Source organism: Paraburkholderia piptadeniae (genome assembly GCF_900007165.1).
GTDB classification, from domain to species: domain Bacteria; phylum Pseudomonadota; class Gammaproteobacteria; order Burkholderiales; family Burkholderiaceae; genus Paraburkholderia; species Paraburkholderia piptadeniae.
Map to the genome: position 1 here is coordinate 1 of NZ_CYGY02000018.1, position 46,755 is coordinate 46,755.

Consider the following 46,755-nt stretch of genomic DNA (forward strand, 5'->3'; position numbering starts at 1 on the left):
TCGCCGCGCGGGCGTTGCCCCTGTGCGGGGCGGCACTTACTTTCTTTGCCGCCGCAAAGAAAGTAAGCAAAGAAAGCGGGCTCACACCGCCAGTGCTTGACCTTTACCCACGGGCTCTCAGCGGCCCCATCCTTCGCGCCGCAGTGTGCTCGCTAATGTTCGTTGCCAACACTCTAGCTAAACGCCTCACCCGCTTCAAGCTCGTGTGGCATGGCTAAGGGGCATCGACCCGTTCAGCGCCGCATGTCGGTAGTGAATGAGGTTGCTGTGTCGTACGGGGCAACGCCCGCACTTGAGCCGCATCGCATAGCGAGGGTTTCCTGTGCGGTGCGAATGCCTACACACAGTTTGCCGCAAAGGGGCGCGGGAATCTCCGATGTCGCGGGCCGCAACGCACGTGCATGAAGCGGGTGAGGCATTCAGATAGTGCGCTGGCAACGAACATGAGCCGTGTGTGCTGCCGGCTGAAGGATGGGGACGTTGAGAGCCCGTGGGTAAACGTCAAGCACTGGCGGTGTGAGCCCGCTTTCTTTGCTTACTTTCTTTGCGGCGGCAAAGAAAGTGAGTGCCGCCCCGCACAGGGGCAACGCCCGCGCCGCGAGGCGCAATCGCGGATGCCAGCGACAAAGGCAAAAAACCAACCAGCGTCGCAGACAAAAAACCTACTTCGGCGCAATATCGCGCCTCACCCTCATGATGTGCTGCTCGACATAGAAAGCAGCCGCATCCGCATCCCCATCGACGATCGCCTCATAAATCAGACGGTGCTCCGACACATACAGCCGGATGCGCCCCGGATCGTGGATGCCGTCGTCCTTGAGGCGCTTCCATAGCGGCTGGTCCATCGCCTGCGCGACTTCGTCGGCGATCTTCACGAGCAGCGCGTCGCCCGTCATCACGGCGAGCTGCCGGTGGAACAGGCGGTCGCTGTCGTTCCAGAGCGCGCGCTGCTCGGCATCCGATACGTCGTCGATCGAATCCATCTGCGCGAGGTAATGCTCGGCGAGTTCGTCGCGCCGCGCATGTGCGGCCGCCCGGCGCGCAATCGCGGGTTCGAGGATCAGGCGCACGTCCAGCGCGGAAGTGGGACTGATATCGGCGTCGCCCGGCGCGCGATTGTCCGCGCGTGCCGCCGACAGGCGCTGCAACGCGTCCGCGCACACATAGGTGCCGGAGTTGCGCCGCGTCACGACGAGCCCTTCGTTCTGCAGCGCGCCCAGCGCTTCGCGCACGGCGGGCCGGCCCACGCCAAAACGAGCGGCGAGATCGCGCTCGGACGGCAGTCGCGCTTCAGGCGCGAACTGTCCGCCGCGGATGTCGGCGCGCATCCGCTCCGCGACCTGCTCGTATATCTGCTTCGGGCGAAACGCGCGTTCCAGTGCGAATGAAGTCGTGGCCATAGGTGCGTAGCAAGGAATGGACGGCAAGATGCCGTAAGCCGGATTTCGACCAGTTTAGCGCGATAATTGTGAAAGTGGTTGATCAACAACCAAAGCTGGTCTACATTCTGATCCACTATAGCCAAACATGGAGCGAGACGATATGTTCGATATGCAGCCGGCGAGGCCTGTGACGCGAGGCGCGAACGCATCATGAAACTGAACCGCGTGATCAGCACGGTCGAAGTGAATACGGGCGGCGAGCCGTTTCGCATCGTCACGAGCGGGCTGCCGAAGATGCCCGGCAAGACCATCGTCGAGCGGCGCGCGTGGCTGAAGGAACATGCCGATCATCTGCGCCGCGCGCTGATGCTGGAGCCGCGCGGCCACGCCGACATGTACGGCGGCTATCTGACGGAGCCCGTCACCGAGGGCGCCGACTTCGGCATCATCTTCGTCCACAACGAGGGCTATAGCGATCACTGCGGCCACGGCGTGATCGCACTGGCGACGACGGCCGTCGCGCTCGGCTGGGTCGAGCGCGCGGAGCCGGAAACGCGCGTCGGCATCGATGCGCCGTGTGGCTTCATCGAGGCGTTCGTCAAATGGGACGGCGATCACGCGGGCAGCGTGCGCTTCGTCAACGTGCCGTCGTTCATCTGGCAGCGCGACGTAAGCGTTCAGACGCCGAGCTTCGGCACCGTGCGCGGCGATATCGCATTCGGCGGCGCGTTTTATTTCTATACGTCGGGCGCGCCATTCGGGCTTGACGTGCGCGAAGAGCAGGTCGACCGCCTGATCCAGTTCGGCGCCGAAGTGAAGCGCGCGGCCAACGAAGCATTCAAGGTCCAGCATCCGCACATTCCCGAGATCAACCACATTTACGGCACGATCGTCGATAACGCGCCGCGTCATGCGGGCTCGACGCAGGCCAACTGCTGCGTGTTCGCCGACCGCGAAGTGGACCGCTCGCCGACAGGCTCGGGCACGGCGGGACGCGTCGCGCAACTCTATCTGCGCGGCCAGTTGGGCAAGGACGAGACGCTCGTCAACGAGTCGATCATCGGCACGGTGTTTCGTGGACGCGTGCTGTCGGAGACGAAGCTAGACCGCTTCGATGCCGTGATTCCCGAGATCGAGGGCGACGCGCATGTTTGCGGTTTCGCGAACTGGATCGTCGATGAGCGCGATCCGCTGACTTATGGATTTCTGGTTCGCTGAAGGCGCGACTGAACGCACGCCCGAACACAGGATTGAACGCACGACTCAACGTACGAGGAGCACGCCCCGCCATGAGCAGCACGCCGATTTTCGATGCCGCCGAGACGGCCCGCCTGATTCCCTTCCGCGCGCTCGTCGACGCGCTGAAGACGGCCGCCGCCGATTACGCCGCGGGGCGCGTCGCGAGCCCCGAGCGGCTCGTGGTGCCGCTGAACGACAACGGCATCATGCTGTCGATGCCGGCCGCCGCGCCCGATCTCGCGATCCACAAGCTCGTCAACGTGTGCCCGCGCAATGGCGAGCGCGCGCTGCCGACGATCCACGGCCAGGTCACGACGTTCGACCCCGATACGGGAAAGACGCTGTTCATTCTCGACGGTCCGACCGTCACGGGGCGCCGCACGGCCGCGATGACGATGCTCGGCATCGAGACGCTCTCGCGCGCCGCGCCGAAGGACTTTCTGTTGATTGGCACCGGCACGCAGGCTGCGAACCACCTACAGGCGATCGGCGAGCTGTATCCGGACGCGCGCGTGCGCGTGCGGGGCACGTCGGCGGCTCGCGCGCAGGCGTTCTGCGATGCGCAGCGCGGCAGCGTGCGCGATCTTCAACCGCTCGCCGAAACGGCGACGCCCGATTCCGTCGATGTCGCGATCGCGCTGACGACGAGCCGCCAGGCCGTCTACGACGAAGCGCCTCGCGCGGGGCGGCTCGTGATCGGCGTCGGCGCGTTCACGCCGCAGATGTGCGAGATCGGCGCGCGCACGCTCGCGGGCAGCGCGCTCTACGTCGACGATCTGGCGGGCGCGAAGCACGAGGCGGGCGATTTCATCCAGGCGGGCATCGACTGGTCGAAGGTGACGGGCATGGCGGACGCGCTCGAGCGCAAGCCGGCGCTCGACGGGCCGATCGTGTTCAAGACCGTCGGTTGCGCGGCCTGGGATCTGGCCGCGGGACGCGTCGCGCGATCGACGCTGGGCGCGGGCTGAGTGTGCGCAAGCGCGCTCGCGTCTGTGATTGCGAGTGCGAGTGCGGAGCGTGTTGCCCGTCTCGCGAGGGAGAGTGATCCGGCACGAACGAACGTGCGTGTCGTGTCACGAGAGCAAGCGTGCAAACAATCCGAAAACGTTGCACCATAGTCGTCTCGCGCAAACGCGTCCGGCGTAGGCGCTGCCTGAAAGGGTGGCCCGGACGGGCTTGCGTTTCTCCCAGCAGTTCATCTTTCGCGACCGCGCTATGACGACTTCCAACGCTCCCGCCTCGCCGGACATTCCGCTCGACATGATCATCTTCGGCGGCGCCGGCGATCTGTCAGCCCGCAAGCTGCTGCCCGCACTGTACATGGCGCACACGCACGGCAATCTGCCCGCCGAGACGCGCATCCTCGCGATCGGCCGCCGCGAATGGCAACGCGAAGACTATCTGAAATGGATGGATGAGCAGAGCAAGCCCTTCATCGAGTCGAAGGCGTTCGACTCGGCCGCATGGGACCACTTTCTCGCGCTCTTCGAGTACGTGCGTGTCGACGTCGATCAGCCCGCCGATTACGCGCGTCTCGCCGAAGCGTCGCGCAAGGATGCGCTGCGGGTGTTCTATCTGTCGACGTCGCCGGAACTGTTCACGGCCATTTGCGACAACCTCGCTTCGCACGATCTCGTCGACGAGCGCGCACGCGTCGTGCTCGAAAAGCCGCTCGGCCACGATCTCGAATCGGCGAAGGCGATCAACAACTCGGTCGGCAGGCATTTCGAAGAGCATCAGATTTATCGGATCGATCACTACCTCGGCAAGGAGACGGTGCAGAACCTGATGGTGCTGCGCTTCGGCAACGCGATCTTCGGGCCGCTGTGGCAGGCGCCGTATATCCGCAGCGTGCAGATCACGGTGGCCGAGTCGGTCGGCGTGGGTACGCGCGCGGGCTTCTACGACCATACGGGCGCGATGCGCGACATGGTGCAGAACCACCTGCTTCAGTTGCTGTGCATCGTCGCGATGGAACCGCCCGTTTCGCTCGATGCGGATGCCGTGCGCGACGAGAAGCTGAAGGTGCTGCGCTCGCTGCGTCCGATGACAGCGGAAGACATTACGCGCGATACGGTGCGCGGCCAGTACACGGCAGGTGCAGTCGGCGGCGAGCCCGTCAAGGGCTATCTGGAAGAAGCGAACGTGCCGCCCGACAGCCGCGCTGAGACCTTTGTCGCATTGCGCGCGCATATCAACAACTGGCGCTGGGCCAACGTGCCGTTCTATCTGCGCACGGGGAAACGGATGGCGAAGAAGGTGTCGGAGATCGTGATCGAATTCGCGGACATGCCGTTCTCGATCATGCCGAACAGTCCGTGCGGTCCGCGCAATTGCGGCAACCGTCTGGTGATCCAGCTTCAGCCCGCCGAGTCGATCCAGTTGCAGATGCTCGCGAAAGAGCCGGGCAGCGGCATGCGCACCTTGCCCGTGAATCTGAACCTCGATCTGGAGCAGGCGTTCACGAGCCGTCGCGCGGAAGCGTATGAGCGTTTGCTGGTCGACGTCGTGCGCGGCAGGCTCACGCACTTCATGCGCCGCGACGAGCTGGAAGCGGCATGGACGTGGGTCGATCCCATCATCGAAAGCTGGAAGCGCAATGGTGACAAGCCGCGTGGGTATACGGCCGGGACGTTCGGGCCGGGGGCTTCGACGGCGATGATGGCAAGGGATAATATGGTTTGGTCGGAGGAGACGTGATCGGCTTTGGTTGAATCGTGAATTGAGGGAAGGTGGAGAGGGAGGCTGTGGGCGTAGACACATGGTCACATTACCGCGACCCCGGTTTCGGTTGTCGATCATATTCTGCCGAAGCCGAACGCGAAGAAAGAGCATCAACCCGCCATGCCGTGGCGCGATGTGCCTGCCTTCGTCAGGGCGCACATCGCTAACTTCGAGCGCGGCGATCGCACACGCGCCGTCTTCACTGGGCGAAAGATGTAGCGGCCTTCTCTTGTGCGGATCTTCGGATGCTTGGGACAGGTATTTGACGCAAGCGGTTCGCCCCCTCACTGCTCGTGAATTTTTTTTGCACGATGGCGGCGTACCGCGAAGTAGCAGAGAAAGAGAAAAGCGCCAACTAGCAGCGTTGCTATTGCCCAATAAAGCAACGCTGCGAGTGCTTCCATGTCGTCGGGGTTTGCCAGGTCACTGCGTCCAATGACAGACAGACAGAACCTTATAAACATCTCAACCGAATACGGCATGTCGCTGCAAGGGAATATATCGGTAATGTTCCCGCATGGAATCAGGTCAGGGAGGTGCGAGAGATACAGCCCACCGATAACCGACGCTGCAATGAAAGCGGCGCAAACTACCAACTTCACCGCGATTTTCTTCACTTTACCTCAACAGTTCCATACGCCCGCAATGCTGTACCTAGGACAAGAATTTGACGCAAACGATTCGCCACTCACTGGCTGTGAATTTTTTTGGCGCGATGGCGGCGTACCGCAAAGTAGCAGAGAAAGAGAAAAGCGCCAACTAGCAGCGTGGCGATTGCCCAATAAAACACCAACGCAAGTGTTGCCATATCCTCTGGGTTTCCTAGGTATTCTGCGCCAGTTACGGACAGGCAGAATCGAATAAAGGTCTCCACAAATATCGGCATATTGAACGGTAATGCTGCAATGACATACGTTAGCTGCCATCCTCCGATGGCCGACGCCATGCTCCACGCTGCGTATCGCAATATCCGTTTCACGAGCGACATATTCACTTGACCTCGACGGTTCCATAGGCTCTCAACGTTGTGCCTGGTACTGGCAGGGTCTTTCCTCGCGAACGGATGAATTTTTGAAGATGGTCGAAATCGTAAGGGGCAACGACTGTAATACAACCGTGACTCAATCCGAAAGGACCTTTGGGGTGCAACCTGAAATTACCTCGTTCGATGTCGTTGATATTGGTCGTATCGCCGGATAACGGATTCCAGAGCATGAACCACGTACGTCTGTCGGTTGAGCCGTAGGCATGCGCATCCCACCAGTCGTACAGGAAGCCAAGGTAACCGCCCGACTGGCGATCCACAAGGTAATACGTCCCTTTCGGAAGGGGGCCAACGTTTTCTATGGCCGTTTTATCGGGATTGTCCCTGCCTTGACCGGTTCCCGAAAATGCCTCTACGGACGCGGTTCCTTCACAGGTGAGAGTAGAGGACTCCTGCTTGTTAAGAACAAAAGTGCATTTGACGGGCATTTCACTTACTCCGAGTCAATTGGTCGTATTGTTCTTGACGTACAAGGTAGCAGTGATCGCACCGCCACTTCCCCCTAGCTGGTTCTGCACGAAGTATTCATGCTTCATTGTCGCAAAAGAAAGGTGCACGTCTTCGTGACAAGCATCGCCGCCGCCGACAGGCTCAACCTCGGTAATGACCACGTCGTACATCGTGATTTTCAAGTACTCGAATGGTGTTCCTCCCGCCTTTCGCGCGGTCAATTTCACCTGGTCAATGTGCTTACCCGTAAAGCAATACTTGGCCAGATTCGGCCTGGCGCGGTCTAGCTGGTGCGTGAATTGAAGATCGGAAACCGTAGCCTTACCCGCACCGCCGCCGGAGCCCGACATCATGGTCGACTGCTGCGAAACTTTCCAACGCCATCCGATTACATCGATTTCGTTTATGTGCGAAGCATCCTGCGATTCGCCATCGATACCGTTGATTTTGATGAAGATGTCAGCCATTCCCGTTCCTGTTGTGTTTATGGGTTTTCCAGCGTATTGCGTATTTCAATCGCCTTCTGGACAGGGCCGCTTGCGTTGGTGTTATCCGCGTCAAAGGACGGGGAGAGCATCGCAACCCGGCCTCTACCATCCTCAATAGTGCTGTGGGCGGATACAAGAATTGTCCGAAAAAGTGAGTGACGCAAAGAAGGCGCGCATTTCTTATTGCGCTACATCCCGTTGTTGGGAGCATCTTATGAGGCGGAAGAATTCGCATATTGCGCACGCTGGCGGCGCGTAACGCGAGCCGTTGTCGCGGACGATTTTCCGCAACAACCGTTGTCCCGCACGTGAAGGTGGGAAGTCCGTATAACGCGAACCCCAGCGCAATGCGAACAACGCCGCTAGCCCTGCCGCACAGGGCGTCGCTGTATTTACTAGCGTAATGCGAACATCCTTCGAGAATGTTCGCTACTGCCGTTTCGCGGTTCGCCGCGTCCGCATGGCAACGCTCGCCGGGAAGGAACACGCGTCCATTACACACGTCATTCCCTTACTGGGTTTTGATCTACATCTTGGCGGAGAGCGTGTTCGCCTTTTTCGCTTGAACTGCGGATATTCGCGCCCCCTTCAAAACACATCCACCCTCCCCGGAAACGTCTCCTCATACGCAGCAGCCGCATCGCCCTCAACCGGCGTTCCGCCGCGTTGTTCCCTGAACATCACCGGGGGCATGCCGAACTCTTTGCGGAACTCGCGTCCCAGATGCGACGCGTCAGAAAACCCGCAACTCGACGCGATATCCGCGACAGTACGATCCGAACTCGTCAGCAGCCAGGCAGCCGTCCTTAACCGCACCTGCTTCGCAAACGCCTGCGGACTCTTGCCCGTCTCCGCCTTGAACAGCCGCTCCAGCTGACGCGGCGACAGATCCAGCTTGCAAGCCAGTTCCTCTAGCGGCAGCGTGCGCCCGACGTGCTGCTCCATCAGCAGGATCGCGCGCTTGACCTTCGGATGCGTCGCCGGTTCGAGTCCCGGCGGATGCGGCTGCGGCGCGTTCCCTTTCTGCATCTCGCCGACGAGCAGAATCCGCAGTGCCTTCTGAACCGTCGCCGTCTCGAAGTGCCGCAGCAGGATGGCCGCCGCGACGTCGATCGACGCGCGTCCGCCCGAGCACGTGATCCGTCGACGGTCGATCACGAACAGCCGGTCCGCGATCAGCGCATCGGAATTGACGGAAGGAAAGCGCTCGACGAAATCCCAGTAGTGAAACCAGCTGACGCAGATCCGGTGCTCGTCGAGCACGCCCGCTCGCATCAGCGCGAACACGCCCGTGCAGATGCCGACCACCGTCGCGTTCGAGCGCGCGGCGTTGCGGATGAACTGCAAGGTCTCGTCGCTGGCCTGCGGCCCCGAATGCAGCAGCCCGCCGACGACGACCACATAGTCGAACGGCTCGGCATCGGCGAACGTTTCCCATGGCGTGATCTGGATGCCGCAACTCGCGCGCACGGGCGCGAGCGACTCGCCGATCACGCTCCATGAGCAGCGCACAGGTTTGCTGTAGTCGCCTTCGTCGGCGGACAGACGCAGCATGTCGACGAAGCCTGAAAAAGCCGTCAGCGTGAAGTTGGGCAGCAGGATGATGCCGAAGCGGATGCGCTCTTTGGGCAGCGCATCGATGGAAGTCAGCGGTAGCGAATCAACGATGGTCATGGCGCGATGGCGCAGGAAAACGTCATAAGGTCCGGCAAGCTGAACAGAGGCTGACGACGAAGCAAAACGAAAACGCAGCGCAAACACGCAGCACTAAAACGCGCATGCGTGGGGATAACCCTAGCGTCGCCGATCCGGCTTCGCGCCTCTTGTCCTTTTCCGACACCGACTTTCGCGGATGCGAAGCGCGTCGGCCCCCAACAGGCATGCGATCCGGCGATCCCGCACGCGCTCGACTTGCGTTTTTCCGTCGCGGAGTTGCGCAGAAACGCAGCCGGAGCGGGGGCTGGCGTCGCCATCCCACGTCGATGCCGTTTTTGTTCTATCTGCGGATTTTACGCTTTGGTGTACTGGCGTCACTTCGCAATCTTCGCGTTTCCGCCCACTCAACTGAGCAAGGTTTCCATGAACGTCAGCGTTTTCGACCTGTTCAAGATCGGCATCGGCCCATCGAGTTCGCACACCGTCGGCCCGATGATCGCCGCATGCCGCTTCGCTTCGCATATCGAGGACGCGAATCTGCTCGCGTTCGTGCGCCGCGTGAAAGTCGAGCTGTACGGCTCGCTCGGCGCGACAGGCAAGGGCCACGGCACCGACAAGGCGGTGCTGCTCGGCCTCGAAGGCCATCTGCCCGACACCATCGACCCGGACCTGATCGAGCCGCGCCTGGCTCAAATCCGCAAGGACAAGCGCCTGTCGCTGCTCGGCAAGCACGAGATCGGCTTCGAGGAAAAGGAGCACATCGCGTTCTTCCGCCGCCTGATGAGCGGCACGGGCAGCGTCGTGCATCCGAACGGCATGCGCTTCCAGGCCTTCGACGAGAACGGCCAGCTGCTCGTCGAGAAAGAGTATTACTCGGTCGGCGGCGGCTTTGTCGTGAACCGCGAAGGCGATCGCGTGAACGGCGTGCGCGCGGGCGGCGAAGTGCCGTATCCGTTCCGCACGGGCGACGACCTGATGCGCGTGTGCCGGGAAAGCGGCCTCTCCGTGGCGCAGGTGACGTTCGCGAACGAATGCGCGTCGCGCTCGCCGGAAGACGTGCGCGAAGGCCTGCTGACCATCTGGCGCACGATGGCCGCGTGCGTCGAGCGCGGCTGCAAGATGCACGGCGAGCTGCCCGGCCCGATGCGCGTGAAGCGCCGCGCCGCCGATCTCTCGGTGCAACTGCGCTCGCGTTCGGAAGAGTCGCTGCGCGATCCGCTGTCGATGCTCGACTGGGTCAACCTGTACGCGATGGCCGTCAACGAAGAGAACGCCGCGGGCGGCCGCGTCGTCACCGCGCCGACCAACGGTGCGGCCGGCGTGATTCCCGCCGTGCTGCACTACTACGTGAAGTTCGTGCCGGGCTCGAACGAGAACGGCATCGTCGATTTCCTTTTGACGGCGGCTGCCATCGGCATCATCTACAAGGAAACGGCGTCCATTTCCGGTGCGGAAGTGGGCTGCCAGGGCGAAGTGGGCGTCGCGTGCTCGATGGCCGCGGCGGCGCTCGCGGCCGTGATGGGCGGCACGCCGACGCAAGTCGAGAACGCCGCGGAGATCGGCATGGAGCACAACCTCGGCATGACCTGTGATCCCGTCGGCGGCCTCGTGCAGATTCCGTGCATCGAGCGCAACGCAATGGGCGCGATCAAGGCGCTGAACGCTTCGCGCATGGCGCTGAAGGGCGACGGCCAGCACTACGTGACGCTCGACAACGTCATCAAGACGATGCGCGAAACGGGCGCCGACATGAAAACGAAATACAAGGAGACGTCGCGCGGTGGTCTCGCCGTGAACGTCATCGAATGCTAATGGAAACCAGCAAGGCAACGACGAAGGGGTCTGCACGATGAGCCGCTATTCGATATTCAGTCTGTTCCGCAACGGGTTGTCGTATCACGAGAACTGGGAGCGACAGTGGAGGAGCCCGGAACCGAAGAAGGAATACGACGTCGTGATCGTCGGCGGCGGCGGGCATGGTCTTGCGACCGCGTACTACCTTGCGAAAGAACACGGCGTGAAGAACGTCGCGATTCTGGAGAAGGGCTGGATCGGCGGCGGCAATACGGCGCGCAACACGACCATCGTGCGTTCGAACTATCTGTGGGACGAATCGGCGGCGCTGTACGAGAAGGCGATGAAGCTGTGGGAAGGCCTCTCGCAGGACCTCAATTACAACGTGATGTTCAGCCAGCGCGGCGTGATGAACCTCGCGCACACGTTGCAGGACGTGCGCGACACCGAGCGCCGCGTGAACGCGAACCGGCTGAACGGCGTCGATGCCGAGTTCCTCACGCCCGAGCAGATCAAGGAAATCGAGCCGACGATCAACCTGAACAGCCGCTACCCGGTGCTCGGCGCATCGATCCAGCGGCGCGCGGGCGTCGCTCGGCACGATGCCGTTGCATGGGGCTTCGCGCGCGGCGCGGACCAGGCGGGCGTTGACATCATCCAGAACTGCCAGGTGACGGGCATTCGCCGCGACGGCGGCCGCGTGACGGGCGTCGATACCGTGAAGGGCTTCATCAAGGCGAAGAAGGTCGCCGTCGTCGCAGCCGGCAACACGACGACGCTCGCCGACATGGCGGGCATCCGTCTGCCGCTCGAAAGCCATCCGTTGCAGGCGCTCGTGTCCGAGCCCATCAAGCCCGTGGTCAACTCGGTGATCATGTCGAACGCGGTGCACGCGTACATCAGCCAGTCCGACAAGGGCGATCTCGTGATCGGCGCGGGCGTCGACCAGTACACGGGCTTCGGCCAGCGCGGCAGCTTCCACATCATCGAAGGCACGCTGCAGGCAATCGTCGAAATGTTCCCGGTGTTCTCGCGCGTGCGGATGAACCGCCAGTGGGGCGGCATCGTCGACGTGTCGCCGGATGCTTGCCCGATCATCAGCAAGACCGATGTAAAGGGCCTGTACTTCAACTGCGGCTGGGGCACGGGCGGCTTCAAGGCGACGCCTGGTTCGGGCTGGGTGTTCGCGCACACGATCGCGAACGACGAGCCCCATCCGCTGAACGCGCCGTTCTCGCTGGACCGCTTCTACACCGGCCATCTGATCGACGAGCACGGCGCCGCTGCCGTGGCCCACTAATCACGGACACCTGGAGAAAGAAACATGCTGATGATCGAATGCCCGTGGTGCGGGGCGCGCGCCGAATCCGAATTCTCGTGCGGAGGCGAAGCCGACATCGCGCGTCCGCTCGACACCGACAAGCTCAGCGACAAGGAATGGGGCGACTACCTGTTCATGCGCAAGAACCCGCGCGGCGTGCACCGCGAGCAGTGGATGCACACGCAGGGCTGCCGCCGCTGGTTCATGGCGACGCGCGACACCGTCTCCTATCAGATTCAAGGCTACGACACGTTCAAGACGGGCCATGCGTCCGCTGACGCTCAAGAGGGCAACAAGCAATGAGCCAGATAAACCGCCTCGGCGCCGGTGGGCGCATCAACCGCGCGATTCCGCTGACCTTCACGTTCAACGGCCGCACATATCAGGGCTTTCAGGGCGACACGCTCGCTTCGGCGCTGCTCGCGAACGGCGTGCACTTCGTCGCGCGCAGCTTCAAGTATCACCGTCCGCGCGGCATCGTCACGGCCGACGTCGCGGAACCGAATGCCGTCGTGCAACTCGAACGCGGCGCGTACACGGTGCCGAATGCGCGTGCGACGGAGATCGAGCTGTATCAGGGCCTCGTCGCGACGAGCGTGAACGCCGAGCCCAATCTCGAACACGATCGCATGGCGATCAACCAGAAGTTCTCGCGCTTCATGCCCGCGGGCTTCTACTACAAGACGTTCATGTGGCCGCAAAAATGGTGGCCGAAGTACGAAGAGAAGATCCGTGAGGCGGCGGGTCTCGGCAAGTCGCCCGATGTGCTCGATGCCGACCGCTACGACAAGTGCTACGCGCATTGCGACGTGCTCGTGGTCGGCGGCGGGCCGACGGGTCTCGCGGCCGCGCATGCGGCGGCTGTCAGCGGCGCGCGCGTGATTCTCGTCGACGACCAGCGCGAGCTCGGCGGCAGTCTGTTGTCGTGCAAGACGGAGATCGACGGACGCCAGGCGATGAGCTGGGTCGAGAAGATCGAAGCGGAACTGTCGCGCATGCCGGACGTGAAGATCCTCACGCGCAGCACGGCGTTCGGCTACCAGGACCATAACCTCGTCACGGTGACGCAGCGCCTGACCGATCATCTGCCCGTGTCGATGCGCAAGGGCACGCGCGAGCTGCTGTGGAAGATCCGCGCGAAGCGCGTGATTCTCGCGACGGGCGCGCACGAGCGTCCCATCGTGTTCGGCAACAACGATCTGCCGGGCGTGATGCTGGCGTCGGCGGTGTCGACGTATATCCAGCGCTTCGGCGTGATGCCGGGCCGCAATGCCGTCGTGTTCACGAACAACGACGCGGGTTATCAGTGCGCGCTCGACATGAAGGCGTGCGGCGCGACGGTGACGGTCGTCGATCCGCGCGCGCAGGGCAGCGGCGCATTGCAGGCGGCGGCGCGCCGTCATGGCGTGAAGATCATGAACAACGCGGCCGTGATGACGGCGCACGGCAAGCAGCGCGTGACGTCGGTCGAAGTGGTCGCGTATGCGAACGGCAAGGCGGGCGCAAAGCAGGCGGATCTGCAATGCGATCTCGTCGCGATGTCGGGCGGCTTCAGCCCCGTGCTGCACCTGTTCGCGCAGTCGGGCGGCAAGGCGCACTGGAACGACACGAAGGCCTGCTTCGTGCCGGGCAAGGGCATGCAGCCGGAGACGAGCGTCGGCGCGGCAGCGGGCGAATTCAGCCTCGCGCGCGGTTTGCGTCTGGCCGTCGATGCGGGCATCGAAGCCGTGAAGTCGATCGGCTATGCAGTGACGCGCCCGCAAGTGCCGCAGGTCGCGGAAGTCAACGAGTCGCCGATCCAGCCGCTGTGGCTCGTCGGCAGCCGCGCGGAAGCGGCGCGCGGGCCGAAGCAGTTCGTCGATTTCCAGAACGACGTGGCGGCGGCGGACATTCTGCTCGCCGCGCGCGAAGGCTTCGAATCCGTCGAGCACGTGAAGCGCTATACGGCGATGGGCTTCGGCACCGATCAGGGCAAGCTCGGCAACATCAACGGCATGGCGATTCTCGCGGATGCGCTCGGCAAGTCGATTCCCGAAACGGGCACGACGACGTTCCGCCCGAACTACACGCCCGTGACCTTCGGCACGTTCGCGGGCCGCGAGCTCGGCGATCTGCTCGACCCGATCCGCAAGACGGCCGTGCATGAATGGCACGTCGAGAACGGCGCGATGTTCGAGGACGTCGGCAACTGGAAGCGCCCCTGGTATTTCCCGTTGAAGGGCGAAGATTTGCACGCGGCCGTGAAGCGCGAATGTCTCGCGGTGCGCAACAGCGTCGGCATTCTCGATGCGTCGACGCTCGGCAAGATCGACATTCAGGGCCCCGATGCCGCGAAGCTGCTGAACTGGATGTACACGAACCCGTGGAGCAAGCTCGAAGTCGGCAAGTGCCGCTACGGCCTGATGCTCGACGAGAACGGCATGGTGTTCGACGACGGCGTGACCGTGCGTCTCGGCGAACAGCACTTCATGATGACGACCACGACGGGCGGCGCGGCGCGTGTGCTCACGTGGATGGAGCGCTGGCTGCAGACCGAGTGGCCCGACATGAAGGTGCGCCTCGCATCCGTCACCGATCACTGGGCGACGTTTGCCGTCGTCGGTCCGAAGAGCCGCAAGGTCGTGCAGAAGGTGTGCAGCGACATCGACTTCGCCAACGAGGCGTTCCCGTTCATGTCGTATCGCAACGGCACCGTCGCGGGTGTGAAGGCGCGCGTGATGCGCATCAGCTTCTCGGGCGAGCTCGCGTATGAAGTGAACGTGCCCGCGAACATGGGCCGCGCGGTGTGGGAAGCGCTGATGGCCGCGGGCGCCGAGTTCGACATCACGCCGTATGGCACGGAAACGATGCACGTGCTGCGCGCGGAGAAGGGCTACATCATCGTCGGGCAGGATACGGACGGCTCGATCACGCCGCACGATCTGGGCATGGGCGGGCTAGTCGCAAAGTCGAAGGACTTCCTCGGACGCCGTTCGCTCACGCGCTCGGACACCGCGAAGGAAGGGCGCAAGCAGTTCGTCGGCCTGCTTTCCGACGACCCGCAGTTCGTGATTCCGGAGGGCAGCCAGATCGTCGCCGGTCCGTTCCAGGGCGATACCGCGCCGATGCTCGGACACGTGACGTCGAGCTACTACAGCCCGATCCTGAAGCGTTCGATCGCGCTCGCCGTGGTCAAGGGCGGACTGAACAAGATGGGCCAGAGCGTGACGATCCCGCTGTCGAGCGGCAAGCAGATCGCTGCGAAGATTGCGAGCCCGGTTTTCTATGACACCGAAGGAGTGCGTCAACATGTGGAATGAAACAAGGAACAATGCACCGGGCGCTACCTCGGCTGTCGTGCAACGGATGGCGGGCCAGCCCTGGCAGGAGTCGCCGCTCGTCGGCGTGGGCGAACTGGTGAAGAAGCACGCGGCCGCGCCGTCGACGAAATTTCATCTGCGTGAGAAGGCGTTTTGCGATCTGGTGACTCTGCGTGGCGATGCGCGCGATGCGGCGTTTTTGAGTGCCGTCGAAAGCGTGACGGGCTGCCGTCCGCCCGTGAAGCCGAATGCGGTTGCGCGCGGCAACGGCTATGACGTGCTATGGCTCGGTCCCGACGAGTGGCTCGTGCGTTCGCAGCAGTCGCAGGCGCCCGTCGCCGAGGACAAGCTGGTCGAGGCGCTGCAAGGGCAGTTCGCATCGGCCGTCGATATCGGCAGCGGCTGGACGGTGCTCGCAGTGAGCGGCGAAAAAGTGCGCGACGTGATCGCGCGCGGCTGTCCGCTCGATCTGCATCCTCGTACGTTCGCGCCTGGCCAGTGCGCGCAGAGTCATTACTTCAAGGCGTCGATCGTGCTCGTGCCCGTCGCCGACGATACGTATGAAATCGTCGTGCGCCGCAGCTTCGCGGATTACTTCGTGCGTATCATGCTCGACGCGGCTGAGCCGCTGATGTCGTGAAGCCGTTCGAAGAATCTCTGGCGGCTTTTGTGCAGCCGTTGCGCGGCTCGCATGGGGCGCGCGGCAGGGGCTGGCGCGTCTTCATCGGCGAACTGCTCGTGTCGACGCGCATCGGCATTCACGCGCACGAGCATCTCGCGCCGCAGCCTGTCGTGATCGACGCGAGTCTTGCGTATCGCTGCGAGCCTTCGGAAGAAGGTTCGCACGCGATGATCGACTACGAGCGCTACTGCAATCGCGTGAGCGAGTTTCTCGCGACGAAGCCGCACACGCGGATGCTCGAAACGCTGGCCGTCGAGATCGCGCAGCTTTCGTTCGACGAGTGGCCCGCGCTCGATGCGCTCACGCTTTCTTTGCACAAGCCGAAGATTCGTGAGGGCACGAAGCGGATCGGCGTCGAGCTGGACTGGACGCGCGCGGATTACGACATGCATCGCGCGGCTTCTGCTGCCCGGCGTTGAGTGGGTGTTCGATATGGCGCGTGCGCATACGTCCGAACTGCTCAAGCGTGCGTATGCGGCCGGCGATGCGCACGCGGCTGTCGAGTTGCTCGATCAGAGCATTGCGCTCGGGCATCGGCGGATTGCGTTGATTCGCTATTTGCAGGCGCAACATCTGGACGCGCCGCTCGATGCGAGGCATCACGAGTACGTGCGGGAAGTTGCCGCGCGGATGAGCCCGGCGACGCTGGCAAGGGTGGTGGGGGAGGCGCGGGCGCGGAGAGTGCGTCAGGTGCGTGAGGATCAGTACGATTGAGACGACGTCGATCAGTTTTGTCCCGGCGATCGAATTGGCTTAATTTACCCTGTCGCTGAAGACGCCGAACTTTAGAAGCGCCAGTTTCGAGATGCAAAGCCATTTGTTGGTCTCTGTACCGCACAGCATAGACCTCACCGCTAGTTATCAATGTACAAGCCTTTGTATGCGATTTGCCCGAGCAGGAAGCCAACGCCAGCACTATTTTGCAGTCCCTCGTTGTCACCGGCCATTGTCAATACCGCGGGTGCGCCGCGAATCGCCATGCCGATCAGGTCCGGCTTCACAATTCCCATGATGAGAAGTTCACGATTGATACCCAAGAGCATCAGTGAGCCGGTACCTCCAAACAAATATCCAGCAGCGCCTTCGAGGTAGATCGTCCCACCTTCGAGACTTTTGGGATCTTGCAAGTCGATGCCTTTAAACGCCTCCGTCAGGAACAACGTGCCAACGCTATCAAAGGCAGTACTCGAACCTGACCCACTCAATTCGTCGTTCTTGATAACGAATTTCGGAAGCGCAAACTTTGGGATATGAAGCAACGAGGTTAATGAACTTGAAAAGTTTGGGCCAAACCCGCTGTAAAGATATTGGTATAGGTGTCTGGACCGATCATCGAGTACGAACATACCACTCTCCGCACTGAAAATGCCACAGCCAATGCCTCCGCCAGCACTCGTGTTGAACTGCCACTGGCTCTTTCTGAGAACCTTCAACGTTTCCTCCTGTTTTCTAAAGGCTCTCCTCGCAGTCCACTAGTGACGAATGCGGCTGCGAGAAACACAACGAATAGAGGCCATCGCCATAGATCGATAGCACTGTCGATCATTGCCGAGCCGTCAGGATCGTCGGGGCTATATCGAATCGGAACAACCTGACCAGCCTCGTAAGACCATGTTGTGCCAGTAGGCCGCTCAAAGTGCCGACCATCCTTCGCATCGAAGGCTATCTGCGGGTGGTGCCCCCCGGCATTCAGGCGTACGACCTTGCCGGTTACAACGACTGATGACAGACAAAACTCGATGACCGAGTAGACATAAAATGCTGCGCCCACTGACAGGCAAAGTCCTATCAACAGCGCGAAATAGTTTCGACACTTCACCGTTCAAGGTTCTCTTTGATGTCAAAGGTAGCGGTGACAGTGCCCGCGCTTGCGCCGATAGTGCTTTGCTGCACGTATTCCTGCTTGACGCGGGAAAATGACAGGCCTACATGCTCGTAACAGTTGTCGCCAAAAATGATTGGCTCCACAGACGTGATAACCGCATCGCCCATGGTGATTTTCAAAAAATCGAGAGGTACTCCGCCAGCTTTGCGCATGGACAGTACAACTCTGGGAATGTGTCTGCCGGTCAGGCAGTAACGCATCAGGTTCGGACTTGCCCGATCAATCTGATGCACGAACTCGAGATCGGCTATTGAGGCTTTGCCCGCTCCACCACCTGAGCCGGACATCATGCTCGACTGTTGAGAAATCTTCCATCGCCAGCTTGTTACTTCTATCTCGCCACGATGCTCCATGTCCTGCGATTCACCGCCGATACCGTCGATCTTGACAAACATATCCGCCATGTTCACGTCGCCTTGCAAAAGGGATGGAACATGGCTTGTAGCATATCCTGTTCGTGAAAATGTAAAGCGGTGTGAAATCGGGTGTTGTGATTTGTCGTGCATCGGGCCCTCCCGACTGGACAAGCGAGCGGGAGGTTCCCTCAACAGCCTACGGACCCTCACGCCGCATGCAACCCCCCACGCATCAACTGCCGCACACGCGACATATCCGCCTCGACGTGCCCCTGATGCTCGAACAGCTCAGCGAGCCAATCGACGAACGCACGCACGCGCGGCGACACGCGACGCCCTTTGACATAAGCAACGGACACAGGCATCGGCACCGGCTTCCACTGCGGCAGCACTTCGCGCAGCAGCCCCTTTTCGAGCAGCGGCTGCGCCGCGATCCGCGCGGGCTGGATCAACCCGAGCCCTTGCAAGCCGCAAGTCAGATACGCATGCTCGTCGCTGACCTTGATGAAGCCATTCACCTTCACGGTCAACGGACTCCCTCCGACGTCGAAGTCGAAATCGACGGCGCGGCCGTTGTGAGGCGACATGCAGTTCACCGCGACATGTCTCGACAGATCGTCGAGACTCTCCGGCATCCCATAGCGCTCCAGATACGCGGGGCTCGCGCACGTCACATGCTCCAGCGTGCCGAGTCGCCGCGCGGCTAGCCCTGAATCGGGCAACTCGCCCAATTGGATGCTGCAATCCACCGCCTCTCCGACGAGATCGACATTGCGATGGCTCACGCCGATCGCCAGATCGATGGCCGGATAGCGCTCGTGAAAATCGTCGAGCGCCGGCAAGACAATGGATGTCGCCACCGCGCCGGGCATTTCGACGCGCAGCCGTCCGCTCGGGTTGTCCTGCGTTTGACGCAAGCTTGCTTCCATCTCGTCGATATCGGCGAGAATCTGCGCGCAGCGTTCGTAATATGCCGCGCCCTCCGGCGTGAGGCTCAGACGCCGCGTCGTGCGCACGAGCAGCGCGGTGCCGAGCATTGCTTCCAGATTCTGCACAATCGTCGTCGCGGTCGCGCGGGGTATGTCGAGCGATTGCGCGGCGCGGGTAAAGCTATTGGTATCGACGATACGCATGAAGGTACGCATCGCCTGGATACGATCGATCACGGAACTCTCCTGTGTCGACCAGAGTTAGTGCTTCAGCGCTTACTCTGGTCCCATGCAAAGCGGTCGACCAGAGTTGGCGCTTTAGCACTTACTCTGGTCCCATGCAAGGCGGTCGACCAGAGTTGGCGCTTTAGCTGTCGGCAGGAGTTAGTGCCTCAGCACTTACTCCAGCCCCACGCAGAGCGCACTACCCCGGTCCCATGCAAAGCTCAAAAACGGGACATTCCACAACAAGACAAATCAGCAAGAAAAGCCACGGCATGCCCCGTCCCGTCGGGAAGGCGCGCCGGTACAGCAGATTCAAGAGCGATACAACGCGGGAAGCAGGGACAGGCCGCCGTCCTGCGCGGCCCGGGTGGAAGGGGTAAAGCGGTTGGGTCCTGCTGCCCGTTACTTCCGGAGCGAATCGAGATCGATGACGAAGCGGTATTTCACATCGCTCTTCAACATGCGCTCGTATGCTTCATTGATCTTCTGCATTGGAATCATCTCGATGTCCGAGGTGATGCCGTGCTTGCCGCAGAAGTCCAGCATTTCCTGCGTTTCGGCGATGCCGCCGATCAGCGATCCCGCGAGACGGCGGCGCTTCATGATCAGGTTGAACACTTGCGGCGACGGGTGATCGTGCTCCGGCGCACCCACCAGCGTCAGCGTGCCGTCACGCTTGAGCAGGTTGATGAACGGATTCAGATCGTGCTGCGCCGCGACCGTGTTCACGATCAGATCGAAGCTGTTCGCGTGCGCATCCATCTCCGCCTGGTTCTTCGAGATCACCACTTCGTCGGCGCCGAGGCGCTTCGCGTCGTCGATCTTCGACGGCGACGTCGTGAACAGCACGACGTGCGCGCCCATCGCATGCGCGAGCTTCACGCCCATGTGACCGAGGCCGCCCAGGCCGACGATGCCGACCTTCTTGCCCGGCCCCGCGCCCCACGTGCGCAGCGGCGAATACGTCGTGATGCCCGCGCACAGAAGCGGCGCGACGCCCGCGGGATCGAGGTTCTCCGGCACGCGCAGCACGAACGCCTCGTCGACGACGAGTTGCGTCGAATACCCGCCGTAAGTAACGGCGCCCGTCACGCGGTCCTGCCCGTTATACGTGCCGACGAAGCCGTTCTCGCAATACTGTTCGAGGCCTTCCTGGCAACTCGCGCAGGTACGGCACGAATCGACGAGACAGCCGACGCCGACCAGATCGCCGGCCTTGTACTTCGACACTTTCGGCCCAACTTTCGTCACTCGGCCGACGATCTCATGGCCGGGGACGACGGGGAACATCGTGTTCTTCCATTCGTTGCGAGCCTGATGCAGATCCGAATGGCAGACGCCGCAAAACAGGACTTCGATATGCACATCGTGTTCGCGCAACTCGCGACGCTGAAATTCGAACGGCGCGAGTTTCGATTGCGCGTCGGTTGCGGCGTAAGCGTGGGTCGTGGTCATGAAAGCTCCAATTCTGGTGATGCAATTCAGCGAGGCGTCACGCGCGTTGAAAACGCGCGGCGGGCGAATCTGTCGTGCGCCGAGGCACGCGGGAGTCCGTTGGAATATCCGTCCGATGAACGGGAAGGCGGCGGTGCGCGCTTCGCTTGCCTCGTGCGAGAGGCGATAGACGGCGGTGGTCGCGGACAGAAAGCGGGCTTTGCGACAGGGTTCCCATGGTAGGGATCGCACGCGCCCCAGGGAATACCTGAAGGTCTTGAAGACTTGCCTATTTCTCCTGGTGCCGTTCGCGGTAGGCCATTTAATGCTAGATTTCAAGCCATATTCTATGGCGCATCATGTACGCGTCGAACGGATTTAATCATGTCGGACACAAAATTTTCAAATACCGCGCTCGCGCAACGCACACCGCAGCAGCGCATGGTCGAACTATTGCGCACGCTCGCGCCGAACGAGGGCATGACGGACGCGCCGCTCGAAGGCGTCAAGTTCCTGCGCGCGAATCATCCGATGCCGCGCCGGCCCGTCATGTACGAGCCGAGCATCGTGATCGTCTGCCAGGGCAGAAAGCGCGGCTATCTCGGCGGCCACTCGTACATCTACGATGCGCAGCAATACCTGGTGCTCTCGGTGCCGCTGCCGTTCGAATGCGAGACGGAAGCGAGCATCGAAGAGCCGTTCCTCGGCATTTCGATTCGCGTCGACCTGACGATGGTCGCGGAACTTCTGATGCTGCTGAACGAAACGCATGGCGCCGTCGACAGCGAGCCGCGCGGCATCTACTCGACGCCGCTCGACCAGCCGTTGAGCGATGCCGTGCTGCGTCTGCTGGAAGCGCTGGTGTCGCCGTTCGATGCGCGGATTCTCGCGCCGTCGATCGTGCGCGAAATCTGCTACCGCGTGCTGACGGGCGTGCAGGGCGATGCGATCCGCGCGGCGCTCACGCATCAGCATCACTTTGGGCGCATCGCGAAGGCGCTGCGCCGAATTCACACCGAGTACGACGGCGCGCTGGATGTCGAGACGCTCGCGCGCGAGTCCGGCATGAGCCTCGCCGTGTTTCATGCGCAGTTCAAGAACGTCACGTCGACTTCGCCGATGCAGTACGTGAAGACGACACGTCTGCATCATGCGCGCCTGCTGATGGTGCAGGATGGGCTCAACGCGAGCGCGGCGGCTGCGCGCGTCGGTTACGAGAGCGCGTCGCAGTTCAGCCGCGAGTTCAAGCGGCTGTTCGGCCTCAGTCCCGTCGACGAAGTGAAGCGCATGCGCGGCACGCTGGACCCGGCCATTTCGGCGCCGCCGCAGCGGCCCGCCGCGCCCGTGCGCAAGTATGTGACGACGAACTGAAGCGTTGCGACCGGCTGCGCTGTGGCCGCGCGGTCACGCGCGGTCGTGGCAGCAGACGCAGAGCTTGTTGCCGTCGGCGTCGCGAAAGTACGCGCCGTAGTAGTTCGCGTGATACTCGGGGCGCAGTCCGGGCGGCCCTTCGCAGATGGCGCCGTGCGCGAGCGCCGTCGCGTGCATGCGATCGACGGTCGGCCGATCCGGTGCCAGCAGCGCGACCATATGGCCGTTGCCCGCGACGGCCGGCTGCCCGTCGAACGGCCTGCCGACCAGAAAGAGCGGCCGCGCGACGCCGGGTGTCATCCATCCTGCCCACGGCCTGTCGTCCTCGCGAAACTTCGGCACGAGGCCCAGTTCGCGCAATACAGCCGAATAGAACGCATACGCGCGCTCGAAATCGTTGACGCCGATGAACACGTGGGAAAGCATCGAAAGCGGCTCCTTTCGGATCGAAACCCATCCAGGCCCATCCAAACCCGTCAGGCAGGTAACGCCGATACCAGCATGACTGCTGATCTGGCTACGCGTGCGCAGCGTGACTACGATGGTCGTGCCGTCAACCAGATAACCCCGACGCGGAGCCTGACATCATGAAGCGTTTTCACATTGCACTGGCCGTTGCGAACCTCGACGAATCGATTGCCGACTATAGCCGCCGGCTCGGCCAGCCACCTTCGGCCGTGGTGCCGGGACAGTACGCGATGTGGCGCACCGATCTGCTCAACTTCTCGATCAACGAAAAGCCCGAAAAAGCAGGGCAATTGCGCCACGTCGGCTTCGAGGACGACTCGGCGGAAGGCTATTCGAGCAGCGTCGATGTGAACGGGCTCGAATGGGAGTTGTTTTCAGCGGCGGAGCAGGATCGCCGCATCGTCAGCGCATACGGCGTTCCCGCGCGTAGCTGAGCGCGCAACCGGGCAACCCACGCCGCTCAGTTGCTGCCCGTTTCCTGCGATGTGTAGTGAGCGCGCTTTTCCTCGTACATCAGCAGATCGGCGCGCTGCACGCCTTCTTCGATCCGCTCGCCGCGCTGCACCGTCGCGGCGCCCATCGAAAAGCTGATCGGCGAGCCCGGATAGAACTGGTTGTTCAGATCGACCAGCTGACGGATCGTGTCGATCATCGCCGCGCCACCGCGCTCGTCGGTGCCGGGCAGCAGGATCGCGAACTCGTCGCCGCCGATGCGCGCCGCGTTGAACGGCGTTTCCATCGCCTTCGCGAGCACTTCGCCGGCGCGGCGCAGCAGCGCGTCGCCGGCGGCATGGCCCAGCTGGTCGTTGACGCGTTTCAGGCCATTGAGGTCGGCCATGATGACCGTCACCGGGAACGGACCCTTGCGCTCCAGTCGGTTCAATTCGTCGACGTAGAACGAACGGTTGCGCAGTTTCGTCAGCACGTCGTGCTTGCCGAGAAACTCCAGGTACGCCTCGGCCTTCTTGCGCGCGGTGATATCGGTCAGCGCGACGAGCACGAGGTCCCACGTGCGCTCGTGGCCCGGCAGCACTGAGAATTGCAGGTGCACGTGCACCTCGTTTGCTTCGAGCGAATAGTTGAGCACTTCGCGCTGTTGAAAGAGCTTGCCGTCCCACAGATCGATCAACTGCTCGCGGAAGTGCGGGCGCATGTCGTCGCGGAACACTTCGGGCAGGCGGGACAGCAGCGTTCGCTTGTCAGGCGCGGCAAACATCTCCAGCGTGTGCCGGTTCACGTCGATCACGTGAATCTCGGCCATGCAGCGCTCGACGAATTCGGGGTGGACATCGGTGAACGTGCGGAAATCGGTGATGCCGGCGGCGCGCGCTTCGTCGAGCAGGCGCTTGACCGTGCTGAAATCCTCGACCCACAGCGACACGGGCGAATGCTCGAACAGCCCGCGCACGTGCTGTTCGGCGGCCGTCACGCGATGGCGCGCGTTTTCCAGCTCCGTGATGTCCTCCGTCGACACCAGCACGCGATCCCAGCGTTCTTCATGTCCCGGCAGGATCTTGCCCTTCAGCAGTATGTCGAGACGCCGCCCGCCGAGCGTGTAGTTGACGGTCTGGCTCGTGAAGTGCGGCTGGCCGGACCAAAGCTGGCACAGCTCTTCGAGGTGCGTCTTCAGCATGTCGTCGCGGAAGACGGTGGAAAGGTTGTCCGTCAGCGAGCTGAAATCGGCGGCTTCGAACAGCGACAGCGTCTTCTGGTTCACCTTGATCACGCGGATGCGGCTCGCGCATTCGGCGACGCGCCGCACGTCCTCGCCGATGTGCGCGCGCAGATCGGTCACGCCCTGCTCGCGCCACGCCTCGAACAGTGCCTTCACGCCGCTGAAGTCCTCTAGCCACAGCGCGACGGGGGCGAGATCGAACATTTCGGAGTCGTCGTCGGCTGTGCTGCGCGGGCTGGAGGAGTTGGGCATGACGGGTCCAGAATCGAAAGTGTCGCTATTCTACGGTGCCAAATTTCGATGCCCGGCGAAAAGAGCGGGCATACGGCGTTGGAATGGATGAGCGCACCGCATACGGGATAACGGCAGAGGGCGGCGAATCTACAGTCGCCGCCGTCGCGTGCCGATCAGGCGAGATGCGCCGCGAGCGCCGGAAAATCGTCGCGGTAAAGCGTGACGAGCCGCGCGGCGGTCTGATCGAGCCGATTCTGTTCAACCGATAAAGCGTCGTTCACGTCGTCGGCCAGTCTGCTCACGCTGACGGCCTTCGGCGAATCCGCGTCCTCCCATGTTTCGGCGAAGGCAGTCTGCTTGCAGGGCCGCGCGAGGTCGTCGTCATGCAGCAGATTGATGCGCGGCCGCGCAAACGCCATCGCGACGATCCGCCCATGCAGACTGCTGCCGAGATACGCGCGGCTGTGTGCGATCAGCGCGCAGATGTCCCAGATATTCAGCGAATCGAACACGTGGACACGCGCACCGTGCATGCGCGCGGCCGTACGCTCGAAGCACGACAGATCGTCGTGCCACGGCGCCGCGCCGGCACGAAAGAACACGATGGCAAGGCCGTGCGTTTGCGCGACGCGGTCCAGTTGCGCGGCGATTTGAGCGAGCGTCGCATCGTCGCCGAAATCGGCGCTGAACTGCACGGCGAGATAGCCGTCGGGCGCCGCTGCGCGTATCCGTTCGATGGCGGGCGTCGACGCGCGCTCGCGGATCGTATTGCCGAACAGGTCCGCCACCATGACGGCGCAATCGGGCACGAGCCGCGCGTCGACGCCGGACCGCGCGAGCCATGCCTGCGTGCGCGCATCGCGCACGGTGACGTCGTCGGCGGCGGCGAGCTTCGCGAGCACTTCGCCGCGCAGCGCGTCGTCGCGGCCGCTCAAGCCCACGCCGCCGATCGCATGAAAGAGCACGCGCGCGGCCGAGGGCAGCGTTTCCTTCGACCACACATACGGTGCATGCGCCTGCGTGCCGAGCACGCGATGCGCCCATGCAAGGCGATCGTGCGGATGCGACGCGATGAGCCGTTGCGCGTCGTCGGGCGATTGCAGCATCACGGCGGCTTCCCATGCGTCGCACGTGAGGATTTCTCCGCCGACGTGGATCAGATCGACCGCACGTTCGTGCATCTGCACAAGCGCTTCGACCCGATGGCCGCCATGCGCGCGCAGATCGCGGGCCGCGAGTCCCGCGAAGCGCACGCCGCGCTCCTCCAGCATGCTCGCGACGACGTGCGGAAACAGCATGTCGCCCAGATTGTGCCGGTCGAATGCGCCGAACAGTACGACGGGTAATGGCTTGCGCGTCGAGCCGTCATTTGACTTTCGCATTGCGATGCCCTACGAATCGATTTAACCGGTCGTCGGTTTATCGGTGCAAATGATCATACGAGTCACCGGAATCTGTACGGAGGGTACACGCAATTCGCGCATTGGCCACGTGAACGCGCATCGCGGCACAGCATGCGAACGGCACGCGCAATACGAGGAACACGTGTTTTCCGGCGAAGCCATTAGAAGCGCTTCGCCGTGAAAGCGGGCGACGATCTGTCGGCGGCGCACCGGCATCCCGGTGTGCCTCTTCGTGCCTGAAAAGAACAGGGGCAGCGTCATGTTCACTTACGTCATCGTGGTGGCCATCTCGGCCTTCATTCCCTATGTTGCGACACCCGCCGCCGAAGCCGGCGTCAACGCGATCGTCTCCCATCACGACGATACGGAATCGGGCGGCGCGAACGCGCCCGCGCAGATGCAAACGCTCGTCGCGCAAGACGGCGCGGTTGCCAGCGCTGCGCCCAGGAATGCGCATTGACAGCACACCCACGCCACACGTCGCATTACTCGATTGAGTCGAGGCGAGTCGGAACAAGGCGAAATGGGTTGGCTCCGATAGCGGGCCACAGCCTCTATTTGCCTTCGATCCGACGCGTCTTTTCGCGGCGCGCCACGCTCCCATATGGCCGCGCGGACCCTCTGCTGAAGAGAGTTTTGTCGCGCTGTACCATCGGCGTCGATGATCGAAACGACGTTGATGGGTGATTGTGCGCGCATCGGTATCGCGCTCTCCGCTTGCCCATTGTTTTCCTGTCGATCCACCCGCCGCATCGGCGGCGCAATGTGTCACCACCGAAAAGGAGCGAAGTTCAATGAGCACGATCACCACGAAGGATGGCACGCAGATTTTCTACAAGGACTGGGGCTCGGGCCGTCCCGTCGTCTTCTCGCATGGCTGGCCGCTCGATGCGGACGCGTGGGATGCGCAGATGCTGTTCCTGTTGCAGAAGGGCTTTCGCGTGATCGCACACGATCGTCGTGGACATGGCCGCTCGGGCCAGCCGTCGAACGGCAATGATATGGACACGTACGCCGACGATCTCGCCGAACTGCTCGACGCACTCGATATTCAGGGTGCGACGCTCGTCGGGCATTCGACGGGTGGCGGCGAAGTCGCGCACTACATCGGTCGTCACGGCACGAAGCGCGTCGCGAAGGCGGTGCTGATCGGCGCCGTGCCGCCGTTGATGCTGAAGACGGCCGCGAATCCCGGCGGCCTGCCGCTGGACGTGTTCGACGGCATCCGCAAGGGCGTGGCCGACAACCGCTCGCAGTTCTACAAGGACCTCGCGAATCCGTTCTTCGGCTTCAACCGTCCGAACGCAAAAGTGTCGCAAGGCACGATCGACGCGTTCTGGGCGCAGGGCATGGCGGGCGGCATTCATGGCCAGTATCAGTGCATCCGCGAGTTCTCCGAGGTCGACTACACGGAAGACCTGAAGAAGTTCGACGTGCCGACGCTGATCCTGCACGGCAGCGACGACCAGATCGTGCCGATCGACGCGGCGGGCAGGAAGGCGGCGGAGATCGTGAAGAACGCAACGTTCAAGGTCTACGAGGGCAGCCCGCACGGCATGTGCGTGACGGAGGCGGACAAGGTCAACGCCGATCTGCTTGCGTTCATCAACGGCTAGGCGCGCTTGCACGCCGTATGCGATGGCGGCGCATCCTTTGCGGGATGCGCCGTTCTTTTATTCAACGCCACGGTCTGTCGCGTGATACGGATACACGGGCGTTTCCGATTCGTTTCCGACGCGATAACATCGCATCCATCGCGACTCCACGAACGGAACATGACCATCTACGTTGCGCTGTTGCGGGCCGTCAATGTCGGCGGCACCGGCAAGCTGCCGATGACCGAGCTTCGCCGGCTATGCGAAGAAGCGGGCTTCATCGACGTTCGCACGTACATTGCGAGCGGCAATGTCGTATTCGAGAGCAAGCTCGCTAGGCGCGCGGCGCAAGCGGCGCTCGAAAGCCGTCTCGAAGCCTATGCGGGCAAGCCCGTGGGCGTGCTGATCCGCACGGGCAAGGAAATGGCGGACGTGCTGCACGCCAATCCGTTCAGCGACGAAGCGCCGAACCGCACCGTTGCGATCTTTCTCGATGGCCCGCCGCCCGCCGATACGCTCGAACACATGACCGGCCAGGGAAACGAAAAGGTCGCGCTCGGCAAGCAGGAAATCTACGTGCATTACGGCGAAGGGATGGCGAACTCGAAACTGAAGATTCCCGCCGCGAAAACGGGGACCGCGCGCAATATCAACACGATCGCGACGCTGGCGGAATGGGCCGCGCAATGACGGCGAGCAGTGGCGGCGAGCAATGGCCAGGCCCGCTGCGGCCGATACGGCTTGTTGCTACACTGCGCGTTGCCGGTACTTCGTTGCAGCACGTCTCTTGCACCACCTTTCGTTTCCTGCTTGCGCTTCGCTCATGAAACCGTCCCTGCTCGTACTGACTTCCCTTCCCGACGACAATCGCGAGCGCATCGCCGCTTCGTTTGACATCCTCTATGCGCCCACGCACGAAGCGCGCGCCAAGTCGATCGCGAAGCACGGCGCGACGATTCGCGCGGTGCTGACCAATGGCACGACGGGCTTGAGCGCGAGTGAAGTCGACCGGTTGCCCGCGCTCGAACTGGTGAGCGCATTGGGTGCGGGCTATGAGAACATCGCGACGGATCATGCGCGCACACGCGGCATCGTGCTCACGAACGGCGCGGGCGCCAATGACGATTGCGTCGCCGATCACGCGTTTGCATTGCTGCTGGCCGTCGTGCGCGATGTACCTCAGCGCGACCGCGCGACACGCGACGGCATCTGGCGTGATGCATTGCCGTTGCGGCCCTCGGTGTCGGGCAAGCGGCTCGGCGTCATCGGTCTTGGACGTATCGGCGAGAAAGTGGCGCGCCGCGCGGCCGGTTTCGATATCGACGTCGCTTATCACAACCGCAAGCCGCGCGACGGCGTGACGTTGCGCTACTTCGACAACCTGCGCGATCTCGCGCGCTGGAGCGACTATCTCGTCGTGGCGACGCCGGGCGGCGCGGGCACGCATCATCTGATCGACGCGCATGTGCTCGAAGCTTTGGGGCCGACCGGTTTTCTCGTCAACGTGTCGCGCGGCAGCGTCGTGGATACGGATGCCCTTGCGCATGCATTGAAGAGTGGCGCGATTGCGGGAGCGGGGCTCGACGTGTACGAAAGCGAGCCGCATCCGCCACAGGCGCTGCTGCATCTGAACAACATCGTGCTCACACCGCATGTGGCGGGCACGTCGCCGGAAGCGAACGCGGCCTGTGTCGATACTTTCATCGAGAACGCCACGCGCCACTTTGCGGGCGAAGACGTGCTCACGCCCATTTGACTCACGCTCATCGGATTGCTCACCACGCGAGGACCTCACACATATGGCCAAACATACGGCACTGATCGAATGGAGCAGTAACGGCAGCCCGTTCACCGACAACCGCTATAGCCGCGCGCATCGCTGGACGTTCGACGGCGGCGCGGTCGTGCCCGCATCGAGTTCGCCGCACGTGGTGCGCGTGCCGTTCTCCGATCCGGCGGGTGTCGATCCCGAAGAGGCATACGTCGCGGCATTGTCGAGTTGCCACATGCTGTGGTTTCTGTCGATTGCAGCTGGCGAAGGTTATGTCGTGACCTCGTATCGCGACGAAGCCGAAGGCACGATGGCGAAGAACGAAGCAGGCAAGGAAGTGGTGACACGTGTCGTGCTGAAACCGGCCGTTGCATTTGCGGGCTCGAAAGCGCCGAGCGATGATGCGCTCCACCATCTGCATCATCTCGCGCATGATGCGTGTTTTCTGGCGAACTCGGTGAAGACGGTGATCGATGTCGAGGGAACGTGGAGCTTCGACGCAGCGGGTTGAGCGGCAGCGCGGCTTATCGCTGCGTTTGGCCGTGCGAGCGCAGGCAACAAAAAAAGGCCGGTCCCGTGAGGGCCGGCCCGAAAGGATTCTGGCCTTTCCGAGGGCCATTGCCAGAACCCGAGAGAATTGCCATTGTCCGGGCGCCTCCTGAAGATTTGCTTAACTGCGACGTGATTCGCTACGCAACTGGCGACGGCATCGCGTTCGAGTCGCGCGCTGTCACCGACATGTGGAACTGCACGCACAATAAAAGAGTCGTTATGTCGTGGTTGCAACTGTGACATTCTTCATCTCTGTGTGGATGGTCGATTTCGGGGCATCAGCGTCGCTTAAGTTTTGCAGGCTAAAATCGCAGTGCGAGTTGTGTGGTTCATCAGGTAAGCATGTCACTTTTGGACTCGACCCATTCAGAATTACCGACCCTCACTGCACATCACGCGCCACCTTCAGTACTTTTCTCGCTACTCGGCAATCGAATGGGGAAGAACTTCCGCGCCCCATGCACGCCCGTCTGAGGCTGTGTCCCGGCCGCCACAGTAAATCGTGTCTTATGTAAAGGATCGTTACCTGGAGGTCGACCTGGGCCTCCGCGCGATCCCTACCGCCAAACTTTTTTCCCCTTTGGAAACGTGCGTTTGCGCGCGGACTGCGTGCACAGGGCGCTCAAAATCGCCAACGTGTAGTCGCGATTCGACGTTTTCAAACAGTAACAACCGTTGATGCATAACGGGTCGCGATTCCGTTAATTTTTGAGTAACCGATCGCGAACGAATTCCCGGGGACGTAATGCTGTCGGTACATGTCGACCAATCGAGGCGGGAAAACCGATTACATCATGGACCTCAAGCTAAAGCGGCTCTATCACGTGTGCAACCCTGAACTGGCGTGCCTCGACGGCAATTTGCCGTCTGAGTTATGGCGTATTCGCTGCATCGACGTTCGCGAGAGGCAAGGCACTGCGTTGCTTGCCGATGAACGGGCGGCCGGTTTGATCGAGTTCTCGTCGCTGACCATTCCGGACGATCTGAACGAAGTCGACGTACTGACAAAAGCAAGTGCTGAAATCAGCTGGGTCGCCGTCGTCACCAAGGCGCATCTGAACGACCCGGAAATACGCCGGATCGTGCGCACGCGCTGCGTGAACTGCATTACGCTGCCCGCTGCCGCCGAGCTGATCGCGCAGACCATCGATCGCGTGTATGAATCGTCGACGGGGGATGGCGACGAACGCAAGAGCACGGACGACGACTCGCCGGCGATGATCGGCGCGTGCGCCGCGATGACCGACGTGCGCGCGGCGATCCGGCGCGCGTGCGAGCACGAGCGGCCCGTGATGATCGTCGGCGAATCGGGAAGCGGCAAGACGATGACGGCAACGGCGATCCATTCGGGGTCCGTGCGCCGCGATGGACCATGGGTATCGATCCATTGCGCGGCCTACACGCCCGAGCGGCTCGTGGCCGAACTATTTGGCGACGGGGAGAGCGAAGTCGAAGGGGGCAATCGGCGATCCCGCCTGGAAATGGCGGAGGGCGGCTCACTGTATATAGACGGCATCTGCGAACTGCCGCTCGCGGCGCAACAACGTCTCGCAGATCTGCTCGACAGCGGGCCGCGCAATGTGCGCATCATCTGCTCGACACACTTCGACTTGCAACGCGCGAAAGAGGAACATCGTCTGCATCCGCGCCTTGTTGCGTTGTTCGCGGGGAACACGATCACGCTTCCGGCGCTGCGCGATCGCGGCGCCGATATCCGTTTGCTCGCTTCGTGGTTGCTGATGAGCTTTCGCTCCGATTCGCGTCATGGTGTGCAAGGTTTTTCCGTCTGCGCATGGGAAGCACTCGACACGCACACATGGCCCGGCAACGTGCAGGAGCTGATCAACCGCATCCGGCGCGCGATCGTGGTCGGCAGAGGCCAGTTGATTACGGCTGCGGATCTGGGCTTCGACAAGGTCGCCCAGGGCCCGCTGCTGAGGCCAGCCGACGAGACGGATGAGGTTCCCGAGTGGGCCGCCGTCGAACTCGCAGTCGCACGCAACCAGGGCCAGCTCGATGCAGCCGCGACCGAGCTGCACATTTCGAGAGTCCTGCTCTCGCGCATGCTCGCGTCGGACTGCAAGCGGGTCGCGCCGACGGACGCCTTGCTACAGGCGGATTCCGCGTAAGCCGGAGCCAGGCCGCTTGTGCGCTTGCTGAAGTGCGCTTCACGAACAGTTACACAAACCATTTTTGTGTAGCACCTGGCGACATCCCCACGCGCTATGCTTTATCCATGCCGCTCGCGCGTAGCGGCGGTCTTTGCTGTCATTTTTCAAAAGGAATTCTTTGCTAGTTTTTATGCCGCTTTTTTGCGGGATTCACCAATGTATTTCGTCGTTATTTCGTTCACTGTGAGCCATGAAAGAGCCCTATCGCGCTGTTATCCGTTATCCGCGTAATGACTCAGGTCGTGACTTCGTCGTGGGCGACATTCATGGCTGCTTCGGACAATTACGCGCAGAACTCGAAGCCCGCCATTTCGACCCACGGCGTGACCGGCTTTTTGCCGTCGGCGACCTCGTCGATCGAGGGCCGGACTCCGATTGCGTGCTGGAAGCCGTGGAGCGCTATCGCATCAAGTCCGTAAAGGGCAATCACGAAGATGTCATCGTGCGCTGGCATCACGGCGAAGAGCAGGCGCTCTCGCTGCTGGGCAACGGCGCGAACTGGCTGCTCGATCGCGCCGAGGACATGGACTGGATCGACCGCATCGCCGACTACATGGCGTCGCTGCCGTATGTGATCGAAATCGAAACGGAACACGGCATCGTCGGCATCGTGCACGCGGATTCGCCCACGTCGGACTGGACGACGTTCGTGCGTGAAATCGAACGCGAGTCGCCCAATGGCTCGATGCGCCGCAAGGCCATCTGGGCGCGCACGCGCTGGAAGACGTATCAGCCGCATCCCGAGCCTTCGCGCAGCACGTTGCGAGGATTGCTCGACAGGGCGAAGCGAAGCGTGCGCTCGCACGCGCATGCAACGGGGCGCGTCGACAACGTGACGGCCGTGATCGTCGGCCATACGCCTGTGTCCGGCGTTACCGCGAAAGACAACGTGATCAATATCGACACGGGCGCCGTATACGGCGGCAAGCTCACGGTCATGGATCTCGCGGACGTGCCGCAGTGGGTCGACGTGTTCGACCGTTCGTCCGTTGGTGCATCGGAGGCTGTTCGACAAGAGCCCATTCATGAAGAACAGGGTCATAAGGAGCCTGCTCATAAAGAGCCGGTTCATGAAGAGCCGGTTCGTCATGAGCCTGCGATGTCGGAGCGTTTGATTCGACGCAATCCCGGGCTCGCACCCGAGCCCGTGGCTGAAAAAGCCTCGGTTGAAGCTGAAGCGGCACCCGTGGCGGCCGAGCCGCCCGCGATGGCGGAGAGCGCCGCTGCCGCTCAGAGTCCTGCCACGACGGCCGCTGCAAGTCCCGTCATCGAGCAGAGCGTCGCGGACGACGCGCCGCAACTCGCGCCCGAATCTCAGCCCAAACGGGAGCCGTTGACGTCTTTTGCATCGGGCGGCATGCACATCACAGTGCGCATGAGCCTGCACACCTTTGTGAACGACGGGCGTCCAGCTGCCGATACTGCGGACCCACATCGGCGGTAGTCCGCTGCCGCGACATCGGATCGCGTGCCGCCGCGCGGGTTCGACGCCGGCCGCGATCGGCGGCATTCAGTGCGCCGCATCCATCCCTAGACGCTTGAGCAGATCGCGGCCGCGCGCGCTGATCTGCAACGCAGTCGTGCCGCCGCGATCGCGCACTTCGACGAGTTCGTAATGACGCAAAGCGAGCACATCGGGGTCGAGCGATTCGAGACGGTGCTCATTGCTGTTCAACAGCATGAGCGTCGCGATTTCGTGAGGGCTCAACATCGGGACACCTCCATAGTCGAGTGAGCGATCAGTCCCGCACATGCTAGTTGGACGCCGCTACAGTTTGACTACGGATGTGTTTCATGACGTTACGCCGTTACAGGTTTGACAATCGTGAAAGGACGCGCCTTGCGCACGAGCGCGCGATCATGTGCGGAACGCGGCTCGAAAGATGGCGCGCGGCTGTAACAGGCTTACGCGCGAGTAAGCCCGATACAGCAAACGGAAAGCCCGTTGACGATCGACAATACGCGCGGCCGACGCGGGGCCGCAGATCAGCGGGCATCGTCGACGGCGACGCGATAGTCGTCCGCGGCGTCGTCATCGACCTGTGACACGAGCGTTTCGAGCGACAGGCCCTTTGTCTCGATGCCCATCACCCACACGGCGAGCGCCGCGACACCGAACGACAGCGCGCCGAGCGTGAACACACCGCCTTGTCCGAAGACGGGCAGCACGACGCCGACCGCATAGGGGCCGATCAGCGAGCCGACACGGCCGATCGCCGACGCGAAGCCCGAACCGGTGGCCCGCGCGCCTGTGCCGTACAGTTCGGGCGTGTAGGTATATAGCGCGGCCCACATGCCGAACAGGAAGAACTGCATCGCGAGGCCCGTGCAGATCAGCAGCGTCACGCTGTCCGCGTGCAGCGCCGTCTGTCCGTACAGATAGGCCATGATGCCGCCGCCCGCCAGCGACGCGATACAGGTCGGCTTGCGGCCCCAGCGTTCGACGAGCCATGCGGCGCACAGAAAGCCGGGCACGCCGCCGAGCGAAATGAGCACCGTATAGAGCACCGATTTCGTCACGGCGAAGCCCGCCTGCTGCATCAATGCGCCGAGCCATGACGTGAGGCCATAGAAGCCGAGCAGCGCGAAGAACCACAGCGCCCAGACCATGATCGTGCGCCTGCGGTACGCCGCGCTCCAGATTTCGCGAAACGCGCCATGTTTCGAACGCGGGGCGGGATCGGCGCGCATCGACGGCGCGGGCAGCGAGCGGATGCCTTTCGACTTCATCACCTTCGCTTCGATCTGCTCGAGCACGGCATCGGCTTGCGCCTCGCGTCCGCGATGTTCGAGCCAGCGCGGCGACTCGGGCACGATGCGGCGCACGATCAGCACGAAGACGGCGGGAATCGCGAGCAATGCGAACACCGTGCGCCAGCCGAATTGCGGCAGCACGAAGAACGACACGCAGCCGGCCGCGATGAAGCCCAATGGCCAGAAGCCGTCCATCAGCGCGACGAGACGTCCGCGCGAGGCCGTCGGCACGAACTCGGAGAGGAGCGTCTGCGCGATCGGGAACTCCATCCCCATGCCGATGCCGAGCAGCACGCGATACACGATCAATGCGTCGACGCTTTGCGCCGTCGAGCACAGATACGATGCGAGGCCCCACAGCACCATGCTCCACTGGAACACGGGCCGGCGCCCGAAGCGATCGGCGAACAGGCCCGCGACGGCGGCGCCCAGCACCATGCCGAAGAAGCTCGCGCTGGCGACGAGCCCGGCCATCGCGCTCGACAGGCCGAACTCGGTCTTGATCGAGCCGAGCACGAAGGTCATCGTGCCCAGATCGACGGAGTCGAAAAAGAACGCGATCGCGATGATGATGAAGATGGTGCGGTGATAGCCCGAGAAAGGAAGGCGTTCGAGACGCGCGGCGGCGCTGGGCCTTTTCGTGGACAAAGAGACGGATGAAGAAGCGTTGGTCGGCATGGCATCCTCGAATGGATGAAGGAAGAGGCCGGTGTTCTGTTGCTCCGGTCCGCTCCAGTAGACGCCGCCATTAATCCGTCATATAGAACAGATTCGGCATTGCAGTGGAACGTGTGCGTCATCGGCTGACGACGCACACGGCCCGTCGATGCCCGTCAATGCGTATGCGTTGCCATGCTCCGTGCCTGTGCATGCGCAACGATAGTCGCGCCACGCGCCGGTGCGCCGTTCGCCACATAGTAGGGCGCGGTCGAGCGCGCGAGCGGCTTGCGTCCGCGAATTCGATCGGCGATTTTTTCCGCGAGCATGATGGTCGGCGCATTCAGGTTGCCCGTCGTGATGCGCGGCATGATCGATGCATCGACGACGCGCAGGCCTTCGAGACCATGCACGCGTCCTTCGCTATCGACGACGGCCATGTTGTCGTAGCCCATCGCGCACGAGCACGACGGATGGTACGCGGTCTCCGCGCGCGCACGCACGAACGCGTCGATCTGCGCATCGGTTTGCAGCTCCGCGCCGGGGCTCAGCTCGCGGCCGCGAAAACGGTCGAGTGCCGGTTGCGCGATGATCTCGCGCGTAATGCGGATCGCGTCGCGGAACTCGCGCCAGTCGAGCGCTTCGGCCATGTAGTTGAAGAGAATCGACGGATGCTCGCGCGGATCGCGCGAACGCAGCTTCACGCGGCCGCGGCTCGGCGAGCGCATCGAGCCGACGTGCGCCTGGAAGCCGTGCATTCTGATCGCGTTCGTGCCGTTGTAGTTGATCGCGACGGGCAGGAAGTGATACTGGATGTTCGGCCACGGGTCGTCGTCACGCGTGCGAATGAAGCCGCCCGCCTCGAAATGATTGCTCGCGCCGATGCCCGTGCCCTTCAGCATCCATTCGATGCCGATCGCGGGCTGATTGCGCAGCAGCAGCGCGGGATAGAGCGACACGGGCTCCTTGCACTCGTACTGCATGTACATCTCGAGGTGATCCTGCAAGTTCTGGCCCACGCCGGGAAGATCGAGCACGACGGGAATGTCAAATTCGCGCAGCCACGCGCCGGGGCCGACGCCCGAGCGTTGCAGGATCTGCGGCGACGCGATCGCGCCGCTACAGAGCAGCACTTCGCGGCGCGCATGCACGGTGATCTGCGCCTGACCGTCCAGATACACGACGCCTTGTGCGCGCTTGCCGCTAAAGAGAATGCGATCGGTGGTTGCGTGCGTGACGATCGTGAGGTTCGCGCGCTGCTTCGCCTGATCCAGGTAGCCGCGCGCGGTGCTGGCGCGGCGGCCGTTCGCCGTCACCGTGCGGTCCATCGGGCCGAAGCCTTCCTGCCGATAGCCATTGAGGTCGTCGGTGCGCGGATAGCCGGCCTGCACGCCTGCTTCGATCATCGCTTCGAAGAGGGGATTCACACCGGGCTTGCTGGTCGTCACATGCACGGGGCCGTCGCCGCCGTGATAGTCGTTCGCGCCGATATCGCGCGTCTCGGCCTTGCGGAAATACGGCAGGCAATTCAGATAGGTCCAGTTTTCAAGGCCTTTTCTTTCGGCCCAGCCGTCGTAGTCGAGCGCGTTGCCGCGGATATAGCACATGCCGTTGATCAGCGACGAGCCGCCCAGCCCCTTGCCGCGTCCGCATTCCATGCGTCGATTGTTCATGAACGGCTCGGGGTCCGTTTCATAGGCCCAGTTGTAGCGGCGTCCCTGCAACGGATACGCGAGCGCCGCGGGCATCTGCGTGCGAAAGTCGAAGCGGTAGTCGGGACCGCCCGCTTCGAGCAGCAGCACGGTCACGTCGCGGTCTTCCGTCAGACGGGTGGCGAGCACATTGCCCGCCGATCCCGCACCGATGATGATGTAGTCGTACTCTTTCGCTGCCATGCTGCGCTCCCTCAAAACACGGGCTGATATGGGCCCAGTTCGACCTGGATGGACTTGATGCGCGTGTAGTGCTCGAGTGTCGTGATGCCGTTCTCTCGGCCCACGCCCGATTGCTTGTAGCCGCCCACGGGCATTTCGGCGGGCGACTCGCCCCACGTGTTGATCCAGCAGATGCCTGCTTCGAGCCGATGAATCACGCGATGCGCGCGCGACAGATTCTCGGTGACGACACCCGCTGCGAGCCCGTAGATCGTGTCGTTCGCGCGCGCGATCACGTCCTCTTCATCGGCGAAGGTCAGAATGCTCATCACCGGGCCGAAGATCTCTTCGCGCACGATCTTCATGTCGTCGCGGCAGTTCGAGAACACGGTCGGCTGCACGTACTGGCCGCGCGCGTAGTCGCCGTCGGTGATGCGCGCGCCGCCCAGCACAAGCCGCGCGCCTTCCTGTTCGCCGCTCTCGATGTAGCCGAGCACCTTGTCCATTTGCGCGGCGCTCGCGAGCGGCCCGAAATTCGTCGACGGGTCCGATGGCTTGCCGATGCGGATGCGCCTCACGCGCTCGATCACGCGCTCTTCGAATGCCTGCTGCACCGATTGATGCACGAACACGCGCGTGCCGTTCGTGCACACCTGTCCCGCGCTGAAGAAGTTGGCCGTGACGGCGATATCGGCGGCGCGGTCGAGGTTCGCATCGTCGAAGACGATCAGCGGCGACTTGCCGCCGAGCTCCATCGTCACTTCCTTCAGCGACGAAGCGCCCGCCATCGACATCACTTTCTTCCCCGTCTCGACGCCGCCCGTGAACGAGATCTTCGCGATGCCGGGATGCGCGCCCAGCATCACGCCGACGCGCCCGTCGCCTTGCACGACATTGAACACGCCGGGCGGCACGCCCGCTTCCAGATAGATTTCCGCGAGCTTCGACGCTGAGAGCGGCGTGACCTCGCTCGGCTTGAAGATCATCGCGTTGCCGGCCGCGAGCGCGGGCGCGGACTTCCAGCACGCGATCTGGATCGGATAGTTCCATGCGCCGATGCCCGCCGTGACGCCGAGCGGCTCGCGCCGCGTATAGACGAACGATTCGGCGCGCAGCGGAATCTGTTGGCCTTCGATGGCTGTGGCAAGGCCCGCGTAGTACTCGATCACGTCCGCGCCCGTGACGATGTCGACCGCGCGTGTTTCCGCAATCGGCTTGCCCGTATCGCGCATTTCGAGTTCGGCGAGTTCGTCGTTGCGCTCGCGCAGCAGGTCCACCGCGCGGCGCAGGATGCGTGAGCGCTGCATCGCCGTCATCGCGGCCCATACGCGCTGGCCTTCGCGCGCGGATTGCACGGCGCGTTCGATGTCGGCAACGCTTGCTTGCTGCACGGTCGCGAGCGTTTCGCCCGTGGCGGGATCGAGCGTGTCGAAGGTGACGCCGCTCGTGGCGTCGACATATTCGCCGCCGATGTAGAGACGTTGCAGGCCATAGACGGGCATCTGGGTTTCTCCTTGAAATGCGGGTGTTCGTGGTGCAGCGCTGCGCGCGCGCTTTATGAGCCGTTGCGCGCGAGCAGCAGGTCGATGTAGTCGTTGGCGAGGCGCAGCGCCGCTTTCGTGTCGAACGGATCGCCCGACAACGCGCCGCGCAGCCACAGTCCGTCGATCATCGCCGCGAGGCCGCTGGCAGCGCGCCGCGCGGACGCGCGCGGCAACGCCTTCGCGAACTCCGCGCACAGGTTCGAATAGAGGCGGCGTGTGTTCACGCGCTGCAAGCGGCGCAGCGCGGGCTCGTGCATGCTCTCCGTCCAGAACGCGAGCCACGTCTTCATCACGGGGCCGCTCACTTGCGATACGTCGAAATTCGCCGCGACGATCGCGCGCAAACGCGCGCGCGGCTGCGGCTTTGCGGCGATGCGGCGGCGCGTCGTGGCGGCCCACAGATCGCGCAGGATATGGCGCATCGTGGCTTCGAGCAGGCCGTCCTTGTCGCCGAAATAGTGGCTCACGATGCCCGTCGAAATGTTCGCGCGCTGTGCGACGGACGCGAGTGTCGTGCCCGACAGACCGGCCTGGTCGATCGTGAGCAGCGTGGCGTCGATCAGCTGCGCGCGACGCACTTCGCGCATTCCGACTTTGGGCATGGTGTCCCGCGAGGTTTGCCGAAAGTCGTCACTCTAGTCTTTTTTTATTGAACGTTCAATCAACAAAAACAGGGCAATCCGGCTTTGTCGGTTTGAGGAAAACACGTGTCGCGTTTTGAACATTGGTGGGCGGGGCAAAGGGACTAACCTCGAATCAGCGCCATTTGCGCATTCAGACCAACGTGGAGACGAGACGATGAGCAACAATCGCGGTGTCGTGTATCTGGGGCAGGGCAACGTCGAAGTACGGCCGATCGATTACCCGAAAATGGTCGATCCGCGCGGACGCGCGATCGGTCACGGCGTGATCCTCAAGGTGGTATCGACGAATATTTGCGGCTCGGACCAGCACATGGTGCGCGGCCGCACGACGGCTGAAATAGGCCTTGTTTTAGGGCACGAAATCACGGGCGAGGTGATCGAGATCGGTCGCGATGTCGAGACGCTGAAGATCGGCGATCTCGTCTCCGTGCCGTTCAACGTCGCGTGCGGCCGCTGTCAGACGTGCAAGGAACAGCATACGGGCGTGTGCCTGAACGTGAATCCGGCGCGTGCCGGCGGCGCGTATGGCTACGTCGACATGGGCGGCTGGATCGGCGGGCAGGCTGAATACGTGATGGTGCCGTATGCGGACTTCAATCTGCTGAAGTTTCCCGATCGCGATCGCGCGATGGAGAAGATCCGCGATCTCACATGCCTGTCGGACATTCTGCCGACGGGCTATCACGGCGCCGTGATGGCGGGCGTGAAGCCGGGCTCGACGGTGTACGTCGCGGGCGCGGGCCCTGTCGGCATGGCGGCGGCTGCATCGGCGCGCATCCTGGGCGCGGCGTGCACGATCGTCGGCGACATGAACGAAGAGCGGCTCGCTCATGCGCGTGCCGTGGGCTTCGAGACGGTCAATCTGTCGAAGGACGCGTCGCTCGGCGAGCAGATCGCGCAGATTCTCGGTAAGCCCGAAGTGGATTGCGCAGTGGACTGCGTGGGCTTCGAGGCGCACGGCCACGGCACCAGCGGCTCGCGCGAAGAGGCGCCCGCAACGGTGCTCAACTCACTGATGGATATCACGAAGCCAGCGGGCGCGATCGGCATTCCGGGCCTGTACGTCACCGACGATCCGGGTGCCGCCGATGCCGCGGCGCGCAAGGGCAGCCTGAGCATTCGCTTCGGCCTCGGCTGGGCGAAGTCGCATTCGTTCCATACGGGCCAGACGCCCGTGATGAAGTACAACCGCAACCTGATGCAGGCAATTCTGTGGGATCGTCTCCCCATCGCGGACATCGTCAATGTGACGGTAGTGTCGCTGGATGAGGCCCCCGAGGGTTATCGCAAGTTCGATGGCGGCGCGCCGCGCAAGTTCGTCATCGATCCGCACGGTTTGCTGAAGGCCGCTTAGTGCAGGCGCGGTCGCCTGCAACGAGCGGGTAGCAGGTCGAAGTCTCCTCTGTCCCGTTTTGGACGATGCTGCGTTTCCCTTTTACGGGGAACGCAGCTTTTTTTCTTCGCGCGCGCCGACTTCAACTGAGTTCAAAAGTCGTGTCGAATGGAAAACGTCGCGCCTCTCTCGTGCGAATGATTGAGGTTCAAGAGCGGATTGGCTCTGAAGCTCCATTCGTCGCTGGTGGTCGATGAACCTGATGAATCGCTTTGAGGATCGGGAGTGAGCCCGTAGACAGGCGGACCAGGCGCCTCGCCCGCGTGAAGGCCATCGAGTGTGGACGGGTGCTGTCCGAAGCGGACGCGCCCGTTATCCGGCGCGATGCTGTACCGGTTATAGAGTCCGTAAGCCGCAGCGCCCATATGCAATGGGCTTGCCACGACGTATCGATGCAGATGTCGTTGAGGCGCATAGGCCGTCGACGGAATCTGCGGATACGAATAGAAAAGAATGGATGCAGGCTCTCTTTCGGGCAATAGACGGCCGTGATCAGTGGCGACGGCTTTGGCAAATAATGCGCCGCTGACCAGAAGAAGCAACGCACCGGCAATCCAGTCGCGGAGATTGCGGCGCGTCGCGGATAGGACCCAATAAGCAACGAAAATGATCACACTGCGGATCATCCTGGCTCGGCAGAAGCTTTGCCCGTCAAAACATTGATACTACATTTTAGTTCTTTCGATGCCTTTCGGGTCCCTCCAGTTCTCTGCGGCTTAACCGCATGCGCCGATTTCACCGCACGCCGTGCAGAAGTCGCAACCGTCCTTGCGGATCACCGCATTCGCGCCGCAATTGCCGCACGTGCGGCCGTGCATCGTATGCAGTGCCTGAACGCCGCGCTCTTCAGCCGATTCCCCTCCAATGGACGAGAGCGTGTTGTCGGCGCTCGACGCATTCGGGTTCGACTGGCCGCGCGGCAGGCGTGCGAGCAGGCGCGACGGCACCTGATTGCCCTCGGCATCGAGAAAGCCGCGCCGGTGCAGGATCTGCTGGAGCGCATACGCGAGCGCGGCGACTTCCGAATCGTGCCAGCGCGGCGAGCGATGGCCGTCGAGCCGCTGCACTTCGCCGAGCCGAACCTGGCCGCGATCCCATGAAACCTTGCGCAGGTCCTGCAGATTACGCGCGACAAAGCCTCCACGGGCCGCGAGCGACAGCGAACGCATCGTCGCCGTGATCCATTGCTGCGACTCGTCGCGTTGACCGGCGGGAATGAAGAACTCGATGGGCCGTTCGATCGTCACTTCCTCGCCGCCCACGCGTCCCGTCAGCTCGATGAACGACACGGCGAGATACAGCGACTTCTTGCCCGCCGCCGTCAGGTACTCGACCTTCTCGATGATCGCGGGCAGCTCGCCCTTGGGCCGATGGTCGATGGCGATGCGCAGCGGGTCCTGATCGATTTCGACGAGCGCGTCGGCGGGCGTGGCCGCGGGCTCCTGCGTCACGCTCAGCACCGCACCCAGCGTCTCGTTCGGGCGATAGGTCGCGAGGCCCTTGAGCCCGCTTTTCCAGGCGTCGAAATAGAGGGTTTCGAACGCATCGAACGGGTAGTCGGCGGGCACGTTGACCGTCTTCGAAATCGACGTGTCGATGAACGGCTGCACGGCGGCCATCATGTCCAGATGATCGCGCGCCGACATCTCCAGCGCGCTCACGAAGTACTCGGGCAGACTGCCGACATCGCCGCCCAGCTCGCGATAAAGACGGTACGCGTGATCTTCGACGGCGAACTGCTCGCGGCTGCCGTCAGCCATCACCTTCATGCGCGTATACGTCCACGAAAACGCGGGCTCGATGCCGTTCGACGCGTTGTCCGCGAACGCGAGACTGACGGTGCCCGTCGGCGCGATGGAGAGCAGGTGGCTGTTGCGGATGCCATGCTTGCGGATCGAATCCTTGACATCGTCGGGCAGGCGCGATGCGAAGGTGCCTTCTTCCAGATATTGCTTCGCGTTGAAGAGCGGAAACGCGCCGCGCTCGCGCGCGAGTTCGACGGATGCGCGATACGCTTCGTCGCGCATCAGGCGCGCGATGCGCACCGCAAAGTCGCGGCCCTCCTGCGAGTTGTAGCGCAAGCCCATCATCACGAGCGTATCGCCCAGGCCCGTAAAGCCCACACCGATACGCCGCTTCGCACGCGACTCGTCGTATTGCTGCGTCAGCGGCCACAGCGTCACGTCGAGCACGTCGTCGAGAAAGCGCACGTGGATGCGCGTGCGTTCGGCGAGCGCGTCCCAGTCGAATGACGGCTTGCCGCCGTGCCGCTGCGCGAACGGATCGATCACGAAGCGCGTGAGATTGAGCGGCCCGAGATTGCAGCAGCCATAAGGCGGCAGCGGCTGCTCGCCGCAAGGATTGGTCGCGCGGATCGTTTCGACGGCGCGCAGATTGTTGTCCTCGTTCATCCGCGAGATGAACACGATGCCGGGCTCCGCGATGTCATAGGTCGAACGCATGATGCGATCGAAGATCTCTTTCGCGCGCCGCTCGCTGTAGACCCACATGCCGTCTTCGCGCTGATGCACGTCGTTGGCTGCGCGCATCGCGGGCGACGGTTCGGCGCGATGCACGAGTTGCCACATCGCGTCGTTTTCGACGGCGCGCATGAACTCGTCGCTGACGGCGACGGACACGTTGAAGTTGTTCCAGCGGCCCTTCGAATGCTTGGCTTCGATGAACTCGAGCAGGTCGGGATGCGTGCAGTCGAGCACGGCCATTTGCGCGCCGCGCCGCGAGCCCGCACTTTCGACGGTGCGGCACGACGCGTCGAACACGTCGATATAGCTGCACGGACCGGATGCCGACGAACTGGTCGTCTTCACGCGCGCGCCGTGCGGCCTGATCGCCGAGAAGTTGTAGCCGACGCCGCCGCCGCGCCGCATCGTCTCGGCTGCCTGCAGCAACGCGACGTAGATGCCCGGCAGACCCTGCTCGTCGACGCCCTGGATGCTGTCGCCCACGGGCTGCACGAAGCAGTTGATGAGCGTCGCCGCGATGCCCGTGCCCGCCGCGCTCATGATGCGGCCGGCGCCGAGCGCGCCGTTCTTCAGGTTCTCGGCGAAGCGGGCCTCGATGACGGGACGCAACGCCTCGGGCTCGGCCATCGCGACGCCGCGCGCGACGCGCTCGTACACGTCGTCGGACGTGCGTTCGTCGCCCTTCGCGTATTTTTCGAGCAGCACGTCGAGCGAGAATTGCTGCGGCGCGATGGAGGTGGAATCGAGCGGAGTGAGTTCGTTGTCGGTGTCAGCCATGAGCAGCCTCGAAGGGCGGCGCTCCAGCGATGCGCGCGAACTGCGCGACGCCGCGCCGCGTTGAGCCTCACCATAGCGCAGCGAACGGGATGCTGCAAACGGCGCGAGGCGCGAGCAGGCCCTATGCCTGCCCGAAAGCAAAGACCCGCTGGATTGATTGCGGCGAAAGCACGCGCTCAGGCGTGCGCGGGAAGCGTTGCGAGGCCGCTCATGACGGGATGAGCGAGCGGTGCAACCTGCTTGCGGCGCTCGCGCGTGGGCGCAGTGCCGAATGCGTCGCGATAGCTCTTGCTGAAATGGCATGCGGACTGGAAGCCACACGCCATCGTGATGTGCATGATCGACATGTCGGTCTGCAGCAGCAGTTCGCGCGCGCGGCGCAGACGCAATGTCAAGTAGTAGTGCGTCGGCGTCATGCCGAGATGCTCGCGGAAGAGCCGCTGCAATTGCCGTTGCGACATGTTCGCGAGCCGCGCGAGCTCTTCGCGCGACAGCGGCTCTTCGATGTTGTTCTCCATCAGCGCGATGACTTCGAACAGCGACTTGTTGGCTGAGCCGAGCCGCGCGACGAGCGGCATGCGTTGCTGAGCGCTGTTGTCGCGCACGTGCTCGACGATGAATTGTTCGGCGATCTGCGTGACGCGCGGCGTGCCGACACGCGCGGCGATCAGGTTCAGCATCATGTCGAGCGGCGCGACGCCGCCCGTGCATGTGACGCGGTCGCGATCGATCACGAACAGTTCCTTGAGGAAGCGCGTGTCGGGGAACTCTTCCTTGAGCGCCGACATGTTCTCCCAGTGGATCGCGCACGCATAGCCCGCGAGCAGTCCCGACTTCGCGAGCGCATACGTGCCCGTGCACAGGCTGCCGAGCGCGACGCCTGCACGTGCGAAGCGGCGCAGCGTCGACAGATGTTCGGGCGTGGTTTCGCGCTGCACATCGATGCCGCCGCAGACGAACACGATGTCAGGCGTGCCGATGCATTCGGCGGGACCCGTATCGACTGAGAGTCCGTTGCTTGCCGTGACCGGGCCGCCGTTCGGGCTGATGATCGACCATCTGTAGAGCGACTGTCCGCTCAGATAGTTGGCCATGCGCAGCACTTCGATCGCATTCGTGAAGGCGATCATCGTGAAGTTCGGCAGTGGCATGAACGCGAAGTGCGATAACGACGCGGTTCTATCGGGCGACATGATTCGGGCGTTCCTTCAGCTCGATGTTTTATTGCAGCCGGGTGGGGAATTCGGCCTTCTTATTCTGAGAGCGAGGGCAACAAGCATGCCATACGGCTAAACCCTGGCTGGAATCGGGTTTTGCGCCGTGCATCGGCCAAATCGCACTGCCGCTGTGCATGTCCCGCACTGCGGGCGGGCCTGTCGCGCTCGCGAGCGGTGCTATTCGCGCTCTTTGGCGCCGATAAAACGCTGCATTGCACCATTTAATCGGCGCTTTAAAACAACTTCAATGCAACTTCAACGCCACTTTATCTCCACTTCTATTGGACGAATTGGATGGACCAATTAGCACGGTCGATCACTTGTCCAAAACGGACCTGTATGGCGGAAAAGGTAAAGAACGCGTCTGAAATCGTAAATTGACAGATCGGGCGAAAGACAAGAATAGAGCCGTCGGTGGAGGTGGTGCAAAGCCAGTCCAGTCAAGGGATAGCGCGGAATTGGACAGTCGGCCTCGCACAACTCTATTCGCTTTCCAGTCATCAACGGACTTCTAACGGACGCCATGTCGAACGCCAACCCTTTCTTCTCGCAGACCCTCGCCGAACGCGACGCAGCCGTGCGCAAGTCGGTGCTCAAGGAACTCGAACGCCAGCAGTCACAGGTCGAGCTGATCGCGTCGGAAAACATCGTGTCGCGCGCGGTGCTCGAAGCGCAAGGCTCGGTACTGACGAACAAGTACGCAGAAGGTTATCCGGGCAAGCGTTACTACGGCGGCTGCGAGTTCGCCGATGAAGTGGAAGCGCTCGCGATCGAGAGAATCAAGAAGCTCTTCAATGCAGGCTTCGCCAACGTGCAGCCGCATTCGGGCGCGCAGGCGAACGGCTCGGTGATGCTGGCGCTCGCGAAGCCCGGCGATACGATCCTCGGCATGTCGCTCGACGCGGGCGGTCACCTCACGCACGGCGCGAAGCCCGCGCTGTCCGGCAAATGGTTCAACGCGGTCCAGTACAGCGTGAATCGCGAGACGATGCGCATCGACTATGACCAGATCGAAAAGCTCGCGCACGAGCACAAGCCGTCGCTGATCATCGCGGGCTTCTCCGCTTATCCGCGCGTGCTCGACTTCGCGCGCTTCCGCGCGATCGCCGATAGCGTCGGCGCGAAGCTGATGGTCGACATGGCGCACATCGCGGGCGTGATCGCAGCGGGCCGTCATCCGAATCCCGTCGAATATGCGCACGTCGCCACGTCGACCACGCACAAGACGCCGCGCGACCCGCGCGGCGGCTTCATCCTCACCAA

Annotated in this window: 43 protein-coding genes; 22 read left to right on the forward strand and 21 right to left on the reverse strand. The window is 62.7% G+C overall.

The window, feature by feature from the left end:
- Positions 1-218, forward strand: a 218-nt coding sequence (locus BN2476_RS47665; RefSeq protein ID WP_218274505.1) for a hypothetical protein, incomplete at its 5' end; no start/stop codon positions are given.
- A 444-nt stretch (positions 219-662) separates the two neighbouring features.
- Here BN2476_RS47665 and BN2476_RS08550 read toward each other — a convergent pair.
- Entirely contained in the window at positions 663-1,400 is a 738-nt protein-coding gene (locus BN2476_RS08550) for a FadR/GntR family transcriptional regulator (RefSeq protein ID WP_087733724.1), read from the reverse strand.
- A gap of 192 nt (positions 1,401-1,592) precedes the next feature.
- Here BN2476_RS08550 and lhpH point away from each other — a divergent pair, with 192 nt between their 5' ends.
- The 3 genes from lhpH (at position 1,593) to zwf (ending at position 5,321) form a co-directional block, all read left to right on the forward strand.
- The gene (gene lhpH, locus BN2476_RS08555; protein WP_087733725.1) at positions 1,593-2,600 is read left to right on the forward strand and encodes a trans-3-hydroxy-L-proline dehydratase; all 1,008 of its coding nucleotides are present in this window, start codon (positions 1,593-1,595) and stop codon (positions 2,598-2,600) included.
- A 71-nt stretch (positions 2,601-2,671) separates the two neighbouring features.
- Entirely contained in the window at positions 2,672-3,589 is a 918-nt protein-coding gene (gene lhpI / locus BN2476_RS08560; protein WP_087733726.1) for a bifunctional Delta(1)-pyrroline-2-carboxylate/Delta(1)-piperideine-2-carboxylate reductase, read from the forward strand.
- Between the two features lie 247 nt (positions 3,590-3,836).
- The gene (gene zwf / locus BN2476_RS08565) at positions 3,837-5,321 is read left to right on the forward strand and encodes a glucose-6-phosphate dehydrogenase (RefSeq protein WP_087733727.1); all 1,485 of its coding nucleotides are present in this window, start codon (positions 3,837-3,839) and stop codon (positions 5,319-5,321) included.
- A 308-nt stretch (positions 5,322-5,629) separates the two neighbouring features.
- Here the strand turns inward: zwf and BN2476_RS08575 are convergent, their stop codons facing one another.
- The 5 genes from BN2476_RS08575 to BN2476_RS08595 form a co-directional block, all read right to left on the reverse strand.
- A complete protein-coding gene (locus BN2476_RS08575; RefSeq protein ID WP_087733728.1) occupies positions 5,630-5,962 on the reverse strand; it encodes a hypothetical protein in 333 nt (110 codons plus the stop codon).
- A 71-nt stretch (positions 5,963-6,033) separates the two neighbouring features.
- Positions 6,034-6,291, reverse strand: a complete 258-nt coding sequence (locus BN2476_RS08580) for a hypothetical protein (RefSeq protein WP_143810923.1) — start codon at positions 6,289-6,291, stop codon at positions 6,034-6,036.
- A gap of 44 nt (positions 6,292-6,335) precedes the next feature.
- Positions 6,336-6,818, reverse strand: a complete 483-nt coding sequence (locus tag BN2476_RS08585) for a DUF2778 domain-containing protein (RefSeq protein ID WP_087733730.1) — start codon at positions 6,816-6,818, stop codon at positions 6,336-6,338.
- A gap of 15 nt (positions 6,819-6,833) precedes the next feature.
- Complete coding sequence (locus BN2476_RS08590; protein WP_087733731.1) at positions 6,834-7,307, reverse strand: Hcp family type VI secretion system effector; 474 nt, start codon at positions 7,305-7,307, stop codon at positions 6,834-6,836.
- 609 nt (positions 7,308-7,916) lie between these two features.
- Complete coding sequence (locus BN2476_RS08595; RefSeq protein ID WP_087733732.1) at positions 7,917-9,002, reverse strand: GlxA family transcriptional regulator; 1,086 nt, start codon at positions 9,000-9,002, stop codon at positions 7,917-7,919.
- A 405-nt stretch (positions 9,003-9,407) separates the two neighbouring features.
- Here BN2476_RS08595 and BN2476_RS08600 point away from each other — a divergent pair, with 405 nt between their 5' ends.
- Genes BN2476_RS08600 through BN2476_RS08630 form a run of 7 tightly spaced genes read left to right on the forward strand, consistent with a single transcriptional unit; the run spans position 9,408 to position 16,794 of the window.
- The gene (locus BN2476_RS08600) at positions 9,408-10,796 is read left to right on the forward strand and encodes an L-serine ammonia-lyase (RefSeq protein WP_087733764.1); all 1,389 of its coding nucleotides are present in this window, start codon (positions 9,408-9,410) and stop codon (positions 10,794-10,796) included.
- A 37-nt stretch (positions 10,797-10,833) separates the two neighbouring features.
- Positions 10,834-12,078, forward strand: coding sequence for a sarcosine oxidase subunit beta family protein (locus BN2476_RS08605; protein WP_087733733.1), 1,245 nt, complete (start codon positions 10,834-10,836; stop codon positions 12,076-12,078).
- 24 nt (positions 12,079-12,102) lie between these two features.
- The gene (locus tag BN2476_RS08610; RefSeq protein WP_087733734.1) at positions 12,103-12,402 is read left to right on the forward strand and encodes a sarcosine oxidase subunit delta; all 300 of its coding nucleotides are present in this window, start codon (positions 12,103-12,105) and stop codon (positions 12,400-12,402) included.
- Positions 12,399-15,398 carry a sarcosine oxidase subunit alpha family protein gene (locus BN2476_RS08615; RefSeq protein ID WP_087733735.1) on the forward strand — a complete coding sequence of 1,000 codons (3,000 nt, stop codon included), beginning with the start codon at positions 12,399-12,401 and terminating at the stop codon, positions 15,396-15,398. The genes BN2476_RS08610 and BN2476_RS08615 overlap by 4 nt, the downstream gene beginning before the upstream one ends.
- Positions 15,388-16,038, forward strand: a complete 651-nt coding sequence (locus BN2476_RS08620) for a sarcosine oxidase subunit gamma (RefSeq protein WP_087733736.1) — start codon at positions 15,388-15,390, stop codon at positions 16,036-16,038. The genes BN2476_RS08615 and BN2476_RS08620 overlap by 11 nt, the downstream gene beginning before the upstream one ends.
- Entirely contained in the window at positions 16,035-16,499 is a 465-nt protein-coding gene (locus tag BN2476_RS08625) for a dihydroneopterin aldolase (RefSeq protein WP_087733737.1), read from the forward strand. The genes BN2476_RS08620 and BN2476_RS08625 overlap by 4 nt, the downstream gene beginning before the upstream one ends.
- A gap of 13 nt (positions 16,500-16,512) precedes the next feature.
- Positions 16,513-16,794: a hypothetical protein gene (locus BN2476_RS08630; protein WP_087733738.1), complete on the forward strand. Its 282-nt coding sequence runs from the start codon at positions 16,513-16,515 to the stop codon at positions 16,792-16,794.
- A 140-nt stretch (positions 16,795-16,934) separates the two neighbouring features.
- Here the strand turns inward: BN2476_RS08630 and BN2476_RS08635 are convergent, their stop codons facing one another.
- The 4 genes from BN2476_RS08635 to BN2476_RS08660 form a co-directional block, all read right to left on the reverse strand.
- Positions 16,935-17,513 carry a hypothetical protein gene (locus BN2476_RS08635; RefSeq protein ID WP_143810924.1) on the reverse strand — a complete coding sequence of 193 codons (579 nt, stop codon included), beginning with the start codon at positions 17,511-17,513 and terminating at the stop codon, positions 16,935-16,937.
- 382 nt (positions 17,514-17,895) lie between these two features.
- A complete protein-coding gene (locus tag BN2476_RS08645; protein ID WP_087733741.1) occupies positions 17,896-18,369 on the reverse strand; it encodes an Hcp family type VI secretion system effector in 474 nt (157 codons plus the stop codon).
- 158 nt (positions 18,370-18,527) lie between these two features.
- Positions 18,528-19,487, reverse strand: a complete 960-nt coding sequence (locus tag BN2476_RS08650; protein ID WP_087733742.1) for a LysR family transcriptional regulator — start codon at positions 19,485-19,487, stop codon at positions 18,528-18,530.
- A gap of 390 nt (positions 19,488-19,877) precedes the next feature.
- Positions 19,878-20,930, reverse strand: coding sequence for an NAD(P)-dependent alcohol dehydrogenase (locus BN2476_RS08660; RefSeq protein WP_087733743.1), 1,053 nt, complete (start codon positions 20,928-20,930; stop codon positions 19,878-19,880).
- 363 nt (positions 20,931-21,293) lie between these two features.
- On the opposite strand from BN2476_RS08660, the gene BN2476_RS08665 reads away from it, so the two are divergent.
- Positions 21,294-22,280, forward strand: a complete 987-nt coding sequence (locus BN2476_RS08665; RefSeq protein WP_087733744.1) for an AraC family transcriptional regulator — start codon at positions 21,294-21,296, stop codon at positions 22,278-22,280.
- A 33-nt stretch (positions 22,281-22,313) separates the two neighbouring features.
- Here BN2476_RS08665 and BN2476_RS08670 read toward each other — a convergent pair whose 3' ends face one another.
- Positions 22,314-22,706, reverse strand: a complete 393-nt coding sequence (locus BN2476_RS08670) for a VOC family protein (RefSeq protein ID WP_087733745.1) — start codon at positions 22,704-22,706, stop codon at positions 22,314-22,316.
- A 161-nt stretch (positions 22,707-22,867) separates the two neighbouring features.
- On the opposite strand from BN2476_RS08670, the gene BN2476_RS08675 reads away from it, so the two are divergent.
- Complete coding sequence (locus tag BN2476_RS08675) at positions 22,868-23,182, forward strand: VOC family protein (RefSeq protein ID WP_087733746.1); 315 nt, start codon at positions 22,868-22,870, stop codon at positions 23,180-23,182.
- 26 nt (positions 23,183-23,208) lie between these two features.
- Here the strand turns inward: BN2476_RS08675 and BN2476_RS08680 are convergent, their stop codons facing one another.
- Both BN2476_RS08680 and BN2476_RS08685 read right to left on the reverse strand, forming a co-directional pair.
- Positions 23,209-24,675 carry a sensor domain-containing diguanylate cyclase gene (locus tag BN2476_RS08680; protein ID WP_087733747.1) on the reverse strand — a complete coding sequence of 489 codons (1,467 nt, stop codon included), beginning with the start codon at positions 24,673-24,675 and terminating at the stop codon, positions 23,209-23,211.
- Between the two features lie 155 nt (positions 24,676-24,830).
- The gene (locus BN2476_RS08685) at positions 24,831-26,039 is read right to left on the reverse strand and encodes a polysaccharide pyruvyl transferase family protein (protein WP_087733748.1); all 1,209 of its coding nucleotides are present in this window, start codon (positions 26,037-26,039) and stop codon (positions 24,831-24,833) included.
- 280 nt (positions 26,040-26,319) lie between these two features.
- Between BN2476_RS08685 and BN2476_RS08690 the strand changes: the two genes are divergently transcribed.
- From BN2476_RS08690 to BN2476_RS08720, 7 genes are all read left to right on the forward strand, one after another.
- On the forward strand, positions 26,320-26,520 hold the full coding sequence (locus BN2476_RS08690; RefSeq protein ID WP_087733749.1) for a hypothetical protein: 201 nt from the start codon (positions 26,320-26,322) through the stop codon (positions 26,518-26,520).
- Between the two features lie 334 nt (positions 26,521-26,854).
- Positions 26,855-27,676: an alpha/beta fold hydrolase gene (locus BN2476_RS08695; RefSeq protein ID WP_087733750.1), complete on the forward strand. Its 822-nt coding sequence runs from the start codon at positions 26,855-26,857 to the stop codon at positions 27,674-27,676.
- A gap of 159 nt (positions 27,677-27,835) precedes the next feature.
- Entirely contained in the window at positions 27,836-28,345 is a 510-nt protein-coding gene (locus BN2476_RS08700; RefSeq protein ID WP_087733751.1) for a DUF1697 domain-containing protein, read from the forward strand.
- A gap of 133 nt (positions 28,346-28,478) precedes the next feature.
- On the forward strand, positions 28,479-29,411 hold the full coding sequence (locus BN2476_RS08705; RefSeq protein ID WP_087733752.1) for a 2-hydroxyacid dehydrogenase: 933 nt from the start codon (positions 28,479-28,481) through the stop codon (positions 29,409-29,411).
- 43 nt (positions 29,412-29,454) lie between these two features.
- On the forward strand, positions 29,455-29,937 hold the full coding sequence (locus tag BN2476_RS08710) for an OsmC family protein (protein ID WP_087733753.1): 483 nt from the start codon (positions 29,455-29,457) through the stop codon (positions 29,935-29,937).
- Positions 29,938-30,772: 835 nt separating this feature from the next.
- The gene (locus BN2476_RS08715; protein ID WP_087733754.1) at positions 30,773-32,107 is read left to right on the forward strand and encodes a sigma-54 dependent transcriptional regulator; all 1,335 of its coding nucleotides are present in this window, start codon (positions 30,773-30,775) and stop codon (positions 32,105-32,107) included.
- A 295-nt stretch (positions 32,108-32,402) separates the two neighbouring features.
- Positions 32,403-33,593 (forward strand): metallophosphoesterase, encoded by a 1,191-nt coding sequence (locus tag BN2476_RS08720; RefSeq protein WP_235850766.1) that lies wholly within the window; start codon positions 32,403-32,405, stop codon positions 33,591-33,593.
- Between the two features lie 66 nt (positions 33,594-33,659).
- Here BN2476_RS08720 and BN2476_RS08725 read toward each other — a convergent pair whose 3' ends face one another.
- The 5 genes from BN2476_RS08725 to betI form a co-directional block, all read right to left on the reverse strand.
- Positions 33,660-33,860, reverse strand: coding sequence for a hypothetical protein (locus BN2476_RS08725; RefSeq protein WP_087733756.1), 201 nt, complete (start codon positions 33,858-33,860; stop codon positions 33,660-33,662).
- A gap of 275 nt (positions 33,861-34,135) precedes the next feature.
- Positions 34,136-35,581 carry an MFS transporter gene (locus tag BN2476_RS08730; protein ID WP_087733757.1) on the reverse strand — a complete coding sequence of 482 codons (1,446 nt, stop codon included), beginning with the start codon at positions 35,579-35,581 and terminating at the stop codon, positions 34,136-34,138.
- Positions 35,582-35,736: 155 nt separating this feature from the next.
- Complete coding sequence (gene betA / locus BN2476_RS08735) at positions 35,737-37,455, reverse strand: choline dehydrogenase (RefSeq protein ID WP_087733758.1); 1,719 nt, start codon at positions 37,453-37,455, stop codon at positions 35,737-35,739.
- A gap of 11 nt (positions 37,456-37,466) precedes the next feature.
- Positions 37,467-38,936, reverse strand: coding sequence for a betaine-aldehyde dehydrogenase (betB, locus tag BN2476_RS08740; RefSeq protein WP_087733759.1), 1,470 nt, complete (start codon positions 38,934-38,936; stop codon positions 37,467-37,469).
- Between the two features lie 53 nt (positions 38,937-38,989).
- A complete protein-coding gene (betI, locus tag BN2476_RS08745; protein WP_087733760.1) occupies positions 38,990-39,580 on the reverse strand; it encodes a transcriptional regulator BetI in 591 nt (196 codons plus the stop codon).
- Between the two features lie 196 nt (positions 39,581-39,776).
- Between betI and fdhA the strand changes: the two genes are divergently transcribed.
- Positions 39,777-40,976, forward strand: coding sequence for a formaldehyde dehydrogenase, glutathione-independent (fdhA, locus tag BN2476_RS08750; RefSeq protein WP_087733761.1), 1,200 nt, complete (start codon positions 39,777-39,779; stop codon positions 40,974-40,976).
- A gap of 131 nt (positions 40,977-41,107) precedes the next feature.
- On the opposite strand, the gene BN2476_RS08755 is transcribed toward fdhA, so the two are convergent.
- The 3 genes from BN2476_RS08755 to BN2476_RS08765 form a co-directional block, all read right to left on the reverse strand.
- The gene (locus BN2476_RS08755; RefSeq protein ID WP_087733762.1) at positions 41,108-41,641 is read right to left on the reverse strand and encodes a hypothetical protein; all 534 of its coding nucleotides are present in this window, start codon (positions 41,639-41,641) and stop codon (positions 41,108-41,110) included.
- 90 nt (positions 41,642-41,731) lie between these two features.
- Positions 41,732-44,275: an adenosylcobalamin-dependent ribonucleoside-diphosphate reductase gene (locus tag BN2476_RS08760; protein ID WP_087733765.1), complete on the reverse strand. Its 2,544-nt coding sequence runs from the start codon at positions 44,273-44,275 to the stop codon at positions 41,732-41,734.
- Positions 44,276-44,451: 176 nt separating this feature from the next.
- Positions 44,452-45,468 (reverse strand): GlxA family transcriptional regulator, encoded by a 1,017-nt coding sequence (locus tag BN2476_RS08765; RefSeq protein ID WP_087733763.1) that lies wholly within the window; start codon positions 45,466-45,468, stop codon positions 44,452-44,454.
- Between the two features lie 547 nt (positions 45,469-46,015).
- Between BN2476_RS08765 and BN2476_RS08770 the strand changes: the two genes are divergently transcribed.
- The coding region (locus BN2476_RS08770) for a serine hydroxymethyltransferase (RefSeq protein ID WP_143810925.1) at positions 46,016-46,755 on the forward strand (740 nt) is incomplete at its 3' end.

Coding starts and splice junctions, on each gene's coding strand:
- BN2476_RS08550 (WP_087733724.1), bottom strand. CDS start 1,400: ATGGCCACGACTTCATTCGCACTGGAACGCGCGTTTCGCCCGAAGCAG.
- lhpH (WP_087733725.1), top strand. CDS start 1,593: ATGAAACTGAACCGCGTGATCAGCACGGTCGAAGTGAATACGGGCGGC.
- lhpI (WP_087733726.1), top strand. CDS start 2,672: ATGAGCAGCACGCCGATTTTCGATGCCGCCGAGACGGCCCGCCTGATT.
- zwf (WP_087733727.1), top strand. CDS start 3,837: ATGACGACTTCCAACGCTCCCGCCTCGCCGGACATTCCGCTCGACATG.
- BN2476_RS08580 (WP_143810923.1), bottom strand. CDS start 6,291: ATGGCGTCGGCCATCGGAGGATGGCAGCTAACGTATGTCATTGCAGCA.
- BN2476_RS08585 (WP_087733730.1), bottom strand. CDS start 6,818: ATGCCCGTCAAATGCACTTTTGTTCTTAACAAGCAGGAGTCCTCTACT.
- BN2476_RS08590 (WP_087733731.1), bottom strand. CDS start 7,307: ATGGCTGACATCTTCATCAAAATCAACGGTATCGATGGCGAATCGCAG.
- BN2476_RS08595 (WP_087733732.1), bottom strand. CDS start 9,002: ATGACCATCGTTGATTCGCTACCGCTGACTTCCATCGATGCGCTGCCC.
- BN2476_RS08600 (WP_087733764.1), top strand. CDS start 9,408: ATGAACGTCAGCGTTTTCGACCTGTTCAAGATCGGCATCGGCCCATCG.
- BN2476_RS08605 (WP_087733733.1), top strand. CDS start 10,834: ATGAGCCGCTATTCGATATTCAGTCTGTTCCGCAACGGGTTGTCGTAT.
- BN2476_RS08610 (WP_087733734.1), top strand. CDS start 12,103: ATGCTGATGATCGAATGCCCGTGGTGCGGGGCGCGCGCCGAATCCGAA.
- BN2476_RS08615 (WP_087733735.1), top strand. CDS start 12,399: ATGAGCCAGATAAACCGCCTCGGCGCCGGTGGGCGCATCAACCGCGCG.
- BN2476_RS08620 (WP_087733736.1), top strand. CDS start 15,388: ATGTGGAATGAAACAAGGAACAATGCACCGGGCGCTACCTCGGCTGTC.
- BN2476_RS08630 (WP_087733738.1), top strand. CDS start 16,513: ATGGCGCGTGCGCATACGTCCGAACTGCTCAAGCGTGCGTATGCGGCC.
- BN2476_RS08645 (WP_087733741.1), bottom strand. CDS start 18,369: ATGGCGGATATGTTTGTCAAGATCGACGGTATCGGCGGTGAATCGCAG.
- BN2476_RS08660 (WP_087733743.1), bottom strand. CDS start 20,930: ATGACCACGACCCACGCTTACGCCGCAACCGACGCGCAATCGAAACTC.
- BN2476_RS08665 (WP_087733744.1), top strand. CDS start 21,294: ATGTCGGACACAAAATTTTCAAATACCGCGCTCGCGCAACGCACACCG.
- BN2476_RS08670 (WP_087733745.1), bottom strand. CDS start 22,706: ATGCTTTCCCACGTGTTCATCGGCGTCAACGATTTCGAGCGCGCGTAT.
- BN2476_RS08675 (WP_087733746.1), top strand. CDS start 22,868: ATGAAGCGTTTTCACATTGCACTGGCCGTTGCGAACCTCGACGAATCG.
- BN2476_RS08680 (WP_087733747.1), bottom strand. CDS start 24,675: ATGCCCAACTCCTCCAGCCCGCGCAGCACAGCCGACGACGACTCCGAA.
- BN2476_RS08685 (WP_087733748.1), bottom strand. CDS start 26,039: ATGCGAAAGTCAAATGACGGCTCGACGCGCAAGCCATTACCCGTCGTA.
- BN2476_RS08690 (WP_087733749.1), top strand. CDS start 26,320: ATGTTCACTTACGTCATCGTGGTGGCCATCTCGGCCTTCATTCCCTAT.
- BN2476_RS08695 (WP_087733750.1), top strand. CDS start 26,855: ATGAGCACGATCACCACGAAGGATGGCACGCAGATTTTCTACAAGGAC.
- BN2476_RS08700 (WP_087733751.1), top strand. CDS start 27,836: ATGACCATCTACGTTGCGCTGTTGCGGGCCGTCAATGTCGGCGGCACC.
- BN2476_RS08705 (WP_087733752.1), top strand. CDS start 28,479: ATGAAACCGTCCCTGCTCGTACTGACTTCCCTTCCCGACGACAATCGC.
- BN2476_RS08710 (WP_087733753.1), top strand. CDS start 29,455: ATGGCCAAACATACGGCACTGATCGAATGGAGCAGTAACGGCAGCCCG.
- BN2476_RS08715 (WP_087733754.1), top strand. CDS start 30,773: ATGGACCTCAAGCTAAAGCGGCTCTATCACGTGTGCAACCCTGAACTG.
- BN2476_RS08725 (WP_087733756.1), bottom strand. CDS start 33,860: ATGTTGAGCCCTCACGAAATCGCGACGCTCATGCTGTTGAACAGCAAT.
- BN2476_RS08730 (WP_087733757.1), bottom strand. CDS start 35,581: ATGCCGACCAACGCTTCTTCATCCGTCTCTTTGTCCACGAAAAGGCCC.
- betA (WP_087733758.1), bottom strand. CDS start 37,455: ATGGCAGCGAAAGAGTACGACTACATCATCATCGGTGCGGGATCGGCG.
- betB (WP_087733759.1), bottom strand. CDS start 38,936: ATGCCCGTCTATGGCCTGCAACGTCTCTACATCGGCGGCGAATATGTC.
- betI (WP_087733760.1), bottom strand. CDS start 39,580: ATGCCCAAAGTCGGAATGCGCGAAGTGCGTCGCGCGCAGCTGATCGAC.
- fdhA (WP_087733761.1), top strand. CDS start 39,777: ATGAGCAACAATCGCGGTGTCGTGTATCTGGGGCAGGGCAACGTCGAA.
- BN2476_RS08755 (WP_087733762.1), bottom strand. CDS start 41,641: ATGATCCGCAGTGTGATCATTTTCGTTGCTTATTGGGTCCTATCCGCG.
- BN2476_RS08760 (WP_087733765.1), bottom strand. CDS start 44,275: ATGGCTGACACCGACAACGAACTCACTCCGCTCGATTCCACCTCCATC.
- BN2476_RS08765 (WP_087733763.1), bottom strand. CDS start 45,468: ATGTCGCCCGATAGAACCGCGTCGTTATCGCACTTCGCGTTCATGCCA.